Here is a 56039-nt window from a genome sequence, read left to right as displayed (position 1 = left end):
GGAGACACACCATGAGTGACATGACACTGCTCGAAGCGGTCAATCTGGCATTGCACCATGAGATGGAGCACGACCCCGATGTGGTGGTGTTGGGTGAAGATGTGGGAGTCAACGGCGGGGTGTTTCGCGCCACCGTGGGCCTGCGGGACAAGTTCGGCTTCAAGCGGGTGATCGACACGCCGCTGGCGGAGGGACTGATCGCCGGGGTGGCGGTCGGCATGGCGACCCAGGGGCTTAAACCCGTGGCCGAATTCCAGTTCCAGGGCTTCATCTTCCCCGGCATGGAGCAGATCATCTGCCAGGCGGCACGAATGCGAAACCGCACCCGCGGCCGGCTCTCCTGCCCCATCGTCTACCGCTCCCCCTACGGTGCCGGTATTCATTCGCCCGAGCACCACAGCGAGAGTGTGGAGGCGCTGTTTGCCCATATTCCGGGCCTGCGGGTGGTCATCCCCTCCAGCCCGAGGCGGGCATATGGCCTGCTGCTCTCGGCCATTCGCGATCCGGATCCCGTGATGTTCTTCGAACCGGATCGCATCTATCGCTCCATGAAGTCGGACGTGGTGGATGACGGCGTTGGCCTGCCGCTGGATGTGTGTTTCACCCTGCGACCCGGACGGGATCTCACCGTGGTCGCGTGGGGGGCCTGCATCCAGGAGGTTATGCGAGCCGCCGCCCTGCTGGCGGAACAGGATATCCAATGCGAGGTGCTGGATCTTGCCACCATCAAGCCGCTGGACATGGAAAGCATCCTGGCCTCGGTGCGCAAGACCGGGCGTCTGCTGGTGGTGCACGAGGCGTGCGGCAGCTTCGGGGTCGGTGCCGAAATAGTGGCGCGGGTCACCGAAGAGGCATTGACCTCCCTCAAGGCGCCGCCAAAGCGCCTCACCGGGGTGGATGCCGCCGTCCCCTACTACCGCAACGAGGAGTATTACCTCATCACCGAGCAGGATATCGCGGATGCAGCTCACCAACTGATGGAGAACAAGTGGCTATGACGTCTCTCAACTGTTGGCGCCAAAGCGCCCGAGCAAGGAAGAGCCATGAAGTCGGTCAATCTTTGGTGATGTTCCCGCGGATGGAGAACTGGTCATGAAATTTTTCAAATTACCGGATCTGGGCGAAGGCTTGGCCGAGGCCGAAATAGTCGAATGGAAGGTCAGTGCAGGCGACACCGTGAGTGTCGATCAGGTACTGCTGTCGGTGGAAACTGCCAAGGCACTGGTGGATGTGCCCTCGCCAGTGGCGGGGGTGATCGCCAGGCTGTGCGGCCAGGAGGGAGACATACTCCACATCGGCGCTCCCCTGGTGGAGTTTGAGGGGGGTGAGGACGACGGCACCGTGGTGGGCAAGGTCAGCGCCCATCAACAGCACATCGAGGATCACTTCGTGGTGGGTGCCATGGCGCCCGGTGGCGCCCTGGTGCAGGCCATGCCGGCGGTGCGTCTGCTGGCGCAAAAGCTGGGGCTGGACATCGACAGGCTAAAGGGCACTGGCAGCGCCGGCATGGTGACCGAGCAGGATGTGCAGAGCGCCTTCGAAGCGTTGCAGAGCAGTGGCAACGAGTTCCTCAAGGGCTCGCGCCGGGCCATGGCCAAGGCGATGGAGCACTCCCATCAGACTGTGGTGCCGGTCAGCATCACCGACGAAGTGGACCTGCGTCACTGGCGGGCAGACGAAGACGTGACGGTGCGCCTCATCAAGGCCATCGGGGTGGCCTGCCGTGCCGAGCCCTCCATGAATGCCTGGTTTGACGGGGATACCCTGTCGAGACGGCTGTTCAAGGAGGTCAATGTGGCCATCGCAGTTGACTCCAAACATGGGCTCTATGTGCCGGTGATGGAGAATGTGGCCGAGCGGGAGAGGGCGGATATTCGGCACGGATTGGATCGGATGATCGCCGATGTGAAGGCGCGCGCCGTACCGCGGGAGATGCTGCAGGGGGCGACCATCACCCTCACCAACTTTGGTGCCATCGCAGGTCGCTACGCCAGCCCCATAGTCACGCCACCCCAGGTAGCCATCATAGGGGCGGGCAAGCTGTTCGAAAAAGTGGTCTTCATCCATGGGGAGGCACGACCGGTCCGGGCACTGCCCTTGTCGATGACATTTGACCACCGCGCCTGTACCGGCGGGGAGGCAGCGCGCTTCCTCAAAGCCCTGGTTCAGGCACTGGAAGCGGCGGATGCGTAAGTGATTGCACCCTGCCCCCGGCGGGGTGCAAATTTGGTTGCGTAATCGACAAAGGCACGTATAATCTAAACCAGCTTGAAAGGGCGTTAGTTATGTCAATGAATATGATGTTTTGCATCTTTTCCTGTTGTTCATAAGTTAATCCCGTTTTTGAGCTTTATCCGCTGAAAAGCATAAGTAATTATTTTGAATACAGGTTAAAGATATGTCTAACATGATCACCGGTACCGTTAAGTTTTTCAACGAAACCAAAGGTTTTGGCTTCATCCAGCAAGAAAACGGCCCGGACGTTTTCGTTCACTTCAGCGCTATCAGCGGTAACGGTTTCCGTACCCTGGCTGAAGGTCAGCGCGTACAGTTCTCCGTGACCCAAGGTCAGAAAGGCCCGCAGGCTGAGAACGTAACTGCTCTGTAATTCTTACAGAATTTAAGAAAGCCGTGGTACCTCTGGTGCCACGGCTTTTTGTTTTATGGCATATTCATAAACCACGTTTGCCAATGACCATCATCATGCTCCCATCACTCTTGCTGACAGTGGCGCTTGCCAATACCACCGTGCCGGATCCCGCGGCCAGCGAGGCCGTGACAGTGTGCCAGCAATTCGTGCAAGTCCGTTTGGGCCAGGCTGAGCAGCCCGAGGAGATCAAGGTGCAGCCTGTCCCGAAGCGGGCGGGGGAGTGGCTGATCGATGGCAAGGTAAAAGGACCCGAAGGTCCTTTGTTGTTTGCTTGTTTGCTGCGGCAGGGAAAGCGCTGGGAATTGCTCAACTTCTCGCTCTGGGCGCCGCAGGAACTCAATTCGGCTTGAGCGCCACCAGCAGGTGTTGAAGATGCTCCAGCATGGTCATGCCGAAGGGGGTCAGATAGCCACCATCGACGGCACTGATCATGCCTTGTTGATGCAGACGCTGTGCCGCTAGGCACAACTCTTCAGACATGTCGCTGCGTAACTTGATCCCCAGACTCATGTTTGCCGGATCAAAGCATGCCAGTATTTTCAGCTCATTCACAAAATCGTCAGAAACCTGGTCGATCCCACTCATGGATGCACTCCTTACGCTAAAGATGTATGCAAACTAGCATTCCCGGTTTGACTTTAGTGGGCGCTGGCTCAAAGTATTGGGCTTTGTCTGGGCCGGCTTTGCCCGAACGCTGCTTTTTTGGCCGGAAGCGTCATGCCCCGGCTGGTTGGACGAGCAGAGTCCGCGTGCCGGCAAACATGGTAGAATAGTCTCTCTTTTGTCCTCCTGGCCAGGTACGAACCCAGGTCTTCCAGCTCAAGGCGCGTCTCATGATCACTGTCACTCTGGTATCTCTGCTGCACACCCTAGGTCCCCGCTTTCCTGTTTATGCACCGTCCTTGTTGCTCCCCTTGCTCGATGAGTATCAGGGGGATCTCTGGCTGCCATCCATCAAGGGGGCGGATGTCACCGCCCTGCGCCAGCATGCCAAGGGGCGCGAGGCGCAAAGTCTGGCTCCTCTGGCGGCGGGATGGTGCGATTTCGGGGCTGGCGGCCAGGGTGAGACTCCCGAGCTGGACGCGCTGGCGAGTTACGACGAAGAGATGCTGGACAACCTGCTGATGTACTGGCACAGCCCTGGCAAGATCAACAGCCCGATCACCGATAACCTGTTCGAGCTGCGCCGTGGGGTGGTGGATGAAGCCCATGGCTCCAAGCTGGCGGTCGCCTGGGAGCAGCAGCAGCAGAGACGCTTCGAGCAGATCATGGCAGGGGCTTGGGCCGGTCGGGATCAGCTCTGCTTCGTGGAGGTGGAGTCCGCCTACTGGCTGCGCCAGCGTTTCTGCGAGACGGCGGAGATCACCCTGGTGACCCCGGCGCTGGGCTGAGATAACCGAAACAGGAGCGACTGAGCACTCTTGCTGGACAAGGCGCCAGCAAGATGTGAACATGTCGCCCTTTATTGAATGAGAGACTTGACCAATGAGCTATGAACTTAGCGACACCGAGCGCAATGCCGCGCTGCAACTGAACGCCGACTACCGCTTTGATCACTTCATCAGCAAGCTGGTCGAGCACGAAGAGCTGTTTGTTCTGACCGACGAGCACGGCGTCATGATGCTGACCACCGAAGACGAAGACTGCATCCCGGTCTGGCCGCATCCGGAATACGCCAAGGCCTGGGCCGAAGGCGAGTGGGCAGATTGCAAGCCGCAGTCCATCACTCTCAAGGTGTGGCTGGATCGCTGGGTCGACGGCATGGAGCAGGACGAACTCTGCGTGGCCGTGTTCCCGACCCCGGAGCAGGAAGGCATAGTGCTGGATCCGGCCGACGTAGCCGACGCCATCGCGCAAAAGCAGGCCAAGCGCGGCTAAGTCCCGCCCAGGCGCTGCTGCCACAAAAAAGACCCCGCCACAGTGCGGGGTCTTTTGTTTGTGTCGAGCCAGAGCGTGAAGAGGGCTCAGGGCTTTTGATAGCGAGTGTCGATCAGGGTGACGGGAGGGAAGGTCTTGCCCTGCTTGATGGCGGCTTTGGTCTCCGCTTTCAGCTCCTCGTCAATCCAGAGCAGGCCGCCGAAGCTGTAGCCCGAGTTGGCGCCATCCAGGGGCCAGTAGAGCAGATCGCTCTGGGGGGTTGCCGGAATCTTGGGCAGTTTTATCCAGCGCCAGGCGCCTGCCCGGGTATAGGGGACCTGATAGGCGGGGACGAAGCTGGCCAGCTCATAGAGCCGCTGCTGGATCTGCCGTGAGAGCTCGGCCTTCTTGCCGAAGTCGAAGGCCTTGTCGTATTGCTCCACCAGGGCCGAGATGGCGTCGTCATCGAGGTTCATGATGTTGTTGGTCTGGGGCTTGTTGGCGTTGACCTTGTGGAAGTGCTCCCAGTAGACGGGGTAACGGCCACTGCTCCAGGCCATCCAGGCGCTCTGATGCTTCTTCTCCAGCATGGATTTGAAGCCGGCGGAGGCATCCATCAGGTTCAGCTCCAGATTGAGGCCCGCCTTCTTCGCCTCTTCCCGCAGCAGGGTCAGGCGCTGGGCATGCTCGGCCGTGGTGTAGGTGATGCTGAGGGAGAGGGGCTGGCCCCTGTCGTTTTGCAAGATGCCATCCGGCCCCGTCTTGGTGAAGCCCGTCTTGGCGAAGTAGTCCCGAGCGAGCCTGGGATCGAAGGGGCGTGCCTTGATGTCGGTGTTGGTAAAGGCCCCCTGGCCCGAGCCGTAGCTGTTGAGGCGCTGGTAGTCTCCCCGCAGCAGGGTGGCGATCATCTTGTCGAGGGCGAGGGCGTACTGGATGCCGAGCCGCACATTGAGATCCTTGAGCAGCGGGTCTGCTGTGTTGAGGTAAAGCCCCATGGGGGACTGCGGGGTCTGGTTGTAGAACCAGAGCCGTTCGATATAGCCCTTCTCGAATTCGGCTGTCTTGCTCTTGTCGTGCCACCAGTTGGGCATCACCAGCGGGAAGCTGTCGAGATCGCCACGCAGGAAGTGCTGCCAGGCGATGTTCTGATCCCTGAGCACCTTGATCTCTATCCGGTCCGGGTTGAAGCGGTGCTGGAAGTAGCGCTCCCCGTCACCCCACCAATCCTTGACCCGGTTGAAGGTGACCGACTTGCCCTTCTTCAGCTCGCCAATCTGGTAGGCGCCGGTGACCGGCAGCACCTTCCAGTTGTACTCCTTGACCCAGTTGGCCGTGAGCTGGATGGCATGGCTCGGCTCCGGGCTGAACGGCAGGGATTCCAGCAAATCCTCCCGGCTCTTCTCGGTGCCGCTGGTGATGGCGAGGGTGTGATCGTCGAACCTGGTCACCTCGCTTATCTGGGTGCTGTAGTAGTTGTTGTACCAGGGATCGCTTATCTCCTTGCTGCGCATCATCTTGAGGGTAAAGAGCCAGTCATCGGCGGTGACGGGCTGGCCGTCCGACCAGCGCGCCTTGGGATTGAGGCGAAAATAGAGGGTCTTGTGATCGGCGCCGAAGGCCCAGGCGCTTGCCAGCATGGGCATGGGATTGCCGGTCACCGGATGGGTGGCGAGCAGGGGCAGATTGGTTTCACGGACGTAACCGGCGAAGCTGCCGTTGGAGTCGGGCCCGTACTTGCGCAAGGTGAGCGGGAAGCTCGACATGAAGTCACGGAAGGTGCCGCCCCGTTTGGCCTGTGGATCGGCATAGACGGGGTCTGTGTCGTTGCTCTCCCACTTGAGATCCGCCGGCAGGGTGGCGCTCCAGCCGAAGGCGCTCCAGCAGAGGGGGAGCATCATGGCCGCGACCCGCATGACACGCGGCAAAGTGGGGATGACCGAGGGTGAACTGTGCAGCATGTCCTTGCTCTCCTGATGGTTGGCGTCCTGCCGGGGTCAAGCTGTGAGGCCCGTGAGGGCCTGATCCATCATGGGAAGTTTCCCCATCGAGGTCAATGTTCGGCTTGTGCCTTGAACAGCCTCATTTTTCCGCCCAGCAGATGAACCACGAAGCCGAGCAGCACCAGGCCCGAGCCCAGCCACTGCAGGGTGGTGGGGTGCTCATCGAGCAGCAGGGCGGCCGCCACCATGCCGACGCAGGGCACCAGCAGGGAGAGTGGCGCCACCTGGGCCACCGGATAGCGCATCAGCAGCCGCCCCCAGAGGCCGTAGCCAAGCCAGGTGGCGACTAGGGACAGATAGAGCACGCACAAGAGCCCCTGCCAGCTGAAGTTGAGCAGGCTGGTGGCAATGACATCGGGCCCCTCGAACAGCCAGGAGAGCGCGAAGAAGGGCAGTATGGGCACCAGGCCGCCCCAGGCGATGAGGCTGGGTAATGAAGTCTGATAGCGCAGCCCAATCTGGCGATTGATGACGTTGCCAAGGCCCCAGCAGGCGGCGGCGCACAGGGTCAGCACGAAGCCGAGCAGGGTCAGGTTGCCCTCGCCGTTGGTGGCGATGAGATAGAGGCCGGCCCCCGCCAGCGGCAGCGCCACCCAGTGGTGGGGCTGCCAGCGTTCCCCCAGCCAGATCATGGCGAACAGCAGGGTGAACACCACCTGGGATTGCAGCACCAGGGAGGCCATGCCCGCCGGCATGCCGAACTTCATGGCGCAGAACAGGAAGGCAAACTGCCCCAGGCTGATGGCACCGCCATAGGCCAGCAGCCAGCGCCAGGGCATGGCGGGCCTGGGCACCAGCAAGATGGCGGGGAAGACAACGCCGACGAAGCGCAGCGCTCCCAGCAGCAGCGGCGGTATGCCCTCCAGCCCCCATTTGATCGCCACGAAGTTGAGTCCCCAGCAGAGAATGACCAGGGCGGCCAGACACTTGTCCTTGGCTTGCATACAGCGTCCTTGTGTGAGAAGCAGAGCCATGAGATGGCGCCGGAAGGGAACGAGCATACCCTCGATGGGGTGGTCGGCGTCAAGCCGCATGCGGGGTGGCGTGCGATCGCGCCGGGTGTTCGGGAGGAGAGGGCGGCATGTCGGGGGAGGACTAAGCTAGTAGGAGAGCGCCCGATGTGACGGGCGGGTTTCTATGGCTGACTGGAGGTGTACCATGAGCGACCATACCCTGCTGCCCCATGGTGAGGATCTGCGCCGCGCCGTACGCTGGCTCAGCGAACACCATGAACACGACATCCGGGCCATCGAAGAGGCCTGCGTCCGCTTCGATCTCTCCCCGCTTGATGAGGAGTTCCTCCTCCGCTATTGCCGCGAGCAGGCACCTGAGTCCCAGGCTCGCTAGACGAAGTTGGCCAGGTTGATGCCAAACTCCTTGGGATCGACCGTGCTCTCTATGCTCTCCTGCCCCCCGTTTCTGGCGAGATCCAGCCACTGCACCTCGAGGTAGTGGCGCTGGGTGGCGTGATAGATCACCTTGACCACCGGCTTGAGTGGCTGCTGTTCGTTGCGCTGCATCACGACCGCCAGCCGCTGGTTGGAGAGCTGCACCAGGGTGCCCACCGGATAGACCCCCATGCACTTGATGAACTTGGTGACCAGCTCGGCATCAAAGTGCTGATTGATGCCTTTGAGCAGAACGCGAAACGCCTGGGTCGGCTGCATCCCCTGCTTGTAGACCCTGTCTGCCGTCACCGCATCGTAGACATCGACGATGCCGCTCATGCGGGTATAGAGGGAGAGCTGATCCCCCTTGAGCCGCTGGGGATAGCCGGTGCCATCGAGGCGCTCGTGGTGGTTGGCGGCCACCTCCAGCATGGTGGGGGTGATGCCGGCGGTATTGCTGAGGATGTCGTAGCTGTGCACCACGTGCTGGCGCATCACACCAAACTCCTCGTCGGTCAGTTTGCCCGGCTTGTTGAGCACCTCGTCCGGGGTCATGATCTTGCCCACGTCGTGGAGCAGGCCGCCCAGGGTCAGCTCCTTGAGCACGTTGCGCTCAAGCCCGAGATAGCGGCCGAAGTTGGCGAGCAGTATGGCCACGTTCATGGAGTGTTCCATCAGGTAGGCATCCTTGGCCCGGATCCGCGCCAGACAGAGCATGGCGTCGCCATGGGTGAACATGGTGTCCACCATCTCCTCGGCGACCGCCGCCAGCGGAGTGATGTCGATGGGCTCCCCGGCCTTGAGGTGGCGAATGAACTTGCCCTGCAGCTCGCGCGCCTCCTGATAGAGACGGCGGATCTTGAGCTCGCGCCCTTCGCCACTGCCTGCGGGACGCGCCGAGCCGGCGGCGTGGGCCGGACTTGGGGAGACGACCTGCTCTATCCCGGGTAGCTTGCTGCGAGCGAGATCCACTCTCACCGTCAGCACGCCGCGCCGGATCAGCGCATCCACCTGCTGACGGTTGGTCACCAGCCCCGTCTGGGCTATCTCCATGGCGCCGGTCTGGCTGGCGATGGCTAGCACGTACATGCCAGGTTGCAACTGGTTGACGGGGATGACGGGATGAGGCTGAGTCGGCTTCATGGTAGCTTCCTGGGATTATTATTATGCGTGGTGTCGGCGCTCTGTCGGCAGTCTATCACTGGCACATCATGGCGTCAGGCGCCATCTGTCTATCTTCTCCCTTAGTGCTGGCGTTGTGGGGACCGGCCTATATAATGACGCCCCTTGATAACGTTGGATTCCGAGGTTTTGTGCATGCGGCTCGATAAATTTCTTTGCGATTGCTCCGATTTGACCCGTTCCCAGGCGGGCAAGCTGATCCGTCAGGGGGAGGTGATGGTGGACGGTATCCTGGTCAAGCAGCCCGCCTTCCACATCAATGAGCAGAGCCTGATCGAGTTTGATGGCGTGACCTTGACCCTGAATCAGCAGAATCGCTACTTCATGCTGCACAAGCCGGAAGGCTATGTCTGCTCCAACGAGGACCCCGATCACGCCACCGTCTTCCACCTGCTGGATGAGCCCGCCATGGGCAAGCTGCACGTGGTGGGCCGGCTCGATCTCGACACCACAGGCCTGGTGCTGATCACCGACGATGGCAAGTGGTCCCACCGTATCACCTCGCCGCGCCACGAGTGTGCCAAGACCTATCACGTCTGGCTGGCCGACCCCGTGAGCGAAGAGGCCATCTCGCTGTTTGAAGATGGCGTCTACCTGCGCAACGAGACCGACAAGACCCGCCCCGCCCAGCTGGAGATCCTGGGGGAGTGCGAGGCCAGGCTGACCATTCACGAGGGCAAGTACCACCAGGTGAAGCGGATGTTTGCCGCCATCGGCAACAAGGTGATAGGGCTGCATCGGGAGCGGATCGGGGCGCTCGGCCTGGACGACGAGCTGGCACCGGGGGAATACCGAGAGCTGACGGCCGAGGAAGTGGCCCAGTTTTAATCACGCCATCCGACGGCGAATGTTCGCAATGATGTTACCGCGTCCGATTACGCCGCGACGCGGCTAATCGAACCTACAGAACCAATTGAATTTTGTAGGTTTGAATAGCGAAGCCTGTTCGGACGATCCTGAGGATTGGGCGTAGGTTGGCGCGAAGCTAAGCTAAGCCCAACATCAACCCCCGACTTACCCCGCTCCCAACACCATGGCCGTGCCCAGGGTGGCCAGCAGGGCACCGGCCCAGGCGGGCAGGGCAGGGCGCATCCCTGAGTGCCACCACAGCAGGGGCAGCAGTATGACCGGGGTAGTGGAGGAGAGGATGGCCACCATGCCCACGTCCCCCTGGCGCAGGGCAACCAGGATGAGCGTCATTCCGAGCGCCATCGCCAGGAAACCGTTGATGCCTATCATGCCGAGCACCTGGCGGTTGATGGGGTTGTGCGGCATGGCGAGCGGCACCCGCAGCACCCGCAGGGCACAGTGCGCCAGCAGGGCGCTCCCCATGCGGATGCCGGAGGCGCTCACCGCGTCCACATTGCCAGCCATCATCACCGGTTTGGCGATGATGGCCCCCAGGCTCTGACACAGGGCCGCGGTCAGGCCGAGTGCGATGCCGACGGCGAGGTGGCCGCGCACCTGCTCCCACTCGTTGTGCTGTTGGGCCTGCTGCGGGTTGCCACGGCGGCCGAACAGGATGGCAAGCATGACCCCGGCCAGCACCAGCAAGGCCCCCACCAGACGCCAGCCACCGAGTTGTTCGCCGAACAGCCAGAGCCCGAGCAGGGCGGAGAAGAGCGCATGGCAGGAGAACAGCAAGCCACTGCGCCTGGGGCCAAGCCGGTTCATGCTGGCGAACAGGGCGGTGTCACCGACGAAGATGCCGATGAGCCCCGACAGGGCCAGCAGTGGCAGGGCGCTCTCGGTGAGGGTCTGCCAGCCCCCTGTGACCAGGCTGGCGCTGGCCAGCATCAGGCTGACCAGAAACATCCGCCAGCGGCTGTAGGCAAAGGCCCCCAGATGGCGCGCCGGCTTGACGGAAATCAGGGCTGCGACTGCCCATAAACTGGCGGCAGCCAGCGCCAGCCACTCATACCCCATAAAGACCCCTGAAACGGTAAAAATCAGCCGGGCTGATGCCAGTATCGAGCGCCATGTCAGCCTGACAGGCCTTCATGCGAGGCGAGTCGAGGAGCCCTCAGGCTGTCTTGTGCACCCGTGGCTGATAGTTGGGAAAAAAAACCTGAAAAAATAGCCCGAAAGACTCCATCTGCCGGGCAGGCCCGATACAATACGGGGCGTCTTCGGGGATAACAAGCGCGGCATCATGCATTCGTTTCCAGGCGCGCCGCCGGCCTTCCCCCTTCTTGAAATAAAGTGAATTGAACGAGGTTGATGTCATGCTTTACCGTTTCGCCGCCCGGCCAGCCCGTCGCTGGCTCTCTTCCTTGTTGCTCGGACTGATGCTGGCGCCGCCGTTGCAGGCGACCACAGTGGTGCAGCAGCCTGCACTGTCAGACAGGCAGACCCTGGTCAAGGGTAACGGCGCCGAACCCGAGTCCCTCGACCCTGCCCAGATCCGCTCCGGTTTCCCGGGGGAGGTGGTGCTGGTGGACTTGTTCGAGGGGTTGGTGAGCGAGGATGGGCAGGGCAGGATAGTGCCGGCTCAGGCTCTGCGCTGGGAGACCAGTGAGGATGGTCTGGTGTGGCGCTTTTTCCTGCGCCCGCAGCTCAAGTGGTCCAATGGCGAGCCGCTCACCGCCCGGGATTTTGTCTACGCCTGGCGGCGTCTGCTGAGCCCGGAGCAAGCCTCGCCCTCCGCCGGCCTCTTGCTCGCGACCGGCATCAACAACGCCCAGTCCATCTATGCCGGTGCACTCGATCTCGATGCCCTGGGGGTGGAGGCCGAGAGCGACCAGATCCTCAAGGTGATCCTGGAGCGGCCCGTGCCCTACTTCCTGCAACTCATCAGCCAGCGCCCCTTCGTGCCGGTCAACGAGCGGGCCATCGTCCAGTTTGGCAAGCAGTGGACCCAGCCTGGCAAGATGGTGAGCAACGGTCCCTACAGGTTGGTGAACTGGGTGCCGAACGAGCGGATCGAAGCCGAGCGCAACGTCCAGTACTGGGATGATGCCCATACCCGGATCCAGCGGGTGACCTATCTGCCCCTCGCTTCCCAGCATGCGGAGCGGCTGCGCTACGAGGCGGGGGAGATCCAGCTCACCAACAGGGTGGCGCTGGAATACTACCAGAAGACCATGGCGGAGACCCCGGAGCGGATCTGGGGCCTGCCGCTGCTGGGTACCTACCTCTATACCTTCAACCTGCGCCGCCCCGAATTGCAGGATGTGCGGGTGCGACAGGCGCTCTCCATGGCCGTCGATCGCCGCCTGTTGACCGAGAAGGTGAGTGGTCAGGGGGAGCGGCCAGCCTGGTCGCTGCTGCCCGGCATGCCGGACTATCAAGAGCTGGGGTCGGCGCTGGCCCTGGAGGATATGCCGACCCGTCTGGCCAGGGCCGCCGCCTTGCTGACGGAGGCGGGCTACAACAGTGCCCACCCGCTCAAGTTGACGCTGACCTACAACACCTCGGAGAACCACAAGAAGCTGGCCCTGGCGGTCGCGGCCATGTGGAAGCCGCTGGGAGTGGAGATCACCCTCAACAACATGGAGTGGAATGCCTATCAGGTGGCCAAGGACAGCGGTGATTTCATGCTGGCCCGCTCATTCTTGTTTGGTGATTACGTGGAGCCCTCGTCCATGCTGGGCAGTTTCCGCTGTCAGGATCCCCAGAACGAGAGTGGCTATTGCAATCCGGCCTTCGACGGCCTGTTGCAACAGGCCGCGGACACGCTGGATGGCAGCGCACGAACCGGACTCTACCGCAAGGCCGAGCAACTGCTGATGGAAGAGATGCCCGTCATCCCCGTCTATCACTACAACCAGATGAGGTTGGTGGACCCCGCCCTGCGCGGCCTGCCGAGCAGCAACCTGAAGGGGGCCATCGCCACCAAGGATCTCTACTTCAGCCAGCCATGAGGAGTGCGCGATGAAGATAGCCATCATTTCCGATCTGCACGGCAGCCTGCCTGCCCTGGAGCAGGTGCTGGCACAGCTTGCCCTCTGGCAGCCGGATCACTATCTGTTGCTGGGGGATCTGCTCAACCACGGCCCGCGCAATCCGGTGCCGGCGGGGTATGAGCCTGCCGCCGTGGCGGCGCGGCTCAACCTGCTGGCCCCCCGGATCATGGCGGTACGGGGCAACTGCGATTCGGAGGTGGATCAGATGCTGCTGCACTTCCCCATCACGGCCCCCTATAACCAGTTGCTGGTGGACGGGCGGCGCTGGTTCGTCAGCCACGGTCATCTCTATGATCCCGAGGCGGTGCCCTTGCCGGCGGGCAGCCTCTTCATCAGCGGCCATACCCACCTGCCCATATTGCGACGAGACGCGCGGCAAGAAGGGGAACTGGTGCTGGTGAACCCGGGATCCATCTGTTTTCCGAGGGGAGAATGGGCAGCCAGCTATGGCCGATATGAGGATGGCGTCATGAGCATTCACGCCTGCCGCGACGGGACGACACTGATGGAACTGGTGCTCTGACGGCAGGGCATCAAGAGCAGGGAGGAGAGAGAATTAGGCCTTGATCCCCAGGGAGCGGGTGCCCGAGCGGGTATTGCCCTTGGCGTCATAGGTCAGGGAGTTGCTGTCACGCAGCTTGCTGAGGAAGCTCGCCAGCCGACGATTGGAGATGATGCTGAGTTCGAGCAGCCGACCGTTGAGGTTGTTCTGCTCCTGACAAGCTTCCAGCTTGGCTTGCAGGGCCTGCAACTGGGTCGGGAAGGCACCGAGTTGTTGCTGCAGATCGGGCAGCTCGGCCAATGTCTTGTCCAGGGTCTCGATGGCCTCAAGCAGTTGCTGCTTGCGCTCGGCCAGCGCCGGCAAGGCCAGAGCCCGGTGTGCCTTGAGCAGGTCAAACTCCTCTGCCAGCAAACCTTGCATCTGGGAGAGGTTGTCGTCTTGGGCGTGCAGCAGCGAAGGCAGTTCCATCATCCCAGCCGTTTGTCCAGGTCTGCTTCGAAGCTGAACATCTTCCTGGCCACGGCTTCGCTGTTGACCTTGTATTCCCCACTGGCCACGGCCTTCTTCAGGCTTTCGACGCGGCTCTCATTACCGGTGGAGGCGGTGTTGAGGGTCTTCTGCATCTGTTGCAATTGCTGCGCCTCACTGGTCAAGGAGACAGAGTCGGTCTTGACGGTCGCCGCGCGATTGCTCTCGGCAGAGGTCGCGGACTTGGCGGCTACACCTTGACTGGTCCCGTTGTTTTGCAACCGGCTGTTTGCCAAGTTGTTGATATTGTTGATAGCCATACGGTTTACCTTCGTCTGCTTTGCTGTTCGCTTACCCGGTTATCGGTGACGGCGGTCAGAACTTTAGAAAAAAATTGCTGCATTAATAAAGCAGTCAGAATGTGACTACCACGGAGCCAACGGCACTGACCTGGCCTTGCACCGCTCTGCCCGAACGAATGTTGACGAGCCTGATCATGTCTCCGAAGCTGCCATCTTGCAAGGCGCGGGCCATGGTTTTGATCTGCATGCTGCTGTTTTCCGCACTCAGGGTGACCTGGTCCCCCTTGCAGACCACGCAGACCTGGGTGAGCCGAATTGGCTGGCCCGGCTTGAGTTCACGCTTGCTGCGCACCCCGATGAGGGCGCTCGGGTCGGTGAGATAGTCACCACGGATCAGGGTCTGATCCTGATAGGCCAGGGTCAGCATGGACTCGCTCAGTATGTCCCCCTTGGCCACGGGAGCCGCGACGGTGACATAGGGCTTCTGAATGCTGACCCGCACCGGAAGATAGAGATCCCAGGGTTTGTCTCCCTCGCACTTGAGGTAGACGGTGGTGTTGCGGCGGATCTCCATCTTGGCCGGGAGGGAGATAGTCAGCCCCTCTTCGCAGTGGTGCAGGGGGAGGCGTTCATCTATGGTGCCGGCTTTCACCTCGGCCTGGGCATCGAGAGGAACATCCAGCTGGTCGAGAACGAACGCCTGTGCCTGCTCCTGCAGATAGTCGGTGACCTCGGATGCCATGGCGTGAGAGAGGCTGCAAAACGGCAGTAAGATGAGGAAAAGTCTATTAATCATTTTTGCTTACCGGTCGATAAGTTGTTCACGTACACCATCGCAGTTAACTATGCTTGCTGCAGATTTCGGTTGTCGAGACATCGATAGTCTGATGCAAGCCAATGTGCATGCACACACAACATGCACGATCAGTGCCAAGCGTTTTTTAGGGAGTGTTTATGGCGAGTATTCTGGACTCGGTCAACCAACGGACCCAGCTGGTGGGACAAAACCGGTTGGAGCTGCTGCTGTTTCGTCTCAACGGACGTCAAAGATTTGGCATCAACGTATTCAAGGTACGTGAGGTGCTGCAGTGCCCTCCCTTGACCGTCATGCCCAAGCTCAACTCCTGCATTCGCGGCGTGGCGCACATTCGCGGCCAGACCATCTCGGTGATCGATCTCAGCATGGCGATGGGCAAGCGCCCCATCCAGGACATCTCCAAGTGCTTCATCATCATCTCCGAGTACAACAGATCCGTTCAGGGATTTCTGGTCAATTCGGTCGAGCGCATCATCAACATGAACTGGGAGTCCATCCTGCCCCCTCCCAAGGGAGCCGGTCGCATCAACTACATGACGGCAGTGACCGAGGTGGATGGCGAGCTGGTGGAGATCCTGGATGTGGAGCGTATTCTCAACGAGATCTCGCCGGTCTCCACCGAGGTGAGTGCCGAGCTGGTGGAAGCCAGCGTGGAGCGCAATCCCCACGGCCGTCCTGTGCTGGTAGCCGACGACTCCTCGGTGGCACGCAAGCAGGTACAGCGAGCGCTGGAAGCCATCGGGGTGCAATGCGTGCTGGCCAAGGATGGACGGGAGGCCCTCAACATGCTGCTGGAGATGGCCAAGCAGGGCCCCATCCTCGATCAGATTGCCCTGGTCATCTCCGACATCGAGATGCCGGAGATGGATGGCTACACCTTCACCGCCGAGATCCGCAACAATCCCAACCTCAAGGATTTGCATGTTATCCTGCACACATCCCTCAGTGGGGTGTTCAATCAGGCCATGGTGCAGAAAGTTGGTGCGAACAACTTCATTGCCAAATTCCAGCCTGATGAATTGGCCAAGGCCGTACAAGGCGCTCTCTAATAAAGAAGAACAACTGCATGAAGACACTTTCGGACGACTTATACAGGCAATTCAGCAATTTTCTGGCGCAGCAGAGCGGCATAGTGCTGGGTGACAACAAACAGTATCTGGTCAAGAGCCGTCTGTCGCCCTTGATGACTCAGTTTGGTATCGAGAGTCTGTCTGAACTGGTGACCCGGGCGATGAACGTGCGTGAACGGGAGCTCAAGATGGCTGTGGTCGATGCCATGACCACCAATGAAACCCTGTGGTTTCGCGATACCTACCCGTTCCAGCTGCTGAGCGACAAGATTTTCCCCGAGCTCGGCAAGAGTGGTCGTCCCATCAAGATCTGGTCTGCGGCTTCCTCCTCCGGGCAGGAGCCTTACTCCATCGCCATGACGGCGCTGGAGCAGCAGGTCAAACGCCCCGGCACCTTGCCGGGCGGGGTGCAGATAGTGGGGACCGATATCTCCAGCACCATGCTCAACCAGTGCAAGGAAGGGGTGTATGACAGCCTGGCACTGGCCCGCGGCCTGTCTCCCGAGCGCAAGCGGCTGTTTTTTGAGCCCTGCGGCGACAACAAGATGCGGGTATCGGAGCGTGTCAGAAAATTGACCAGCTTCCGGCCCCTGAACCTGCTGGAGAGCTACAGCCTGCTCGGCAAGTTTGACATCATCTTCTGCCGCAACGTGCTTATCTACTTTGCGCCAGAGGTGAAGTCCAAGATCCTCAACCAGTTTGCCAGCAGCCTCAATCCTGGCGGCTATCTGATGCTGGGGGCCTCGGAGTCCCTGGCGGGCCTCACCGACAAGTTCGAGATGATCCGCTGCAACCCCGGCATCGTCTACAAGGTCAAATAACTCCCCCCTCGTCCCTCTTTGGCACACCTCTTGCTAAACATTCGTGAAGCAGGAGGTGCGCTATGGCAATTTCATTCGACAAGGCATTCGGTGTTCACCAGTACACGCTGAGCGTTCGTGCCAAGCGTGCGGAGGTGTTATCGAGCAACATCGCCAACGCGGACACGCCGGGCTTCAAGGCCCGTGACATCAACTTCTCCCAAGCGTTGCAGGATGCCCAGAGCCAGCAAGGGTTCGGGCTGTCCACCACCAGCGAGAAGCATTTCGCCTTGCAGATGGATGCCCCCGGGTCGACCCAGTATCGCAACCCCCTGCAACCGGATACCGGTGACGGCAATACCGTGGATGTGCAACAGGAGCGCAGCGAGTTCCTGCGCAACAGCCTCGAGTACCAGGCCTCCCTCGAATTCATGAATGGCAAGATAAGCGGCCTGCTCAAGGCGTTGAAAGGAGATCAGTAATGAGTTTGTTCAAGGTCTTTGACATTGCAGGCTCTGCCATGAGCGCGCAGTCCGTCCGCCTCAACACGGTGGCCAGCAACATGGCCAACGCCGACAGCGTCAGCTCCAGCGTGGAAAAAACTTACCATGCCAGGCGGCCAGTCTTTGCCGCCCAGCTGGATCAGGCCATGTCCGACAAGCAGGCCTCGGTAGGGGTGGATGTGAAGGGCATCGTCGAGAGCGATGCGCCCCTGCTCAAGGAGTACAACCCGAACCACCCCATGGCGGACAAGGATGGCTTCATCTTCAAGCCCAACGTCAACATGGTGGAGGAGATGGCGGACATGATCGCCGCCTCCCGCAGTTACCAGACCAACGTCCAGGTTGCTGATGCGGCAAAGAAAATGCTGCAGCAGACGCTTGGCCTCGGCAAGTCCTGATAGAGGTGAACCCAGATGACTGAGACTTGTGACGGCCTGCATGACTGCGGCCATGAGGTCGACCCGTACGGCGTGCCGCAAACCCGGACAGAGGGGGAATCATAAGTGGCAGATACCTATGACAGCCTGCTTGGCGTCAACCGGACGACGGCCGCCCAGACCAATACGACCAACACCACGACCCAGAAGAAGGAGCTGGATCAGGAGTCCTTCCTGAAGCTGCTGACCATGCAGCTCTCCTATCAGGATCCGTTCAAGCCGGTGGACAACGCCCAGATGCTGTCCCAGATGACATCCATGTCGACCTCTCAGGGGATCAGCAGCCTCTCCACCCAGATGGAGAGCCTCAACAGCCTGATGACCTCCAGCCAGGCGCTGCAGGCGTCGGCCCTGGTGGGCCAGAACGTGCTCATCCCCTCCAACACGGGGTATGTGGAGAAGGGCGGCACTCTCTCCGGCGTCATCGCCACCGGTGACGGTGGCAGCAACGTCAAGGTGACGGTGAAGGACGAGAGCGGCCAGGTGATCAAGGAGTTCTCCCTCGAAGGGGACCATAAGGGAAACGTGGCCTTCGAGTGGGATGGCCTGGACAAATCGGGCAATGCCGCCAAGAGCGGCAAGTATTCGATAGAAGCGCACGCCACCGTGGATGGCAAGTCCGAGAGCGTGCCGGCGCTGACCTATGCCAAGGTGGAGAGTGTCACCCTGGGCACCAGCACCAACCCCAGTACCCTCAAGCTCAAGGGACTGGGTGGCATCTATCTGACCGATGTATTGGAAATTGGCGGGACGTCCGGCAAGTCGGCCACGACCCCGGCTTCGACCTCTAACGCAGTGATCTAAGGAGAAAGACATGTCATTCAACAATGCCCTCAGCGGCATCAATGCGGCTCAGAAAGACCTGAACGTCACCGCGAACAACATTGCCAACGTCAATACCACCGGCTTCAAGGAGTCCCGCGCCGAGTTCGCCGATGTCTACGCCAACTCCATCTTCGTCAATGCCAAGACCCAGGTCGGCAACGGGGTGGCGACGGGGGCGGTGGCGCAGCAGTTCCACCAGGGGGCGCTGCAATTTACCAACAATGCGCTGGATCTCGCCATTCAGGGCAACGGCTTCTTCGTGACCTCCGATGGCCTGACCAACCTGGATCGCAGCTACACCCGCTCCGGCGCCTTCAAACTCAACGAAAGCAGCTACATGGTCAGCAACTCCGGCGGCTACCTGCAGGGATACGAGATCAATGCCGATGGCACCCCCAAGGCGGTGAGCATCAATGCCACCAAGCCCATCCAGATCCCGGACAAGGCCGGCGAGCCGGTACAGACCACGACGGTCGAGGCTGGCTTCAACCTGCCTTCCAGCACGAAAACGCTGATGGATGTCAATGCCTCCCAATTCGATCCCAAGGATTCGAGTACCTACGCCTCCTCCACCTCGGTGGTGGTCTACGACTCCCTTGGGGAGCCGCACACCATCACCCAGTACTTTGTCAAGGAGGCGGATCCCGCCGATCTGACCAAGCCAGTCGTACCGACCGCCTGGCGCATGTATATGTATGAGGGGGACAAGCCCATCGACGTGGCGGGTGGTGTGGACACCACCATGGCCACCGGCGTCAGCCAGGCGCCCAAGAGTGCGCGTATGACCTTCGATGCCTCCGGCAAGATGGTCACACCGACCGATCCTGCGGTGATCAAGACGGTTGTATTAGGTTCACCTGCTGCGGGCACACCGGGCACTGGGGAACCCGGTGCCGGCATCATAAGCAACGGCGCCGATGGGACTCAGCAGTTTGAATTAAAACTCGGTACAGTGACCCAGTACGCCTCGCCGTTTGAAGTCAGCAAATTGACCCAGGATGGCTCCACTGTCGGCCGGCTGACCAAAGTGGAGATCACCGCGGACGGCATAGTCTCCGCCACTTACAGCAACGCCACCACCGTCAAGGTGGCCATGGTGGCCATGGCCAAGTTCGCCAACTCCCAGGGGCTGACCCAGGTGGGGGACACCTCCTGGCGCCAGTCCCTGCTCTCCGGTGATGCCCTGCCAGGCACCCCGAACTCCGGCACCTTCGGTTCCATCAAGTCGTCGGCGCTGGAGCAGTCCAACGTGGACCTGACTACAGAGCTGGTGGACCTCATCACCGCCCAGCGCAACTTCCAGGCCAACTCCCGTTCGCTGGAAGTGAACAGCTCGCTGCAGCAGAACATACTGCAGATCCGCTAAGGTTTTTCGCGGTGACAAGGGGCGCTCATGCGCCCCTTGTCGTTTCCGATGCGGCGTTTTTTCCTCCTCTGCTTCGCCCTTCCCATATCTCTTGGCACTCAATTTGCAGTTGTCCTGCGAGAGTCATCTGTTTGACGGAGGATCCCATGGATCACCTGCTTTATATCGCCATGTCCGGGGCCAAGGAGAACATGAACAGCCTGGCTGTGCGTGGCAACAACCTGGCCAATGCCAACACCATCGGCTTCAAGTCTGATTTCGAGCAGGCGCGCAGCATGCAGGCGTTTGGCGAAGGACTGCCCACGCGGGTGTTTGCCATGACGGAGCGACCGGGTCAGAACCTGCAGCACGGCCTGCTGCAGACCACGGGCCGGGATCTTGACGTCGCCGTTGACGGTTCGGGCTGGATTGCGGTGCAGGATCCCAACGGTGCCGAGGCCTATACCCGTATGGGCAACCTGCAGCTCAATGCCACCGGCAATCTGCAGACCTCGACCGGGCTCAATGTGGTGGATGACGCCGGTCAGCCCATCGTGCTGCCATTGCCCATGGAGAAGATCGAGATCAACCGGGATGGCACCATCAGCGGCCGTCCCGAGGGCGCCGCCGCCAACCTGCCGGAGGATTTCCAGCGCATCAAGCTGGTCAATCCGCCGAGCGATGCGGTGGAGAAGGGCCAGGATGGCCTGTTTCGTCGCAAGGATGGCCAGGCGGAGGCCGCGTCTGCCGACGTGGGTCTGATCGCCGGTTCCCTCGAGGGGAGCAACGTCAACGTGGTCGACGAGATGACCAACCTTATTCGCTTGCAACGTCAGTTTGAAACTCAGGTCAAGATCATGAAGACCGCCGAGGAGAACGACGAGGCACAAACCCAGCTGCTGCGTATCAGCTAATCAAGGAGTACCCCATGAATCCTGCACTCTGGATCAGCAAGACCGGCCTCGATGCCCAGCAGACCAACATATCGGTCACCTCGAACAACCTGGCGAACGCCAGCACCGTGGGCTACAAGAAGGCTCGCGCCATCTTTGAGGATCTGCTCTATCAAAACGTCAACCAGCCCGGTGGCCGCTCCTCGGCAGACACCGAACTGCCCTCCGGTCTGATGCTGGGGGCGGGGGCCAAGGTGGTTGCCACCCAGAAAAACCACAGTCAGGGCAACGTCCAGACCACGGACAACTCCCTGGATCTGATGATAAGCGGCCGTGGTTACTTCGAAATCCAGCTGCCGGACGGCAGCGCGGCCTACACCCGCAACGGCCAGTTCACCCTCAATGACGAGGGCACCATCGTCACCCCGGGCAACGGCTACCCGCTGCAGCCGGAGATCCAGATCCCCGAGAATGCCCAGAGCGTGACGGTGGGGGAGGATGGTCAGGTGTCGGTACAGCTCAAGGGGGATGGTCAATCCCAGGTGGTGGGCCAGATCAACACCACCGACTTCGTCAACCCCACCGGCCTGCAACCCATGGGGGAGAACCTCTTCGTCGAGACCCAGTCCAGCGGCGCCCCCATCCAGGGGACGGCCGGTGCGGACGGGCTCGGAGTCATCAAGCAGGGGATGTTGGAGACTTCCAACGTCAACGTGACCGAAGAGCTGGTAAACCTGATCCAGGCCCAGCGGGTCTATGAGATGAACTCCAAGGTCATCTCGGCAGTTGACTCGATGATGTCCTTCCTGACCCAGCGCACCTAATCCAGCCACCTAAGCGGAGACGCATGATGAAAGCCATCTGGATGCTGGGCCTGCTGATGTTGGCAGGCTGCAGCAGCACCCCCAATACCGCCAGGCCCGACGACCCCGAGTTCGCCCCCGTGTATGGCGAGTCGGAGCCGGTGTCGGTGCGCCCGACCGGGGCCATCTTCCAGCCCGAGCAGGTCAACGGCATCTACTCGGACATCAAGGCCCATCGGGTGGGCGACATCATCACCATCGAGCTGGCGGAGTCGACCTCGGCGTCGAAGAAGGCCAACACCCAGAGCGGCAAGGACAACAAGATGGAGCTGGAACCCGTCACCCTGGGCGGGGTGCCGGTGACGGCGAGCCCCTATGATCTGTCCGCCTCCATCGGCCAGAGCAGTGCGTTCAAGGGTCAGGCCAAGGCGGATCAGAGCAACAGTCTGCAGGGCAACATCTCGGTCAGCGTGGTCAAGGTATTGCCGAACGGCAACCTGCTGGTCCGTGGCGAGAAGTGGATCATGCTCAACAACGGCAACGAATATATCCGCATCACCGGACTGGTGCGCCCGGAGGACGTGAGCTCGGAGAACAGCGTCTCGTCCCAGCGGGTCGCCAACGCGCGCATCCATTACGGTGGCACCGGCGATCTGGCCAACACCCAGGAACAGGGGTGGCTGACCAGCTTCTTCAACGGCCCCTGGTGGCCCATTTAATACTCGGACCCCGGGTCGCCAACGAAGACCCGGGGCCAGGATGGTTTAGTCAGGAGATGTCATGAACCGACTCCGTTTGCTCGGCCTGCTGTGCTGTATCTTGCCGTTCGGGCTGGCGCACGCCTCCCGCATCAAGGATCTCAGCTCGGTAGAAGGGGTGCGCAGCAACCAGTTGATCGGCTACGGTCTGGTGGTGGGCCTGCCCGGCACGGGTGAGAAGAACAACGCCTTCACCGAGCAGACCTTCAGGACCATGCTCAACAACTTCGGCATCAAGGTGCCGGACAACATCAAGCCCAAGATCAAGGACGTGGCGCCGGTCGCCATCCACGCCGATCTGCCCCCCTTCTCCAAGCCGGGTCAGACCATAGACGTCACCGTCTCCGCCATCGGCGAGGCGAAGAGCCTGCGCGGCGGCACCCTGCTCCAGACCTTCCTCAAGGGGCTGGACGGCCGCGTCTATGCGGTGGCCCAGGGCAGCCTGGTGGTCGGTGGTCTCGGGGCCGAGGGGGCGGATGGCTCCAAGGTGGTGGTCAATACCCCGACCGTGGGGCGCATCGCCAACGGGGCGACCGTGGAGCGTGAGGTGCCGAACTCCTTCGCCCAGGGGGATACCATCACCTTCAACCTGAACCGGCCAGATTTTACCACTGCCCGGCGGGTAGCCGACGTGGTCAACGATCTGGTGGGCCCGAACACGGCCCAGGCGCTGGACGCGACCTCGATCAAGGTGTTCGCGCCGCGGGATCCGAGTCAGCGAGTCTCTTACCTCGCCACCATCGAAAATCTGGAAGTGGATCCGGCCACCGAGTCCGCCAAGATCATCGTCAACTCGCGCACCGGCACCATCGTCATTGGCAGCGAGGTCAAGTTGCGGCCAGCCGCCATCAGCCATGGGGGACTGACGGTCACCATCGCCGAGAACCAGCAGGTCTCCCAGCCCAATCCGCTGGCCGGCGGGCAGACGGCCGTCACCAACAACTCCACCATCAACGTGCAGCAGGAGCCGGGACGTATGTTCAAGCTCGACACCGGCGCGACCCTGGACGATCTGGTGCGGGCGGTGAATCAGGTGGGGGTCGCCCCCGGCGATCTGATGGCGATCCTGGAGGCCCTGCAGCAGGCGGGTGCGATCCAGGGTCAACTGGTCATTTTGTAATTTCTTGAGCGGCAAGCGGTTGCCACGGGCGGCAAAGAGGTAGGTTATGGCAGAGTTCGACACCCAGAGCGGTATCAATCTTGGCATGGTGCAGGACGTTCAGAACCTGGACAAGCTGCGCCAGATGAGCCTGAGCAAGGAAGGGAAGCAAGAGGCACTGATGGCGGCTGCCCGCCAGTTCGAGTCCATCTTCACCCAGACCCTGTTCAAGGGGATGCGCCAGGCCAACTCGGTGCTGACCGAAGACAACCCGATGAACAGCAGTTACACCCAGTTCTACGAGGGGATGCTGGATGAGCAGCGAGTCGCGGACATGTCGAGCAAGGGGGGCCTTGGCATCGCCGAGATGGTGGCCAAACAGTTCTCCCCCGAGAAGACCTTTACCCACAATGACGGCCGGGTCCTCAAGTTGCCCCAGCGCACCGAGCGGGTCTACAAACCCTATCAACCCCCCAGCGCCTCCAACGATCTGATCGCAGCCTCCAAAGTTGGCAAAGATTTTGCTGATAACGAAATGAAGAGCGAGATGAAGGGAGGGGTGAATGGGGCCGAGCCTCCGTTGACTCTGCCCAGACGCCCCCATCGCACCGTGCCACCCATGGGCAGCAGCCCGCGGGCATCGGCCCTGGACGGGAGCGCCAAGGTGTTTGACAGTCCGGAAGAGTTCGTCGAGCGCCTGATGCCGCTGGCCAAGAAGGCGGCGGACAAGCTGGGGCTGAGCCCGGCGGTACTGGTGGCCCAGGCCGCCCTTGAGAGTGGCTGGGGCAAGCGGGTGATCAAGGACGGGGAGGGGCAGATGAGCCACAACTTGTTCGGCATCAAGGCGGATCCGCGCTGGGAAGGACCCAGGGCCGTGGTTAGCACCCTGGAGTACGAGCAAGGAGTGGCGTCGCGGCAGAAGGCGGCGTTTCGCTCCTACGAATCGTTTGAAGAGAGCTTCAACGACTATGTGGACTTCCTGACCTCGGGGACCCGCTACAAGGGCGCGCTGGCCAAAGTGGACAGCCCGGATCGCTACTTCGAGGCGCTGCAGCAGGCCGGTTATGCCACCGATCCCCAGTACGCCAGCAAACTGAAACAGGTATTGCGCAGTGATGCCATCGCCGGCTACTCGTCATCCGGCAACACTGCGACCAGGAACACAGAGATGGAGCTGTAAGCTATGGCAAGCGATCTGCTTGGAATCGGGACTTCGGGTGTGTTGGCCCAGCAGCGGCTGCTGCAGACCACCAGCAACAACATAGTGAACGTCAACAGCCAGGGCTATGTACGTGAACGCACCCTGATCTACACCAATTCCGTCGGATTGGGCACGGGCGACATGGTGAGCGAGCGGGTCATCAACGCCTACGCCCAGGCTGAGGTGCGCCGGGATACGTCCGCTTATAACGCCGCCAACACCCGCTACGATCAACTGTTCCAGCTCGACAGCCTGCTCGGTGATGCCAGCAACAGTGTGGGGTCCACCATCACCTCCTACTTCAAGGCTTTCCACACCGCCAACGAGTCACCGTCCGAGATCGGAGGGCGCCAGACGACCCTGAGTGAACTGAGCGGTATGGTGGACAGATTCCACACCCTCTCCGCCCAGCTCGACAAGCAGTCCGATACCATTAACGCCACCATAGGGGACGAGACGGACAGGGTGAACAGCCTGCTGAACAGCATCAACGATCTGAACCAGTCCATCGTCCGCACCCAGGGCTCCCCTGAAGAGAACCTGATGCTGTTCGATCAGCGTGATGAGGCCATTCGCCAGCTCTCCGAGAAGATGGAGATCCGCACCGTGACCCAGCCCAACGGCAGCATGCTGGTCAACATGAGCACAGGGCACTCCCTGGTGCTCGATGGCGGCGTGGCCCAGTTCAAGGTGGTGCCGGGGGACCCGGATTCCCGTGAGCCTTCCCTGCAGCTGACCCTGGGCAAGAACCAGGCCAGCATCAACGACCAGGATATTGGCGGTGCCATCGGTGGCCTCTTCACCGCGCGTCGGGATCTGGAGCCCGCCAAGCGGGAGCTGGGGCAGATGGCCGTCGCCTTGGGGGATGCCATGAACCAGCAGAACCGGTTGGGGATGGATCTCGACAACGAGCTTGGGGGGGATCTCTTCACCCTCAAAGGAAGCCAGGGGTTGCCCTACGCCAGCAACCAGGGCAACGGGGCGGCCAGCGTCAACTTCGTTCCCGGCAAGGGGAGCGAGGTCACCACCTTCGACTACGAGGTGCGGTTCAACAGCGCCACCGGTTACGAGGTGTTCGCCATCGACGGCAGCGGGCAGCGTACCTCGCTCGCCACGGGGACCACGCCGCCAGCCACCTTCGAAGTGACGGGCCACGGCATCGAAATCGATCTCTCCGGCACACCGGCGGCAGGTGACAAGATCTTGTTGCAACCCACCCGGAATGCGGCTGCCAACCTGGAGCAGGCGATCACCCGTCCTGAAGATATCGCGCTGGCTTCCCCCCTGAAGGCGGACAAGGGATCCCAGAACCTGGGCTCGGGCGAGATAGCGCTGGGCGGTGTCTACAACACCGGCACGGGCTCGGGTTTTGGCACCAACACTTTGGACCCGAGTGCCCCCCAGGTCATCAAGATCGACGGCAGCGGCAACTACGAGGTCTATGACAAGAACAACAACCTGCTGGGTGTCGCCCCCGCCTCCAGCAAGGGACAGAACCTGATGGCCGCCCTCGAGAGCCCCCTGGGGGGGCCCAAGGTCTACGCCGATCCGACCCAGAGCCCGGGCTATGAGTTCAGCATCACCGGCAAGGTGGAGGCCAGCGACAGCTTCACGCTCAGCTACAACAAGGACGGCTTTGCGGACAACGCCAACGGCCTGGCGCTGGCGGAGCTGCAGAACAAGGAGCTGGTGCGCAAGAACAACAACGCCGCCACCAGCAACGACAAGATGACCTTCAACGATGCCTACTCGGGTCTGGTGAGCGGCATTGGCAACAAGACCAGCCAGGCCAAGACCCTGCTGCAGGCCAACGAGGCGAAGCTGACCCAGAGTACCGCCATCTTCGAGAGTGTCTCCGGCGTCAATCTGGAGGAGGAGGCGGCCAACCTCATCCGCTTCCAGCAGTCCTATGCGGCCTCGGCCCAGATAGTGAACACCGCCAAGACCATCTTCGACACCCTGCTCTCCTCCGTGAGGTAAGTCATGCGCATCACCACCAACATGATCTATGACCGCAACCTTGCCTCCATGAGCAAGGTGAGCGAGCGCCAGAACACCGCCTACAACCAGTTGATGACGGGGGATAAATTCTCCCGCTCCGGGGAGGACCCGGCCGGCATGAGCCAGAAGATGGCGCTGACCAAGGAGATCGATCTCTTCAAGCAGTACGGCGTCAACGGCAGCCTGCTGGAGAACAGCCTGGGCCACGAGGAGACGGTGCTGACCTCCCTCAACAGCGCCATGCTCAGTGCCCAGACCCTGATCCAGAAGGCGAACAACTCCGCCATGGGCTCCGAGGAGCGCAGCGCCATCGCGAGCGAGCTGGAGGGGCTGCAAAAGCAGATGTTCGACCTGATGAACAGCAAGAACTCCCAGGGGGAGTACATCTTCGGCGGCAATCAGAGCAAGACCCAGCCCTTCGTCAAGGATGCCAGTGGCAACTATGTGTTCCAGGGGGACACGGGGCAGCGCAACATCCAGGTCTCACCCACGGTGCAGATCCCGGCCAACGACTCCGGTTTCGATCTGTTCGAGATAGTGGCGACCCGGCGCACTGCCAGCGCCGCTAGTGGCAACATCCAGGTGTCGGTGGCGGATCAGGGGAACTTCGAGAGCTTCTATCGCAACAACTATGACTCTTCCCTGCCGAGCAACCAATATGCGGTCAGCACCCTGGCCGGGCCGCCGGACACCTACGAGATCCGTGACAGCGGTGGCACCCTGCTGCAAAGCGGCGACTATGTGGCGGGCAACAAGATCCCCTTCAACGGCCTGGCGCTCACCCTCGACCTCCCTGCGGGGTCGGCGACCCAGAACTTCGTGCTGGATACCCCGAAAAACGACAACATCCTCAATGGCATGTCCGATTTCATCTCCGCCATGCGTGATCCGACCCTGTCCGAGAGCGATTTCCAGCTGGCGGTCTCCGATGCCACCACCCACATGAGCAACGCCAGAACCAAGATAGACCGGGGACTGGGGGAGCTGGGGGGAAGGATGAACAGCCTGGAGCAGGTGATGAGTTCCAACGATGGACTCAGCACCCTGAACCAGCAGGCGCGGGCCAAGGTGTCCGAGGCGGACATGTACGAGGTGATCGCGGCCCTCTCCAAGGAGGATGCAGCCATGAGCGCCTCCCAGCTAGCCTTCAGCAAGATAAGCAAGCTGACCCTATTCGACTATATCCGCTGACGTTCGTCCGTTGACCGCAGGCTCCCCCGTGCCACGCACGGGGGAGCCTCGTTTCATGAAGGGCCCGCCGTCCGGCCAATTTGTAACAACCCGTTGCCAGGGGCCCGTTTGCCTTGACTCGACCTGCGCCTGGGCAGATGATGCCGCCCGCACGGTAGCGCCGTGCAATCAATGTTCGCAGCATCTCGTTAGGCGAGGCTCCTGCATAAACACAGGCCACTGATCTCACGACGTCCAGAGACGCCCAAGATCAGGACAGTTTTCATCGGATTAAGGTGTCAACCCAAGTGGCTTCCGGCATGCCGGATACGTTATGCAGTGCTAAAGCTGGTACGTGGGGATGAAAACACGCCGGACGGCGTCATTTCCTGCCTGTTACTCGTCAATCAAATTGCTGTTTTCTTGCCGTTGCATCCGGCCAGGTGCCGGAGGCGTTCAGGTTCGCCTGAAATCACATGAGGACATCTGTGATGAAGAAAACACACACCCTGCTCAATCGTCATCAACTGCTCGACCCGGTTGCCCTGCGCAACTGGCTGGCGCACAACCTGGATCCGGTGGCCCGTGCCGATCAGCTTCTGACCCTGCGCCCGGAAGAGCTCAACTGCATCTTCGATACCCTCTCCATGCCGGAAGGGGCGTCCTTGCTCGCCTCCCTCCCGGCGGAGTGTGCCGGCCATCTGCTGCTCAGGCTGCATGGCAGCATCGTGGGGATACTGCAGGGCACCCTGGCCCGTCGGGACCTGCTGGCCATCCTGCGCAGGCTCGACGAGCACGATCGCAAGACCCTGCTCGCCCGGCTACCAGACCCCACCCGCAAAGCCTTCCAGTCCCTGCTGGCCTGGCCGAACGAGTCGGTGGGGGCCAACATGCGCCACGAATACCTGGCAGTGGAGGCCGATGCGACGGTGGAAAGCGCCAAGCAGCTGATCCACGGGGCCTGGGATCAGGCCAGGCTGTTCGGTCATCTCTATGTGGTTGACGGCGAGCAGCGCCTGCTTGGCAGCGTCTCCCTCAAGTCGCTGCTGATCGCCGATCCTCTGCTGCCGGTAGGGGAGCTGATGGAGGGGGAGGCAGTGCGCATCAACGCCCGTGCGGATCAGGAGCTGGCGGCCCGCCTGCTCATTGACCGCGACCTCTCGCTCCTGCCGGTGGAAGATCAGGGTCGTCTGGTGGGGGTCTTCCACGTGGACGATGCCGCCGACATTCTGGAGCTGGAGTCCACCGAGGATGCGGAGCTGCAAGGGGGCTCCTCACCGCTGGATACCCCCTATCTGCAGGCCACCCCCTGGCAGTTGTGGCGCAAGCGGGTGGGCTGGCTGCTGATCCTGTTCGTGGCGGAAGCCTACACAGGCACCGTGCTGCGGGCCTTTGAAGAGCAGCTGGAGGCAGCCATCGCCCTGGCCTTCTTCATCCCGCTCCTCATCGGTACCGGTGGCAACAGCGGTACCCAGATCACCACCACCATAGTGCGTGCCATGGCGGTGGGGGAGGTGAGCCTGAAAAACCTCGGCACCGTGCTGAAAAAGGAGATCTCCACCGGTCTGCTCATCTCGGCCGCCATCGCGCTGGCGGCCTGGGTGCGGGCCTGGAGCCTGGGGGTGGGGCCCGAGATCGGCATGGTGGTGACCCTGACCATCGTCGCCATCTTAAATGCGAAAGGGGACTCCCTCCGACGTAGGTGGGAGGGGAATTTCGCCGGGGCGTCAGCCCCGCTGGTTTTGAATGTATTGCTTGATCACCTCCAACGGTGCTCCGCCGCAAGAGCCCGCAAAGTAAGAGCGTGACCAGAGTACGGGTTTGCTGTAAGCACCTCTCAAGTCCAGAAATTCATTACGCAGTCGCCTTGATGTGACCGCCTTTAACGAGTTCACCAGTACCGACAGCTGCACCGTTGGCGCGTACTCTATCAGCATGTGAACATGATCAGCCTCTCCGTCACACTCTTTCAGTTCCGCACCAAAATCTCTGCAAACCTCTGCCGCACACTGACCGAAGGAAGCGTGATGAAGATCCCCCAATATCGGCTTTCGATACTTGGTGATAAACACCAAATGTACGTGCAAAGCGTAGGCCGCATGGCGTGATTTATTAATTTTAGTGAATTGCATTCTGTCACTCAATCGGGCTTAATAGATATGGCAATAATGCTACACACTGAGCGCTAAATGCAAATTCTGAAAGCCTACAAATTCCGACTCGAACCGACCGAACAACAAGCGCAACGCCTGCGCCAGTTGGGCGGTTGTGCTCGTTATGTCTGGAATCACGGGCTGGCAGAAACCAAACGCATTCTGGATGCTGGCGAAAAACTGCCTTCTGCCTTTGAGCTGAACAGGATGCTCACCAGTTGGAAGAAAGACCCAGAAATGGCCTTTCTGGCCGAGGCATATACCGACAACCTCCAGCAGAAGCTCAAGGATTTGCATGGCGCGTGGATGCGCTGCTTTGATAAGAAACTCGCCGCCAAGGCACCCGTATTCAAGAAAAAAAGCGACAACCGCGACGCGATCCGGTTCGTCAACTTCGACAAGTATTGCCGCCTTGAAAAGGGTCGAGTGAAGCTGCCTGCCGGGCTGGCGTGGGTCAAGTTCCGTCAGTCCCAGCCAGTTGAAGGGAAAATTAAAAACGCGACCGTCAGCCAAGCAGCCGGGCACTGGTATATCTCCTTTCAGGTCGAGCAGGAGACGCTTGAGCCAATTCACCCCTCCGGCTCAATGGTCGGGCTAGATGCGGGGATCGCCAAGCTCGCAACCCTGTCAGACGGCACGGTGTTTGAGCCCGTCAACAGCTTCAAAACCAATCAGACCAAGCTGGCAAGGCTCCAACGCCAGTTGAGCAAAAAGGTAAAGTTCAGCAGCAACTGGAAGAAACAAAAAGCCAAGATCCAGCGGCTGCACTCACATATCGCCAATACCCGCCGCGATTACCTTCACAAGGTCACAACGACTATCAGCAAAAACCACGCGATGATCGTCATTGAGGATTTGAAGGTTGCCAGCATGTCAAAATCAGCAGCGGGCACGACCAGCCAGCCGGGGCGCAACGTCCGGGCAAAATCAGGGCTGAATCGTTCGATATTAGATCAGGGCTGGTTTGAGCTGCGCCGCCAGCTCGAATATAAGCAGGCATGGCGAGGCGGTCAGGTGTTGGCGATAAACCCGGCCTACACGAGCCAGCAGTGCGCCTGTTGTGGGCATACTGCGAAGGATAACCGCCAGACGCAAAGCCAGTTTAAATGCGCTGCGTGTGGTTATGAGGCGAACGCCGATGTGAACGGCGCTCGCAATATTTTAGCGGCGGGACACGCCGTTTTAGCCTGTGGAGGCGTGGTGCAATCAGGCCGCCCGATGAAGCAGGAACCCGGTACTGCGCGAGCAGCTATCACCCAGTAATGGGAATCCCCCTCCTGTGACGCGAAGCGCTAAGGTGGGGGAGGATGTCAACGTGCTCTGGAGCGCCACTGTCGCCTCGGTGATCCCCATGGTGCTGCGTCGCTTTCGCATCGACCCGGCGGTGGTCTCCGCCCCCTTCATCGCTACCCTGGTGGACGGTACCGGCCTCATCATCTACTTCGAGATAGCCAAGCTGATCCTGCCGGATCTGCAGTAGGAAAGCACAAGAGACAAAAAAGGCAGCCATCGGCTGCCTTTTTGCACAGAGGGGCGGATCACCCGAGCTGGAACAGCAGGGGCCAGCCCTGCTCGTGGCAGTAGCGGTGCTCCTTTTCCAGGTTCTGCATCAGCAACTTGTTCTCGTCGCACCAGTCCAGGGGCAGGGTGACCACCAGCTGATCCCCGGCGGCCTGCACGTTCCACTCGGGCAGCAGGTTGTCCTGACGCCTGTGGTGGGCCGCCACCGCGAGGCGCAGGATGCGGATGCAGCGCAGCACCGTCTGCTCGTCGTGGTTGGGCAGGGCCGGCAGCTCGGAGAGCTTGAGCCCCTTGCGGTGAAAGCGCACCAGGGCCGCCAGCAGGGCCTGATCGTCCTGGTTGAAGCCGGGCAGATCGGTGTTTTGCAAGATATAGGCGGAGTGTTTGTGGATGCCGCTGTAGTTGATGGCAAGGCCGATCTCGTGCAGCCGCGCCGCCCAGCCGAGGATGGCGCGATAGGGCTCTTCCGGCATCTCCCAGGGGCCGCACAGGGCGTCGAACAGGGAGAGGACGCTGCTCTCTACCCGGGTGGCCTGGCGCTTGTCGATGCGATAGTGAGTGCTGAGTGCAAGCGCGGTACGTTCGCGAATGTCGTGATGCTGCAGGCGCTCCTCGAACTCGTAGAGCAACCCTTCGCGCAGGGCGCCGTCGGAGTACTCCATCCGCTCGATGGGCAGGGAGGTGAATAGCCCGAGCAGGATGGCCACCGCGGCGGCAAAGACCCCCTGACGCTCCTCGGTGAGGCCCGCCAGTTTGAGCTGATCGACCCGCTTGTGCTTGAGCATCTCTTCTTTCAGCCGCTCCAGTCCCGCCAGGGTGATGGCACCATCGGTCCACTCTTCCCCCTGCAACACGTCGCGCACGGTGCGGATGGAGCCCGAGCTGCCGAGGCAGCTCTGCCAGCCCAGCTTGCGGTACTGGTTGATGATGGGGGCGAGCTGATGCTGGGCTTCCAACACGGCGGCGTTGAAGGCCTTCTCGCCGAGCTTGCCGTTGCCAAAGAAGCTCTGGGTGAAGCTAACGCAGCCCATCTTGCGGCTGGTGAGCGCCTTGTGCTCAAACCCTTCGCCGATGATGAGCTCGGTGCTGCCGCCGCCGATGTCCACCACCAGCACCTGGCCCTCGATGTGCTGGGTATGGGCGACCCCCTGATAGATGAGGCGGGCCTCTTCCTGGCCGCTGATGATCTCGATGGGGTGGTTGAGCACCTTGGCTGCCTCGCGCACGAAGTCGCGGGCGTTGCTGGCGCGGCGCAATGTGTAGGTGCCGGCGATGCGGATCTGATCCGGCTTGATGTTGGTGAGCCGCTCGGCGAACAGGGCGAGGCAGTCCAGCCCGCGCGCCATGGCCTCCGGGGACATGCGGCGCTGACCGTCCATCCCTTCGGCGAGGCGCACTCGCTCCTTGATGCGATCGATGATCTGCATCCGCCCCTCGGTGAGGCGGGCGATGACCATGTGGAAGCTGTTCGAGCCCAGGTCGACAGCGGCGTACAGACTATTGTCCATGGTTTGACTCTATGCGTTTGAGGTAGTCGTAAATCGCCACCTGGGAACGGACCTTGCGGCGGTTGCCCCGCTTCACGTATTCGTTCTTCTGGTCGGCATCGATCACCCGCGCCTTGCAGGTATCACTCAGTTGTAGCTCGAGAATGTCGAGGATGCGCTGCTTGAGCCGCTCGTCATAGATGGGGGTGCCCACCTCGATGCGACCGTCGATGTTGCGGCTCATCCAGTCGGCACTGGAGATATAGAGCTGGGGATTGCCCTTGTTGTGGAACACCATCACCCGCGGATGTTCGAGGAAACGGTCGATGATGCTGATGACCCGGATGTTGTCGCTCAGACCCGGCACCCCCGGGCGCAGGGCGCACATGCCCCGGATGATCATCTGGATGGGCACCCCGGCCTGGCCGGCGGCATAGAGCCGGTTGATGAGGTCTCTGTCCACCAGGTTGTTGATCTTGAGGGTGATGCCGCTGGGTTGCCCCGCCTTGGCGTTGGCCAGCTCGTTGTCGATGAGGCGATAGAGCTGGCGGCGGCTGTTGATGGGGGAGACCAGCAGGTGGTTGAACTTGTAGCGCCGGTACGGGTACTCGATGTACTCGAACACGCTCTCCACCTCGGCGGTGATGTCCGGATGGCGGGTCAGCAGGGAGAAGTCGGTGTAGATCTTGGCGGTCTTCTCGTTGAAGTTGCCGGTCCCGATATGGGCGTAGCGCACCGCCTCGCCGTTCTCGTGGCGGGTGATGAGGCAGAGCTTGGAGTGGATCTTGAGGCTGGGCACCCCGAACACCACCTTGACGCCTGCGTCGGTCAGGATGTTGGCCCAGTCGATGTTGGCCGCCTCGTCGAAGCGTGCGCGCAGCTCCACCACCACGGTCACCTTCTTGCCGTTGTTGGCGGCGTCGATGAGGGAGTGGATGATCCGCGACTTCTTGGCCACCCGGTAGATGTTGATGCGAATGGCGCTGACCGCCGGGTCGAAGGCCGCCTGGCGCACCAGCTCGGTGAAGTGGTGGAACTTGTGGTACGGGTAGTAGAGCAGGATGTCCTGCTTGGCGATGGCGTCGAAGGCGTTGACGAAGCCGTCAAAGTCGCGGCAGTCCAGTGCCGGCAGCTTGGGGTTTTCCAGATAATCCCGGCCCACATTGGGGAAGCCGATGAAATCCTTGAAGTTGTGATAGCGCCCACCGGGCATGATGGCGTCGTAGGAGCTGATCTGCAGCTTGAGCTTCAAGAAGCTTATCATGGCCGCCGGCATCTCCCGCTCGTAGACGAAGCGCACCGGCATGGCAGTGAGGCGCTGTTTCAAGCCGTCACTCATCTTGTCCACCAGGCTGAGGTCCAGCTGGTCGGAGAGGTCATATTCGGCATCCCGGGTCAGCTTGACCGCGTAGGCGGCAATCTCGTCGTAGTCGAAGAAGCCCTTGAAGATCTCGTCCAGACAGAAGCGGATAACGTTGTCCAGGATGATGATCTGCTTCTTGCGACGGGTGCCCTCCGGCGGTAGCTGGAAGAAGCGGGGCAGATCGTCGGTGGGCACTTCCACCAGGGCGTACTGGATCACCTGGCCGTTCTTCTTCATTTCGATGGCGAGATAGGTGTGCTCGTCTTTCAGGAACTTGACCGGGTTGACCTCCTTGTTGAGGAGGATGGGGATGATGTGGCGCAGCACCTTTTCCCGGAAGAAGATCCGCAGCCACTGCTGGATGGACTCGGAGAGCTGGCTTTCGTTCACCAGGAAGATGTTGTGGCGGGCCAGCGCGATCAGCAGCTCCTTGTAGGTGTTGTCGAACGCCTCGCCGAGCGCCATCACCTTCTGCTGGATGGCGCGCAGCAGCACCTTGGCCTCGTCGTCGCCGCCGTGGACTTCGTTGATGAGGATGCGGCGCTTGACGTCCGACACCCGTACCTTGAAGAACTCGTCCTGATTGGAGGAGAAAATTCCGAGGAAACGGACCCGCTCGATGAGGGGGACCGTCTTGTCCATCGCCTCTTGCAACACCCGTTCATTGAATGAGAGCCAGCTAAGCTCTTTCTCTTCATACTGCTTGTCGGTGCTCATCTGGTGCCTCTTTGCTCTGGTTGCGTCTGCGCGGAAGTTATGGCGTCAAACCATGACAAATTTATGACAGGCGACACTATTCGCTCAGATCCTGATCGATGTCGACGACGAGGTCGTCGGAGAGGGACTCCAGGGCCGTGACGAGATCGTCCAGTTCGAGCTGCGGCGGCAGGGCCACCAGGGCGTGGGCATAGAAGAGAGGGGCGCCTGAGTGGGGCGCAGGTTCGCAACCTGTGGTGAGGTCGGCGACGTTGATGTTGAGCTGGCGCAGGATGCTGGCCACTTCGTGGACGATGCCCGGTCTGTCGTTGCCGGTGACGCTGAGCATCACCTGATGGGCCGGTTGCGGGCTCAGCTGCCCTTCGGCGAAGCTCACGGTGAGGCCAGGCAGCATCACCAGGGCCTCGCACAGGCTGCGGTAATGCTCGTCAGGCACGGCGACGTGCAAAATGCCGGCAAATTGCCCCGCCAGCTCGCTCATGGAGCTGGCCAGCCAGTTACCCTGCTGCCGGGTGATGGTATCGGCCAGGCTCTCGACGATCCCGGGTTTGTCTGCGCCGATCACGGTGACGACCAATTGCTTTTGCATCCTGCTCTCCTTGAATGGGGCTGCGTGGGGTCCGTTGACGCCTGGCGGCGACGGGGTGCGCGCCAGAACGTCCATGGGCTCTAGCATTGTGCCTGCTGTGACAGGCCATATGAAGCCCGCCTTGCGCAAATTCAGTGAAAAAACGCGAATGCCGGGACGGGCTTGATTTCTGCGCTGCCTGAGTCGCTTTCCCCGTGGTAGAGTGTGCCCCTTCCTTTGGTGTGAACTGAATTTGTCTTGTAAACGGGATGTGCGTGTATGAATAGCCTTGTCGTATCAGGAGCCGTGTTGCTGGGGTTGCTCCTGCTGGTGATCGTCTGGCGCAGGGAGAAAGAGGGCAAGGCCGAGCCCTATGATCTGCAGGAAACCTTGATGAGCCCAGCCGAGCGCACCTTCTTCGGGGTGCTGGATCAGGCGGTGGGGGACAAGGCCCGTGTCTTTGCCAAGGTACGAGCCTCCTATGTATTGACGCCCGAGGCGCACCTTGGCAAGGGCAAGCGCCAGCAGGCGCTCGGCAAGATAGGGGAGAAGCACTTCGATTTTCTGCTCTGCCACCCGGCGGATCTCTCTTTCCTGTGTGCCGTGGAGCTGGATGACGAGGGGCACCGCCACCAGAAGCGCAAGTCGCGGGATCTCTTCCTGAAGGCGGCCTGCGATGGCGCCGGCCTGCCGCTGTTGCAGATCCCGGCCAGCAGCCACTACCAGGTCGACGAGTTGCGGGAGCAACTGCTGCCCCTGCTGGCGAGAACGACGGCGCCGGTGGATGACCTGCTGCCCGGCGAGCGCCGCGAACCGACCTTCAGCCCGCTGCTGCTCGATGGTGTCGATCTGGGCACGTCACACCCGGGGGCTGCCAGGGAGCCCCAGGTGCCGCCCCCCCGGGCCGAAGAGGCAATGCCCGCGTTGATGGAGGAGAATCCCTTCCTCGATCCGGATGAGGAGGAGCCCCGGGAGACGATCCCTCATTGCCCCCGCTGTGCCGCGCCTCTGGTGGCACGGGAAGCACGAAAGGGTCCCCATGCCGGTCGCCTGTTCCTCGCCTGCAGCCGGTTTCCCGAGTGCCGCTATGCCGCTCCCCAGGAGAGCGTGAAACACTGATCCCTCCTCTGACGCCGCGCCATGTCGGCGTCATTTTTTCCCCTTCGCTGGTTTTCATCCGATACTCAATCTGGCTGGAAGCGTGATCCCCGTCCCGCCAGGGTCCGGGAGGATGCGACAAGTTTTGACAATCCGCCAGAATTTTGGCACTTTGTCCCCCTTATGACACAGTGCGAAATTGGTTTTAATAAGCACTTAAAAAACAATAATTTGGCGTCAGGTGTGAAAATATGGATAGGATGGCTATGGGTGTGCTGCTTGTTGATGCCGATGATGTGCGGCGCCAGCAACTGGGGACTGTGCTCTCCTTCATGGGGATCCCCTGGCAGGAGGTGGTTGAGAGCGATCTCGATGTGGCCATCGAGACTGCCGGGCCCTTGCAGGGGATTCTGGCCGGGGAACTGCGCGAGCGCGCCCTGAGTGAGCTGCTTGCCGCCCATCCTCGTCTGCCCTTCCTCTCCCTGATGCCGGCGAGCCATGGTTGCAGCAACTTCATCGGGGTGGCCGAGGCGCCCTTTACCTATGAGTCCCTCACCCGTCATCTGCACTTCTGCCAGGCCTTCATCTCCCTGCATCCCCGTCATCAGACCCACGACAAGGGTCAGACCCTGCTGCGCCTGCTGGTGGGCAAGGGGAGGGGCATCCAGGAGGTGCGCCGTCTTATCGGCCAGGTGGCCGAGACCGACGCCAACGTACTGATCCTCGGTGAGTCCGGAACCGGCAAGGAGGTGGTGGCTCGCGCCATCCACGAGCTGTCCGCCCGAAGCGCGGGCCCCTTCGTGCCCATCAACTGCGGCGCCATTCCGGCGGAGCTGCTCGAGAGCGAGCTGTTCGGTCACGAGAAGGGGGCCTTCACCGGTGCCATTGCCGCCCGGCGCGGCCGCTTCGAACTGGCCCAGGGGGGCACCCTCTTCCTCGACGAAATCGGCGATATGCCGCTGCCGATGCAGGTCAAGTTGCTGCGGGTGCTGCAGGAGCGCCAGTTCGACCGGGTCGGAGGCGGCAAGGCCGTCCAGGCAGATGTGCGGGTGATCGCGGCGACCCACCGGGATCTGGAAGCCATGATCCGCACCCAGGCATTTCGCGAAGATCTCTACTACCGCCTCAATGTGTTCCCCATCGAGACACCCCCCCTGCGGGATCGGGCCGACGACATTCCGCTGCTGCTGCAGGAGCTGCTCAATCGCCATGCCGAACAGCACAAGGGGATCATCCGTCTGACCCAGCGCGCCATGGAGTCCCTGATGCAGTACGCCTGGCCCGGCAACGTGCGCGAGCTGTCCAACCTCATCGAGCGCCTGCTCATCCTCTATCCGAACCAGATCGTCGATGTGGCGGATCTGCCCGGCCGCTATCGCCTGCTGCCCTGCGAGCCACGAGATGAACGGCTCACCGAGATGGACGAGCGGGACGCCCTGGCTGCCGTGTTCCAGTCCCCACCAGAGCTGGATCCCGGCATAGCCATGCCCCTGCCCATGCAGTTGCCCCAGGAAGGGGTCAACCTCAAGGAGATGCTTGCCGACCTCGAGGTGGAGCTGATCCGCCAGGCCCTGGAGTCCCAGGACGGGGTGGTGGCCCGCGCCGCCGACCTGCTCAGCATGCGCCGCACCACCCTGGTGGAGAAGATGAAGAAGTACGGCATGAGCAAGGACAATTGAGGTCAATGCTTTGACGCATTGACCCAATACATTGATAAATAACGTCTATTTTGATGGCATGGAAATTGAATAAGCTGACTCAATCGCCAGTTTGAGGTCAGCTTTATGACAATCTTGCAGCAGGATGCCCCCCTCCAGTCACATGAAGTGAGTCAGCTTTACGCCATTTTCACGGCGCTGCCGACCGGCGTGCTGCTGCTCGATGGCGAGGGGCTGATCACCCGTGCAAACCCTGCCGCCCTGGCGCTGCTGGGAGAGCCACTGGAAGGCCTCTCCTGGCGCCAGATCATTGCCCGCTGCTTCGAACCCCGTGAGGATGACGGTCACGAGATCTCCTTGCGAGACGGTCGCCGGGTTCAGCTGTCGACCCAGCCGCTGCCGGATCAGCCCGGCCAACTGGTGTTCATTACCGACTTGACCGAGACCCGCCAGTTGCAGGACAGGGTCAACCACATGAAGCGTCTCTCCGCCCTTGGCAACATGGCGGCTTCCCTGGCGCACCAGATCCGCACCCCGCTCTCCGCCGCCATGCTCTATGCGGCCAACCTGGCCAACCGCACCCTCAAGCCTGAATCCCGCAGCCAGTTCCAGCAAAAATTGATGGCGCGCCTGCAGGATCTCGAGAAGCAGATCAACGACATCCTGCTGTTTGCCCGCAATGGCGACAACCAGGTGGTGGCGCCCCTCTCGGTGCAGGGCTTGCTGGCGGAAGTGCAGGCGGGGGCCGAAGCCTTCTGCCAGCAGCAGGGCTGCGCCTTGCATCTGGAGGCCCCTGAGCCCGATCTCTGTCTGCTTGCCAACAGCAGTGCCCTGGCGGGGGCCATCAACAACCTCATAGCCAACGCCCGGCAGGCCGGCGCCGATTCGCTCCTGGTGAGCGCTGTGCGCAGCGGCAACCGGGTGGAGATGCGGGTCATCGACAACGGCAAGGGGATGGCCCCCTCCCTGCTCAACCAGATCTTCGAACCCTTCTTTACCACCCGATCCCAAGGCACGGGCCTCGGTCTTGCGGTGGTGCAGTCGGTGGTACGAGCCCATCAGGGAGAGGTAAGCGTGGCCTCGGTCCCTGGCGAGGGCACCTGTTTTACCCTGTCCTTCCCCCTGCATCAGCAACAGGTTCAGTTGGGGGGCGTGGCATGAGGCGCGCAAAAGCCGGAGCGCCGGTGAAGATGATTCTCGACAAGGCCATGTTGGTTGTAGGAGGTGTGGCATGACCCAGGCTCGCATTCTGGTGGTGGAAGATGACAACGGCCTGCGCGAGGCGCTGGTGGATACCCTGCTGCTCGGTGGCTATGAGTGCCGCGAGGTGGACAGCGGCGAGCGGGCCCTGCTTGCCCTGTCCCGTCAGCGCTTTGACATGGTGATCTCCGACATCCAGATGGGGGGCATGGATGGCCTGACCCTGCTCGCCAACATCCGCCAGCAATATCCCCAGGTGCCTGTGCTCCTGATGACTGCCTACGCCAACATCGACGGGGCGGTGCGCGCCATGCGCGAGGGGGCGATCGACTATCTGGCCAAGCCCTTCTCCCCCGAGGTGCTGCTCAACCAGGTCAGCCGTTATGTGCCGGCCCAGAAGGTGGAGAAGCGGGCCGTGGTGTACGGGGACCCTAGGACTGCGGAGCTGTTCCAGCTGGCGACCCGGGTGGCGAGAAGCGAAGCCACCGTCATGGTGACCGGCCCGAGCGGGACGGGCAAGGAGGTGTTGGCTCGCTACATTCACGACCACTCCAACCGGGCAGAACAGGCCTTCGTCGCCATCAACTGCGCCGCCATTCCGGAGAACATGCTGGAAGCGACCCTGTTTGGCTACGAGAAGGGCGCTTTCACCGGTGCGGTGCAGGGGTGCCCTGGCAAGTTCGAGCAGGCTCAGGGAGGAACCCTGCTGCTCGACGAGATCACCGAGATGGATCTGGGACTGCAGGCCAAGCTGCTGCGGGTCTTGCAGGAGAAAGAGGTGGAGCGGCTCGGCAGCCGCAAAATGATCCCCCTCGATGTGCGGGTCATTGCCACCAGCAACCGGGATCTGAAAAAAGCGGTGCAGGACGGGCTGTTCCGCGAAGATCTCTACTACCGCCTCAACGTCTTCCCCCTGCGCTGGACGGCGCTCTGGGAGCGCCCGGGGGACATTCTTCCCCTGGCGGAGCATCTGCTGGCGCTGCATGCCAGCCAGATGGGGCTGCCGACGCCGCAGCTTGCAGAGGGCGCCCGAGAGCGTCTGATGGCTCACCCCTGGCCCGGCAACGTGCGCGAGCTCGACAACGTGGTGCAGCGCGCCCTGATCCTCTGCCCAGACGGCCTCATCGACTGTGAGCACCTGATCCTGGAAGAGACGGACGAGACCCTGGTGCGGCCGCTTGAGCGGCTGTCAGGGGAGGGGCTTGGCGGCGAACTCAAGCTGCAGGAGCACCAGATCATTCTGGACACCCTGCAGGAGTGCAACGGCAGTCGCAAAGCGGTGGCCGACAAGCTCGGCATCAGCCCGCGCACCCTGCGCTACAAGCTGGCCCAGATGCGTGACGCCGGCATCGAGTTGCCCGCCTAGGCCTGACAGGCGCATGGCCTTGCCGGTCCGGCTCGATTATCATGGGCCCTGACGATCGGAATCCGGCTCCCCGCACAGTGCGTGGGGAGCCCAGCTAGGAGACCCCCATGATCTCTCATCGTAAACTGGAAAGCCTGCTCAACCACCTGCTCGAACCCCATGCCATCAAGGATTACTGCCCCAACGGCCTGCAGGTGGAGGGGCGCGAGCGCATTCGCAAGGTGGTGACCGGCGTCACCGCCAGCCAGGCCCTCATCGATGCCGCCGTGGCCGCCGATGCCGACGCCATCCTGGTTCATCACGGCTACTTCTGGAGCGGCGAGCCGGCCCAGATCACCGGCATGAAGCAGCGTCGTCTCAAGACCCTCTTGACCCACGACATCAACCTGTTTGCCTACCACCTGCCGCTGGACGTGCACCCCGAGGTGGGGAACAACGCCCAGCTTGCCAGGCTGCTCGGCATCAAGGTGCGTCGCGGCCTCGAACCCTGGAACAGCAAGAGCGTGGCCATGGTGGGCAAGCTGGAGGAGCCCATGAGCGGCAGCGATTTTGCCAAGCTGATTGGCGAGCGTCTCGGTCGCGAGCCGCTTCATTGTGGTGACAGTGGTCCCGAGCTCATCCGCTCCGTGGCCTGGTGCACCGGCGGTGGCCAGAGCTACATCAGCCAGGCGGCGGAGCAGGGCATCGATGCCTTCATCTCCGGCGAAGCCTCCGAGCAGACCATCCACACTGCCCGCGAGATGGGCATGCACTTCTACGCCGCAGGCCATCACGCCACCGAGCGCTACGGCGTCAAGGCACTGGGAGAGTGGCTCGCCACCGTGCACGGGCTGGAGGTCACCTTTATCGATATCGACAATCCGGTGTAGGGCCGATTAGCCGCGCAGCGGCGTCATCGGACGTGATGACAGCCATTGCGCTGGTCGATAGAAATGACAAGGGAGGCCTGAGCCTCCCTTGTGGTGTCTTACTGCTGCTCGCGGTTACTCGCTGGCATAGCCTGCCAGGCCAAGCTGCTTGCCATCGAGGCAGGCAGACCCTTCTCGCATCTGCAAGCGCCCTTCGCAGAACCACTGCACCACCAGGGGGTAGATGCTGTGTTCCTGGACCTGCACCCGGGCGGCCACCTCGTCGGCACTGTCCCCTTCGAAGATGGGGACGCGAGCCTGCAGGATCACAGGGCCGCCATCCAGCTCCTCGGTGACGAAGTGGACGCTGGCACCGTGCTCGCGCTCCCCATCGTCGATGGCGCGCTGGTGGGTGTGCAGCCCCTGGTATTTCGGCAGCAACGAGGGGTGGATGTTGATCATCCGCCCGGCGAAGTGACGCACCAGATCGGCGCTCAATATCCGCATAAAGCCGGCCAGTACCACCAGATCCGGCTGATAGTCATCCATCAGGGCGAGCAGGGCGACGTCATACTCCGCCCGGCTGGCAAACTGCTGCTGGGCCAGGATGGCTGTCGCCACTCCGGCTTCTTTGGCGCGAACCAGACCATAGGCATCGGCCCTGTTGCTGATGACGCCGACCACTTCACCGGCAACCTTGCCGCTGGCGCAGTGGTCGAGAAGGGTCTGCAGGTTGCTGCCGTTGCCGGAGATCAGCACCAGGATCCGTTTCATGGGGGAGGTCATTTTATGATGACTTGCTCTTCGCCATTGGCCGCCTTGGCGATGTGGCCTATGTGCCAGGCGTTCTCGCCTTCGGCCTTGAGCAGGGCCAGCGCCTTGTCCAGCTGATCCGCCGGCAGGGCGATGATCATGCCGACACCGCAGTTGAAGGTGCGGTACATTTCGTGACAGGTGACGTTGCCAGCCTGCTGCAGCCAGCTGAACACCGCCGGCCACTGCCAGCTCTGCTCGTCGATCACCGCCTGGGTATTGGCGGGCAGCACGCGGGGGATGTTCTCCCAGAAGCCGCCACCCGTGATGTGGGACAGGGCGTGGATCTCGCACTCCTTGATGAGCTTGAGTACCGGCTTCACATAGATGCGGGTCGGCTCCAGCAGGGCGTTGGCCAGGGTGGTGTCACCCAGCGGCTGATGCACATCGGCCTTGGAGACTTCCAGGATCTTGCGCACCAGGGAGAAGCCGTTGGAGTGGGGGCCGCTCGCAGCCAGGGCGATCAGGGCATCCCCTTCGCCGACCTTGCTGCCGTCGATGATTTCGCTCTTCTCCACCACACCGACGCAGAAACCGGCGATGTCGTAGTCTTCCCCTTCATACATGCCCGGCATCTCGGCGGTTTCACCACCTACCAGGGCGCAGCCGGACTGTTCGCAGCCTGCACCTATGCCGGTGACCACGGCGGCGGCGGTGTCTACATCCAGCTTGCCGGTGGCATAGTAGTCGAGGAAGAACAGGGGCTCGGCGCCTTGCACGATGAGGTCATTGACGCACATGGCAACCAGATCGATGCCCACGGTATCGTGCTTCTTCAGATCGATGGCCAGACGCAGCTTGGTGCCCACACCGTCGGTACCGGAGACCAGTACCGGCTCCTTGTAGCCAGCAGGGATTTGACACAGGGCCCCAAAGCCGCCAAGACCACCAAGGACTTCAGGACGACGAGTGCGCTTTGACACGCCCTTGATACGTTCAACCAGTGCATTGCCGGCATCGATATCTACGCCAGCATCCTTGTAGCTCAGTGAGGTTTTGTCAGTCACGCGTATTCCCCGTCATATAGAGAAGTGGAGGGTAAAATTCGGGGCGTATTCTACCAGTGGGCGGGTAAAAGCAGAAAGAAAATCGTTTGCGCGTTTTTGCGTGGAAAAGCTCTACAAGCCGCGGCTTTTGTTGTATGATTCCGCGATTTTTTGGCGCCGGTTCGAGGAGATAGTAATGAAAGTCGTTGAAGTCAAACACCCCCTGGTCAAGCACAAGATCGGCCTGATGCGCGAAGGCGACATCAGCACCAAGCGTTTCCGTGAACTGGCCAAGGAAGTGGGCAGTCTGTTGACCTACGAAGCGACCTCTGACTTCGAAACCGAGAAAGTTACCATCGATGGCTGGAACGGGCCAGTGGAAGTTGACCAGATCAAGGGCAAGAAGGTCACCGTCGTGCCTATCCTGCGCGCCGGTCTTGGCATGATGGATGGTGTGCTCGAGCACATGCCGAGTGCCCGCGTCAGCGTGGTCGGCATCTACCGTGATGAAGAGACCCTGCAGCCGGTTCCCTATTTTGAGAAGATCGTCAGCAACATCGAAGAGCGTCTGGCCCTGGTCATCGACCCCATGCTGGCCACCGGCGGCTCCATGATCGCCACCATCGATCTGCTGAAGAAGAAGGGTTGCCAGTCCATCAAGGTGCTGGTGCTGGTTGCCGCCCCGGAAGGGATCAAGGCGCTGGAAGCCGCTCACCCCGACGTGGAGCTGTTCTGCGCCTCCATCGATCAGGGGCTGAACGAGAAGGGCTACATAGTCCCGGGTCTGGGGGATGCCGGCGACAAGATCTTCGGCACCAAGTAACCCCTGACGCCATAGCCGCTCTCTCTGAGCGCAAACGGAGCCGGCACCTTGCCGGCTCCGTCGTTTATCCCGCCCTCCGGCTTGCTGCCATGCGTGCCTTGCCGCTACCATAAGCAGCATCCCCCATTTCGAGAATCTTCTTTATGCTGAAACGCTTAGCGACTCTCCTCTGCTGTCTGCCACTCGTGGTGTCGGCTGCCCAGGTGACCGACCTCTATCAGGGCAAGGCGCCGACCAGCGGCGACATGACGGCCGCCCAGTCCCAGGCACTGGGGGAGGTGCTCGTCAAGGTGACCGGCAGGCGCGACATCCTCACCCAACCCGAGGTGGCCAAGGCGCTGGCGGCCCCCGGTGACTATGTGCAGCACTACGGCTATCAGGATGTGGGACCGGTCAAGTTTCTCAAGGCCGATTTCAACGTGGCCAAGGTCAATGCCCTGGTAGGCCAGAGCAAGTTCCCCCTGCTGGGGCCCGTCCGCCCGCAAATGGCACTCTGGCTGGTAATAGATGAAGGAGAGCGCCGCATACTGCCGGATCAGTCCAGCGACGGCTGGTCCGCCGCCCTGCGCGGCCAGGCCCAGGCCATGGGGTTGCCGGTCAGCATCCCGCTGATGGATCTCGATGACAACATGGCGGTCAGCGCCACCGATGTCTGGGGCCGCTTCGCCGACCCCATTCTCAAGGCCAGCGAGCGCTATGGCGCCGAGATGGTGGTGTTGGGCAAGCTGACGCCGGAAGGGGATAAGTGGAGCATCGACTGGGGGCTTTATGGCGCCAAGCCGGGAGCTCAGGGCGGCGCAGAGCTTACCGAGCTGACCAAGGGGGCCGGCTCAGGCACCCAGGCCGAGGTGGCACAGGGCATGGCCGATACCCTGACGGGCTGGCTGGTACAACAGTACGGCACTCGCCTGTCCGGGGTCGCCTCCAGCCAGACTCTGGTGGTGGAGGGGCTTGCCGGCATCGATGGCATGATCCAGATACAGAAGATGCTGCAGGGCATGGCCAGCGTCACCAAGGTGGCGATCGGCAAGCTGGAGGGGGACAAGGTCACCTTCAACCTCTCGCTTCAGGGAGACAAGGCCGAGCTGGTAAGGGGCCTGCAACTGGAGAGTCGCCTGCACCAGATCGAAGACAACGAGAGCGGTCTGCGTTACCAATGGTCGCAGCCCTGACGCTTTCTGCTTATCCCAACCGCCCGGCATGACTCGGGCGGTTCTCTATCTGCCATTGCAATGATACACTTGGGCGCAAATATCACAGTCAAAGCCCAACGAGTGAAGCAACCGGCCCAACTGTCTTTAGCCGTACAATTACCGGATGATGAAACCTTCGTCAGTTTCTATCCCGGCAACAACGCCCATCTGATCACCGCCCTCAAGAATGCGGCCATCGGTCAGGGCGCTCCTTTCCTCTATTTCTGGGGAGCCAAGGGCTCCGGACGCTCCCACCTGCTACACGCTACCTGCGCCGAGGTCAATGCCCGCGACGCCGCTGCCGCCTATCTCTCCCTCGATCAGTTCGAGCAGCTGGATCCCAGCATGCTCGACGCCCTTGAAAGCCTGCCGCTGGTCTGTCTCGACAGTCTCGAAGCCATTGCCGGCAATACCGTGTGGGAGCGGGCCCTGTTCGATTTTTACAATCGCTGGAAAGAGAAAGGAGAGGGCACCCTAGTGGTGACGGGGTGCAGTGCACCGCGCAAGCTGGGTCTGCAACTGCCGGACCTCGCCTCCCGCCTGGATTGGGGTGTGAGTTTCCATCTCGACGAGCTCGATGACGAAGGCAAGCTCAGTGCCCTGCAGCTGCGTGCCGAGCTGCGGGGCTTCAAACTGCCCATCGACGTGGGTCGCTTCCTGCTCAACCGCTTGTCCCGCGACATGCGCACCTTGCTCGCCACTCTCAATCAGCTTGACAACGCCTCCTTTCGCGCCAAACGCAAGCTCACCATCCCCTTTGTCAAAGAGATCCTTGAACTCTGAGCCCTTTGGGTGTGCTTGAGCCCGAGCGACGCCGATGCAACGAGTAAAAAGAAACCCCGGCATCAAGCCGGGGTTTTGTCATTTCAAGGGGCACTGCCTATCAGTGGAACTGATCTTCTTCGGTGGAGCCGGTCAGGGCTGTTACTGAAGACTGGCCACCCTGGATGACGGTGGTCACCTTGTCGAAGTAGCCGGTGCCCACCTCCTGCTGGTGCGCCACGAAGGTGTAGCCCCGCTCGGCGGCCGCGAACTCAGGCTGCTGCACCATCTCGACGTAGTGCTTCATGCCCTCGCCGCGAGCGTACTGGTAGGCCAGCTCATACATGTGGAACCACATGTTGTGGATGCCCGCGAGGGTGATGAACTGGTACTTGTAGCCCATGTCGGAGAGCTCCTGCTGGAAGCGGGCGATGGTGGCATCGTCCAGGTTCTTCTTCCAGTTGAAGCTCGGGGAGCAGTTGTAGGCCAGGATCTTGTCCGGGTACTGGGCCTTGATGGCCTCGGCAAACTGGCGCGCCTCGTCCAAATCGGGCTTGGCGGTCTCGCACCACACCATGTCGGCGTAGGGAGCGTAGGCCAGGCCACGGGAGATGGCCTGCTCGATGCCGGCCTGCACCTTGTAGAAGCCCTCGCTGGTGCGCTCGCCGGTCAGGAAGCCGGCATCGTAGGGGTCCGCATCCGTGGTCAGCAGATCCGCCGCGTTGGCGTCGGTGCGGGCGATCACCAGGGTGGTGGTGCCGCAGACGTCCGCCGCGAGGCGGGCCGCGATGAGTTTCTGCACCGCTTCCTGGGTCGGGACCAGCACCTTGCCGCCCATGTGGCCGCACTTCTTCACGGAGGCCAGCTGATCCTCGAAGTGCACGCCGGCGGCGCCCGCCTCGATCATCCCCTTCATCAGCTCGAAGGCGTTCAGCACGCCGCCGAAGCCGGCTTCCGCATCCGCGACGATGGGCAGGAAGTAGTCGATAAAGCCCTTGTCCTGCGGGCCCACCTTGTTGGCCCACTGGATCTGGTCGGCACGGGCGAAGGAGTTGTTGATGCGCTCCACCACCGAGGGCACCGAGTTGGCCGGGTAGAGGGACTGATCCGGGTACATGGTGGAGGAGAGGTTGTTGTCCGCCGCCACCTGCCAGCCGGAGAGGTAGATGGCCTCGATGCCGGCCTTGGCCTGCTGCACCGCCTGACCACCGGTCAGGGCGCCGAGGCAGTTCACATAGCCTTTCTTGGCGCCGCCGTGGATCAGTTCCCACAGCTTGTCGGCACCGCGTTGGGCCAGGGTGTGTGCCGGCTGCAGGCTGCCGCGCAGGTTCACCACGTCTTCGGCGCTGTAGCCGCGCTTGATCCCTTTCCAGCGGGGGTTTTCTGCCCAGTCTTTCTCGATAGCCTGGATCTGTTGCTCACGGGTCAGTGCCATATCAGTTCCCTCTTTCATTGATTTCACGTTTCCATTGACTTGTTATGGGGGCCGTCACCGGCCCGGGTTTCACAGCCGCTCGTAGCCGGGCAGCGTCAGAAAATCGATGAGTGTGTCGGCGCAGGTTATCTCTTCCATCAGGGCGTTCGCCTCGGCAAAGCGACCGGCCTGCCAGCGCGCCTCGCCCACTTCGCGTCTGACCACCTCCTGCTCCTCGGCCAGCATCTGGCGGAACAGCGCCTTGGTCACCACCTGGCCGCTTGACAGGGATTTGCCGTGGCGGATCCACTGCCAGATGGAGGTGCGGGAGATCTCGGCGGTCGCCGCATCTTCCATCAGGCCGTAGATGGGCACGCAGCCGTTGCCGCCTATCCAGGCCTCCAGATACTGCAGGGCGACTCGGATATTGGTGCGCATGCCCGCCTCGGTGCGCTCCCCCTCGCAGGGGGCCAGCAGATCGGTGGCGGTGATGGGGGCATCCTGCTCGCGCAGCACATGGATCTGGTTGCTGGCGCCGGTCGGGATGGCGGCGTTGAAGACCGCCATGGCGGTATCGGCGAGGCCGGGGTGGGCCACCCAGGTGCCGTCGTGGCCGTTGTTTGCCTCACGCTCCTTGTCTGCCTTCACCTTGGCGAATACCTCGGCATTGACCGCCGGATCCTTGGCCGGGATAAAGGCGGCCATGCCGCCCATGGCCAGGGCACCGCGCTTGTGGCAGGTCTTGATCAGCAGCCGCGAGTAGGCGCTCAGGAACGGCTTGTCCATGGTGACCACCTGGCGATCCGGCAGCACCCGATCCCCATGATTTTTAAGGGTCTTGATATAGCTGAAGATATAGTCCCAGCGGCCGCAGTTGAGGGCGACGATGTGATCCTTCATCTGATAGAGCAGCTCGTCCATCTCGAACACCGCCGGCAGGGTTTCGATGAGCACGGTCGCCTTGATGGTGCCGCGGGGCAGGCCGAACCTGTCTTCGGTCCAGGCAAACACCTCGCTCCACCAGCGCCCCTCCAGGTGACTCTGCAGCTTGGGCACGTAGAAGTAGGGGCCGGAGCCCTTGGCCAGCAGCGCCTTGTGGTTGTGCAGGAAGTAGAGCGCGAAGTCGAACAGGCCGCCGGGGATGGGCTCGCCGTCGAAGGTGATGTGCTTCTCCGGCAGGTGCAGGCCGCGCACCCGGCAGACGAGAACGGCCGGATCGGAACTCAGGGTATAGGCCTTCCCCTCCGGGCTCTGGTAGGCAATGGTGCCGTTGACGGCGTCGCGCAGGTTGATCTGACCCTCGATCACCTTGTTCCAGGCCGGCGCCAGGGAGTCTTCGAAGTCCGCCATGAACACCTTGACGTTGGCGTTGAGGGCGTTGATCACCATCTTGCGCTCGACCGGGCCGGTGATCTCCACACGCCTGTCCTGCAGGTCGGCGGGGATGCCACGAATGGTCCAGTTGCCGTCGCGGATGTGAGCGGTTTCGGGCAGGAAGTCCGGCAACTCGCCGCCATCGATGCGGGCCTGGCGAGCCACCCGTTGTTTCAGCAGCTCATTGCGCTGAGGAGCGAAGCGTTCCACCAGTTCGGACACTAGGGCCACCGCATCCGGCGTCAGGATCTGCGCGTAATCGGGAAGCATCTCGCCTTGGATGTGCAGACGGGTGCTGCTGATGGTCTGGGCCGGTGCCGACATAGGTTTCACTCCTTTGAAAGTTACATTTTGAACTTACTAACTACGACTAACGTCTATATCCCTTTCTCTCAAACTCCCCGTAGCAGCGGGGTAACACGACTCATAAGGTGCAAAATAATGCTTGGTTCGTCAACTTGATTTTTAAAACGAGTGTTTTTGGTTGGTGTTTAAGTTTATGTTTTTAAAGTATTTATAAGATTAGCATAAAAGCTCTACGCAGATGGTTATGCTCTCGGTTGACGGAGCCGTCAGGGGGGATGAATGAACCGGGTATGGCACATCGAAAATGTAATTAATTACGTAATAAAATTACCAGTGCAAAAACAAATCCCGACCTTACTCCAGGCTTTGTGAAAACAGCTGTATGAAATACCTACAGCCAACACAGTCAGCATCTGGCGTGCGAAGCCATTGATAGGTGAACTACCGTTTAAAACTGGAAGAGTGAATCTTGCGAAACGGAGGCGTTAGGAGGCGAGTGATGGAAATGACGAGCAATAACGTAGGTTTGTATCAAGGGGCGGGAGCAAGGGAGAGGAGGATGAAGGGGAGCTTAGTAGTGAATAACACCAATTAATAGATGGTTATCAGCATTTTATGGTTATTTTTGTTGGCGGCTTTTTAGCCGGGACGAGATGGGGTGCCGGACAGCAAAACCGGCCTTTCATCCGCGGTGTTGGAGAGGGGCTGGGCCAGATCCGCCTCAGTAGTCATCATCCGGCGCGGCGAGATCGATCACGTCGAGATGCACTGTACCGCCGAGGCTGGCGTCGGTGGATTCGAGTTCGGAATGAGGTGAGGAGATAAGGGGCTGATCGGGCTGAGTGTCAACAGTCTGGGTCATGGGTGCTTGCCTCAATGGATTGCAAGCCGGTTGGTGATTCCCTCACCCTGATGCCACCTCCCTGTCTGATGGCCGGCGGAAAAGTGGCGTATCCTAGCGGGACTTTGTGAAAGCTTCAAGTGGTTCTGTATAAAATTTATTCCGTCACCGCCCTGATGAAAGGCGGTGAGATGGGACAAGAAGAAGGCATGCCAGAGGGAAGGGAGGCAACAGACAAAAAAATAGCCCAGTCGTTTGACTGGGCTATTTTCGGGGAAAATGGTCGGTGTGAGAGGATTCGAACCTCCGACCCTCTACACCCCATGCAGATGCGCTACCTGGCTGCGCTACACACCGACGGAGTCAGCTTGGCTGACGGGAAAGGAGTCTAATAGGATGAACAGTAGGGTGCAACTCCTTTTTTATCAGGGAGATGCCGATTGCTTCTTTATTGTTCAACCAAGATGCGACTTGGGCCCTGGCGGGAGTTTTGGCATAATCGCCGCCCCGTATTGCCAGGAGATTCCGGCATCAAGCTTCTTTGCTGGTCTATCCGATTGTTGCCAATGACCGGCAGACAATAAGCCGCAAGTAAACGCCAGCAACCCGTCAGAGAGAGGAACAGGGTGTGAAATCATCAGACGTCACAGAACCGGTAAGCCAGAGTGAGCAGGACGAGCACTGGATGCGTCATGCCATGGCCCTGGCGGCCAGGGCGGAAGGGATAGGCGAGATCCCGGTCGGTGCCGTGCTGGTGCTGGGGGACGAGGTGGTCGGCGAGGGGTGGAACCGCTCCATCAGCGCCCATGACGCCTGCGCCCATGCGGAGATCATGGCGATCCGTGCTGCCGGTATCACGCTGGAGAACTACCGGCTGCTCGACACCACCCTCTATGTGACCCTGGAGCCCTGCTGCATGTGTGCCGGTGCGCTCATCCACAGCCGGGTGAGGCGGGTGGTTTACGGGGCCCGCGATCTCAAGACCGGGGCTGCGGGCTCGGTGTTCGAGATTTTGCAGGACCCGCGCCACAACCACAGCGTCGAGCTGACGGGCGGTGTGCTGGCAGAGGCGTGTTCGGCCCAGTTATCGGACTTCTTCAGGCGGCGCCGCGCCGAGAAGAAGGCGGCCAGAGAGGCGCTGAAACAAAGTGGTGGCCCAGCCGTCTGAAGCCGACGGGGGAGCAGTCTTGCTCCCACCCTTGATTTCTTCACATATCCTCAAATAAAACAAATGGTTGGCATTTTTATTACCAGCAATGCCCTGCCTGAATCCCCCTCGAAATAACCTCTTCACAGAGGCTCTTGATGTAACAAAACTGTCATGCAACCGCCATATAATGCCGCCAAGCCTAGCTCACATTGAGGTCTTGCATGTCATCGGAATCGTTAAACCTGGTCATGGCGGGCAGTAGAAAACGCCGGATCAAGGATAAATTGGCCAAATACGGCGTCACCACAGGGGGAGCCCTGGTACTGGTGGCGCTGCTGCTTATCTTCTTCTACCTGCTCTATGTGGTGAAACCCATCTTCAATGGCGCCAGCGTAGAGGCAGCCTCCTCTTTTACCCTGCCGACGCAGGGCAAGACGGCATGGCTCGGTGTCGAGGAGCAGAACGAGATAGGGTATCGCTTCAACGACCAGGGTCAGGTCAGTTTCTTCGCCATCAAGGCGGATGATAACGTCAAGGTGGGCCAGGTGCTGGGTCAGACCGGTGTCACCGGTGACGTCAGCGCCGTCGCCGTGCCGGCACCGGGCCAGAAGCTCATCGCCTATGGCTTTGCCGATGGCAAGGCCATTGTGGTGCAGCCCTCTTTCAAGGTCTCCTATCCGAATGACGTGCGTGTCATCGAGCCCAGCCTGCAATATCCCTTCGGCGAAGAGCCCGTGGTGATAGATCCCAAGGGCAAGGCGCTGAACCGCATAGTGTTCGAGGCGACCAAGGACAAGATGGCCACCGCCGCCGTGACCGAGGATGGCCGCGGCGTGATGACGGTGATGAGCGGCGAGGAAAACTTCCTCTCCGGCGAAGTCGAGTGGAGCAGCCAGAACTACAGCATTCCCTCCCTGCCTCGTCACGTGGATCAGATGCTGCTGACCCCCAATCTGCGCATCCTGTTCGTGCGCGAGGGCAATCGCCTGTCGGTCTATGACATCCACAACCTGAGCGATATCTCCCTGCGCGACGTCATGGAGATCAATGCTCCCAACGCCGACGTGACCCAGGTTGCCCTGCTCTCCGGCGCCTCCTCCCTGCTGGTGGGTAATGACAATGGCGTCATCTCCCAGTGGTTCGAGGTGGCAAAGGATGGCAAGCGCCAGTTCACCCAGATCCGTGACTTCAAGGGCGACGGCCCGGTCGCGCTGCTGACCCCGGAGCATTTCCGCAAGGGCTTCATCAGTGCCGCCAAAGATGGCACCATCAACTTCTTCCACGCCACCGGCGAGGCCAAGCTGCTCGGTGAGACCATCGAAGGCGGCGCCCTGGCGGCTCTGGCCATCTCTCCCCGTCACAATCTGTTGCTGACCCAGCAGGGGGATACTTTCAAGGTATTTGACGTGGAAAACGATCACCCCGAGGTGACCTGGTCGGCCCTGTGGCAAGAGGTGTGGTACGAAGGCTATCCCGAGCCCATGTATGTGTGGCAGTCCACCTCCGCCAGCAACGACTTCGAAGCCAAGCTGAGCCTAGTGCCCCTGGTATTCGGGACTCTCAAGGCCTCCTTCTACGCCATGCTGTTCGCGGTACCGCTCGGCGTGGCAGGCGCCATCTACACCGCCTACTTCATGTCGGCGGGCCTGCGTAAATACGTCAAGCCGACGGTGGAGATCATGGCGGCGCTGCCGACCGTCATCCTCGGCTTCCTGGCGGGTCTGTGGCTGGCACCCATCATCGAGGGGGCGCTGCCAGGGGTGATCCTGCTGCTGCTGTTGCTGCCGATGGGCATGTTGCTCACCGCCCTGGTGTGGAACTACCTGCCGGAGCGTGGCCGCTCCTGGCTGCCGGAGGGCTGGCACGCCATCCTGCTCATTCCTGTGCTGCTCCTGATTGGCTGGGGCGCCTTCGCCTTGAGCCCGCTCATCGAGAATGCCTTCATGCACGGGGATTCGCGTATCTGGCTGACCCACGAGATGGGCATCAAGTTTGACCAGCGCAACTCCCTGGTGGTCGGTATCGCCATGGGCTTCGCCGTCATACCCACCATCTTCTCCATCGCCGAGGATGCGGTCTTCTCGGTGCCCAAGCACCTGACCCAGGGCTCGCTGGCGCTCGGCGCCACCCCTTGGCAGACCCTGAGCCGGGTGGTGATCCTGACCGCGAGTCCGGGCATCTTCTCGGCGGTGATGATGGGCCTGGGCCGCGCCGTGGGCGAGACCATGATAGTGCTGATGGCCACCGGCAACACCCCCATCATGGACTTCTCCATGTTCCAGGGGCTGCGTACCCTGGCGGCGAACATAGCGGTGGAAATGCCGGAGTCGGAAGTGGGCAGCTCCCACTACCGGGTGCTCTTCCTCGCGGCCTTCGTCCTCTTCGTATTCACCTTTATGTTCAACACCCTGGCCGAGTTCATCCGTCAGCGGTTGCGTGAAAAGTACAGCTCTCTGTAAGGACTAAGGAATCGACAATGGGTAAGTGGTTTAAATCGGGGGCCCCCTGGATCTGGATGACGGGCGGTGCCGTCAGCCTGAGTCTGGTGGCCGTACTGGGTCTGTTGTTGCTGATCGGCTGGCGCGGTCTGGTCTATTTCTGGCCGCACCCCATCTATGAGTGGCAGCTTGAGGACGCCAGCGGCAACAAGAGCGTGCTGATCGGCGAGATCAATGACCGCGAGATGGTGCCGGTGGAGCGGCTGCGCGCGGCGGGTCAGGCACTGGAGGGGGAGGAGCGCGAGCTGCTGACCCGCTATCTGGTCAAGACCGGCAACCGTGAGTTCGTCGATCTCGATTTTCGCTGGGTGCTGGAGACCGACATCAAGTCCCGTACCCAGCCCGCCGAGCTCGCCATGGTCGAGCGCACCACCAACGGCAACTTCTACGGTTACATCACCTCGGTGAAAGAGGATGGCCGCGAGCTGACCCAGGATATGCATCCAGCCTTGCAGCGGGTGCTGGCCCGAGCCAACGCCCTGTCGGAACAGGCCAACGATCTGCAAAAGGGTGACATCGGCAGCATCAACTATCAGCTCGAGAAGTTGCGCCTCAAGGAGCGCAAGGCGGAGCTGGAAGGGGAGCTGACCGACGCGCTCAAGGCGGATCTCGCCGCGCAGCGTCAGGCCCTGAACGATCGCTATCAGGTGCTGGAGAAGGAACTCTTCTCCCTGCGTGCCCAGGCGGACAGAGACGCCATCACGGTCAAGGACATGCGTGGCGAGCAGGTGACCATGCCCATGTCCAAGGTGCTGGACGTGGTCTGGCCCAACGACATGAGCCTGCCCGCCAAGGTCGGTCACTGGTTCCATCAGATTGGCAAGTTCGTCTCCGACGATCCCCGTGAGGCCAACACCGAGGGCGGCGTCTTCCCGGCCATCTTCGGCACTGTCTTCATGGTGTTGCTGATGGCCATCATAGTGACGCCCCTTGGCGTAGTGGCCGCTGTCTACCTGCACGAGTACGCCGGCAAGAACAGCCTGACCAAGATCATCCGCATCGCGGTGATCAACCTGGCGGGTGTGCCCTCCATCGTCTACGGCGTGTTCGGTCTGGGCTTCTTCGTCTACACGCTCGGTGGTTCCTTGGACCAGCTGTTCTACCCGGAAGCGCTGCCGAGCCCGACCTTTGGCTCCCCCGGTGTCATCTGGTCGGCGCTGACCCTGGCCATCCTGACCCTGCCGGTGGTGATCGTCTCCACCGAAGAGGGGCTGGCCCGGATCCCGAGCACCATTCGTCAGGGCTCCCTGGCACTGGGTGCCACCCAGGCCGAGACCCTGTGGCGCATAGTGCTGCCGATGGCGAGCCCGGCCATCATGACCGGCCTCATCCTGGCCATCGCCCGGGCGGCCGGTGAAGTGGCGCCGCTGATGCTGGTAGGGGTGGTGAAGCTTGCTCCCACGTTGCCGATGGATGGCAACTTCCCGTACCTGCACGTAGAGCGCAAGTTCATGCACCTGGGCTTCCACATCTATGACGTCGGTTTCCAGAGCCCGAACGTCGAGGCGGCGCGGCCCCTGGTCTACGCCACCTCCTTCCTGCTGGTGACGGTGATCGTGGGACTCAACCTGACGGCTATCGGTATCCGTAACCACTTGCGCGAGAAATTCCGGTCGCTGGAACATTAATCCAGCCACCCCCTGAGACAAGAGATGCGCGGCCCGGCGGCCGCCATCAACAGCATGATGGTCGCCGGAGTGTATCCGGCCACCTTGAACTGATTTGAGGTAACAGATGATCAACGTAACACCGACTTCGACCCAGCATACCGCCCTGGACCTGCTCAACCTGAGCCCGGAGCAGACTGCCCTGGAGGTCAAGGATCTCAACCTGTACTACGGCAACAAGCAGGCGCTGTTCAACGTCAACATGAAGATCCCCAAAGGCCAGGTCACCGCCTTTATCGGCCCGTCCGGTTGTGGCA

At 61.3% G+C, this 56039-nt stretch carries 55 protein-coding genes, 1 tRNA gene, 1 pseudogene and 1 riboswitch (2 of these 58 cut by a window edge); of the genes and pseudogenes, 39 read left to right on the top strand and 18 right to left on the bottom strand.

The features are described from left to right. The 5 genes from pdhA to PG898_RS08865 form a co-directional block, all read left to right on the top strand. Positions 1-19, top strand: the final stretch of a protein-coding gene (gene pdhA / locus PG898_RS08885) for a pyruvate dehydrogenase (acetyl-transferring) E1 component subunit alpha (protein ID WP_270823758.1). 1079 nt of this gene lie to the left of the window's left edge; only the last 19 of its 1098 coding nucleotides appear in the window; its start codon lies off the left edge, out of view; the stop codon is at positions 17-19. Next, positions 12-998: an alpha-ketoacid dehydrogenase subunit beta gene (locus PG898_RS08880; protein WP_218409232.1), complete on the top strand. Its 987-nt coding sequence runs from the start codon at positions 12-14 to the stop codon at positions 996-998. Before pdhA ends, PG898_RS08880 begins: the two co-directional genes overlap by 8 nt. Positions 999-1092: 94 nt before the next feature. Beyond that, positions 1093-2193: a dihydrolipoamide acetyltransferase family protein gene (locus tag PG898_RS08875; protein WP_139744487.1), complete on the top strand. Its 1101-nt coding sequence runs from the start codon at positions 1093-1095 to the stop codon at positions 2191-2193. Between the two features lie 205 nt (positions 2194-2398). After that, complete coding sequence (locus PG898_RS08870; RefSeq protein WP_005331438.1) at positions 2399-2608, top strand: cold-shock protein; 210 nt, start codon at positions 2399-2401, stop codon at positions 2606-2608. Between the two features lie 95 nt (positions 2609-2703). Then, the gene (locus tag PG898_RS08865; RefSeq protein ID WP_270823837.1) at positions 2704-3000 is read left to right on the top strand and encodes a hypothetical protein; all 297 of its coding nucleotides are present in this window, start codon (positions 2704-2706) and stop codon (positions 2998-3000) included. On the opposite strand, the gene PG898_RS08860 is transcribed toward PG898_RS08865, so the two are convergent. Next, positions 2987-3235, bottom strand: a complete 249-nt coding sequence (locus PG898_RS08860; RefSeq protein WP_025327553.1) for a TIGR02647 family protein — start codon at positions 3233-3235, stop codon at positions 2987-2989. The genes PG898_RS08865 and PG898_RS08860 overlap by 14 nt on opposite strands. Before the next feature lie 248 nt (positions 3236-3483). Here PG898_RS08860 and PG898_RS08855 point away from each other — a divergent pair, with 248 nt between their 5' ends. Both PG898_RS08855 and PG898_RS08850 read left to right on the top strand, forming a co-directional pair. Continuing rightward, positions 3484-4041, top strand: coding sequence for a hypothetical protein (locus PG898_RS08855; protein ID WP_270823759.1), 558 nt, complete (start codon positions 3484-3486; stop codon positions 4039-4041). A gap of 94 nt (positions 4042-4135) precedes the next feature. Next, a complete protein-coding gene (locus PG898_RS08850) occupies positions 4136-4528 on the top strand; it encodes a DUF2750 domain-containing protein (protein ID WP_005331447.1) in 393 nt (130 codons plus the stop codon). An 86-nt stretch (positions 4529-4614) separates the two neighbouring features. Here the strand turns inward: PG898_RS08850 and PG898_RS08845 are convergent, their stop codons facing one another. Together PG898_RS08845 and PG898_RS08840 are read right to left on the bottom strand one after the other, a co-directional pair. Next, positions 4615-6420: an extracellular solute-binding protein gene (locus tag PG898_RS08845; RefSeq protein WP_420885094.1), complete on the bottom strand. Its 1806-nt coding sequence runs from the start codon at positions 6418-6420 to the stop codon at positions 4615-4617. 137 nt (positions 6421-6557) lie between these two features. Then, a complete protein-coding gene (locus PG898_RS08840; RefSeq protein WP_005331452.1) occupies positions 6558-7451 on the bottom strand; it encodes an EamA family transporter in 894 nt (297 codons plus the stop codon). Positions 7452-7665: 214 nt separating this feature from the next. Here PG898_RS08840 and PG898_RS08835 point away from each other — a divergent pair, with 214 nt between their 5' ends. Next, complete coding sequence (locus PG898_RS08835) at positions 7666-7854, top strand: hypothetical protein (RefSeq protein WP_005331455.1); 189 nt, start codon at positions 7666-7668, stop codon at positions 7852-7854. On the opposite strand, the gene PG898_RS08830 is transcribed toward PG898_RS08835, so the two are convergent. Next, complete coding sequence (locus PG898_RS08830; protein ID WP_270823761.1) at positions 7851-9038, bottom strand: HD-GYP domain-containing protein; 1188 nt, start codon at positions 9036-9038, stop codon at positions 7851-7853. The genes PG898_RS08835 and PG898_RS08830 overlap by 4 nt on opposite strands. 174 nt (positions 9039-9212) lie before the next feature. On the opposite strand from PG898_RS08830, the gene rsuA reads away from it, so the two are divergent. Continuing rightward, the gene (gene rsuA / locus PG898_RS08825; protein WP_041206053.1) at positions 9213-9905 is read left to right on the top strand and encodes a 16S rRNA pseudouridine(516) synthase RsuA; all 693 of its coding nucleotides are present in this window, start codon (positions 9213-9215) and stop codon (positions 9903-9905) included. 186 nt (positions 9906-10091) lie between these two features. Here rsuA and PG898_RS08820 read toward each other — a convergent pair whose 3' ends face one another. Then, a complete protein-coding gene (locus PG898_RS08820) occupies positions 10092-11003 on the bottom strand; it encodes a DMT family transporter (RefSeq protein WP_270823762.1) in 912 nt (303 codons plus the stop codon). Positions 11004-11302: 299 nt separating this feature from the next. Here PG898_RS08820 and PG898_RS08815 point away from each other — a divergent pair, with 299 nt between their 5' ends. Both PG898_RS08815 and yfcE read left to right on the top strand, forming a co-directional pair. After that, the gene (locus tag PG898_RS08815) at positions 11303-12940 is read left to right on the top strand and encodes a peptide ABC transporter substrate-binding protein (RefSeq protein WP_041207011.1); all 1638 of its coding nucleotides are present in this window, start codon (positions 11303-11305) and stop codon (positions 12938-12940) included. A gap of 10 nt (positions 12941-12950) precedes the next feature. Continuing rightward, positions 12951-13505 carry a phosphodiesterase gene (gene yfcE, locus PG898_RS08810; RefSeq protein WP_005329754.1) on the top strand — a complete coding sequence of 185 codons (555 nt, stop codon included), beginning with the start codon at positions 12951-12953 and terminating at the stop codon, positions 13503-13505. 33 nt (positions 13506-13538) lie between these two features. On the opposite strand, the gene PG898_RS08805 is transcribed toward yfcE, so the two are convergent. From PG898_RS08805 to flgA, 3 genes are all read right to left on the bottom strand, one after another. Further along, the gene (locus tag PG898_RS08805; protein ID WP_005329757.1) at positions 13539-13955 is read right to left on the bottom strand and encodes a flagella synthesis protein FlgN; all 417 of its coding nucleotides are present in this window, start codon (positions 13953-13955) and stop codon (positions 13539-13541) included. Next, on the bottom strand, positions 13952-14272 hold the full coding sequence (gene flgM / locus PG898_RS08800) for a flagellar biosynthesis anti-sigma factor FlgM (protein ID WP_005329758.1): 321 nt from the start codon (positions 14270-14272) through the stop codon (positions 13952-13954). Before flgM ends, PG898_RS08805 begins: the two co-directional genes overlap by 4 nt. 94 nt (positions 14273-14366) lie before the next feature. After that, positions 14367-14972: a flagellar basal body P-ring formation chaperone FlgA gene (flgA, locus tag PG898_RS08795; RefSeq protein ID WP_041207010.1), complete on the bottom strand. Its 606-nt coding sequence runs from the start codon at positions 14970-14972 to the stop codon at positions 14367-14369. Between the two features lie 236 nt (positions 14973-15208). On the opposite strand from flgA, the gene PG898_RS08790 reads away from it, so the two are divergent. The 14 genes from PG898_RS08790 (at position 15209) to PG898_RS08725 (ending at position 29784) form a co-directional block, all read left to right on the top strand. Beyond that, a complete protein-coding gene (locus PG898_RS08790; RefSeq protein ID WP_270823764.1) occupies positions 15209-16120 on the top strand; it encodes a chemotaxis protein CheV in 912 nt (303 codons plus the stop codon). A gap of 17 nt (positions 16121-16137) precedes the next feature. Next, the gene (locus PG898_RS08785; protein WP_005329773.1) at positions 16138-16962 is read left to right on the top strand and encodes a CheR family methyltransferase; all 825 of its coding nucleotides are present in this window, start codon (positions 16138-16140) and stop codon (positions 16960-16962) included. A 62-nt stretch (positions 16963-17024) separates the two neighbouring features. Next, complete coding sequence (gene flgB, locus PG898_RS08780) at positions 17025-17423, top strand: flagellar basal body rod protein FlgB (RefSeq protein WP_005329774.1); 399 nt, start codon at positions 17025-17027, stop codon at positions 17421-17423. Continuing rightward, on the top strand, positions 17423-17842 hold the full coding sequence (flgC, locus tag PG898_RS08775) for a flagellar basal body rod protein FlgC (protein ID WP_005329775.1): 420 nt from the start codon (positions 17423-17425) through the stop codon (positions 17840-17842). The genes flgB and flgC overlap by 1 nt, the downstream gene beginning before the upstream one ends. 105 nt (positions 17843-17947) lie before the next feature. After that, a complete protein-coding gene (locus PG898_RS08770; RefSeq protein ID WP_005329776.1) occupies positions 17948-18685 on the top strand; it encodes a flagellar hook assembly protein FlgD in 738 nt (245 codons plus the stop codon). Between the two features lie 10 nt (positions 18686-18695). After that, positions 18696-20072, top strand: a complete 1377-nt coding sequence (flgE, locus tag PG898_RS08765; RefSeq protein ID WP_005329777.1) for a flagellar hook protein FlgE — start codon at positions 18696-18698, stop codon at positions 20070-20072. 146 nt (positions 20073-20218) lie between these two features. Then, positions 20219-20965, top strand: coding sequence for a flagellar basal-body rod protein FlgF (flgF, locus tag PG898_RS08760; RefSeq protein ID WP_005329778.1), 747 nt, complete (start codon positions 20219-20221; stop codon positions 20963-20965). A 14-nt stretch (positions 20966-20979) separates the two neighbouring features. After that, positions 20980-21768, top strand: a complete 789-nt coding sequence (gene flgG, locus PG898_RS08755; RefSeq protein WP_005329779.1) for a flagellar basal-body rod protein FlgG — start codon at positions 20980-20982, stop codon at positions 21766-21768. A 26-nt stretch (positions 21769-21794) separates the two neighbouring features. Further along, complete coding sequence (gene flgH, locus PG898_RS08750; protein ID WP_041206052.1) at positions 21795-22466, top strand: flagellar basal body L-ring protein FlgH; 672 nt, start codon at positions 21795-21797, stop codon at positions 22464-22466. A 61-nt stretch (positions 22467-22527) separates the two neighbouring features. Then, a complete protein-coding gene (locus PG898_RS08745) occupies positions 22528-23625 on the top strand; it encodes a flagellar basal body P-ring protein FlgI (protein ID WP_041206051.1) in 1098 nt (365 codons plus the stop codon). Between the two features lie 46 nt (positions 23626-23671). Further along, positions 23672-24784: a flagellar assembly peptidoglycan hydrolase FlgJ gene (gene flgJ / locus PG898_RS08740; protein WP_005329786.1), complete on the top strand. Its 1113-nt coding sequence runs from the start codon at positions 23672-23674 to the stop codon at positions 24782-24784. 3 nt (positions 24785-24787) lie between these two features. Then, the gene (locus tag PG898_RS08735) at positions 24788-26785 is read left to right on the top strand and encodes a FlgK family flagellar hook-associated protein (RefSeq protein ID WP_270823767.1); all 1998 of its coding nucleotides are present in this window, start codon (positions 24788-24790) and stop codon (positions 26783-26785) included. A gap of 3 nt (positions 26786-26788) precedes the next feature. Then, positions 26789-27997, top strand: a complete 1209-nt coding sequence (flgL, locus tag PG898_RS08730) for a flagellar hook-associated protein FlgL (RefSeq protein ID WP_005329788.1) — start codon at positions 26789-26791, stop codon at positions 27995-27997. A gap of 177 nt (positions 27998-28174) precedes the next feature. Continuing rightward, positions 28175-28344: riboswitch (M-box (ykoK) riboswitch) on the top strand. Between the two features lie 123 nt (positions 28345-28467). Beyond that, positions 28468-29784: a magnesium transporter gene (locus tag PG898_RS08725; protein WP_113070035.1), complete on the top strand. Its 1317-nt coding sequence runs from the start codon at positions 28468-28470 to the stop codon at positions 29782-29784. Here the strand turns inward: PG898_RS08725 and tnpA are convergent. After that, positions 29704-30108: an IS200/IS605-like element ISAs26 family transposase gene (gene tnpA / locus PG898_RS08720; RefSeq protein ID WP_021141233.1), complete on the bottom strand. Its 405-nt coding sequence runs from the start codon at positions 30106-30108 to the stop codon at positions 29704-29706. The genes PG898_RS08725 and tnpA overlap by 81 nt on opposite strands. Before the next feature lie 57 nt (positions 30109-30165). On the opposite strand from tnpA, the gene PG898_RS08715 reads away from it, so the two are divergent. Next, a complete protein-coding gene (locus PG898_RS08715; RefSeq protein WP_021141234.1) occupies positions 30166-31392 on the top strand; it encodes an RNA-guided endonuclease InsQ/TnpB family protein in 1227 nt (408 codons plus the stop codon). A gap of 52 nt (positions 31393-31444) precedes the next feature. Next, a pseudogene (locus tag PG898_RS08710) lies at positions 31445-31609 on the top strand (magnesium transporter); the annotation flags it as partial. Positions 31610-31667: 58 nt separating this feature from the next. Here PG898_RS08710 and ppx read toward each other — a convergent pair. From ppx to PG898_RS08695, 3 genes are all read right to left on the bottom strand, one after another. Next, entirely contained in the window at positions 31668-33158 is a 1491-nt protein-coding gene (gene ppx / locus PG898_RS08705; protein WP_043128825.1) for an exopolyphosphatase, read from the bottom strand. After that, a complete protein-coding gene (gene ppk1 / locus PG898_RS08700) occupies positions 33148-35217 on the bottom strand; it encodes a polyphosphate kinase 1 (protein WP_010675282.1) in 2070 nt (689 codons plus the stop codon). Before ppk1 ends, ppx begins: the two co-directional genes overlap by 11 nt. Positions 35218-35293: 76 nt before the next feature. Continuing rightward, entirely contained in the window at positions 35294-35806 is a 513-nt protein-coding gene (locus PG898_RS08695; protein ID WP_010675281.1) for a glycine cleavage system protein R, read from the bottom strand. A gap of 258 nt (positions 35807-36064) precedes the next feature. Between PG898_RS08695 and PG898_RS08690 the strand changes: the two genes are divergently transcribed. The 5 genes from PG898_RS08690 (at position 36065) to PG898_RS08670 (ending at position 41976) form a co-directional block, all read left to right on the top strand. Next, positions 36065-36904, top strand: coding sequence for a DUF2726 domain-containing protein (locus tag PG898_RS08690; protein ID WP_043128823.1), 840 nt, complete (start codon positions 36065-36067; stop codon positions 36902-36904). A 239-nt stretch (positions 36905-37143) separates the two neighbouring features. After that, complete coding sequence (locus PG898_RS08685; protein WP_041213159.1) at positions 37144-38562, top strand: sigma-54 dependent transcriptional regulator; 1419 nt, start codon at positions 37144-37146, stop codon at positions 38560-38562. Positions 38563-38667: 105 nt separating this feature from the next. Continuing rightward, on the top strand, positions 38668-39702 hold the full coding sequence (locus tag PG898_RS08680) for a sensor histidine kinase (protein ID WP_010675278.1): 1035 nt from the start codon (positions 38668-38670) through the stop codon (positions 39700-39702). 70 nt (positions 39703-39772) lie between these two features. Next, on the top strand, positions 39773-41107 hold the full coding sequence (locus PG898_RS08675) for a sigma-54-dependent transcriptional regulator (RefSeq protein WP_053288348.1): 1335 nt from the start codon (positions 39773-39775) through the stop codon (positions 41105-41107). 107 nt (positions 41108-41214) lie between these two features. Then, on the top strand, positions 41215-41976 hold the full coding sequence (locus PG898_RS08670) for a Nif3-like dinuclear metal center hexameric protein (RefSeq protein WP_160839200.1): 762 nt from the start codon (positions 41215-41217) through the stop codon (positions 41974-41976). 114 nt (positions 41977-42090) lie between these two features. Here the strand turns inward: PG898_RS08670 and purN are convergent, their stop codons facing one another. Continuing rightward, positions 42091-42729: a phosphoribosylglycinamide formyltransferase gene (gene purN / locus PG898_RS08665; RefSeq protein WP_171268851.1), complete on the bottom strand. Its 639-nt coding sequence runs from the start codon at positions 42727-42729 to the stop codon at positions 42091-42093. A gap of 8 nt (positions 42730-42737) precedes the next feature. Continuing rightward, positions 42738-43775 (bottom strand): phosphoribosylformylglycinamidine cyclo-ligase, encoded by a 1038-nt coding sequence (purM, locus tag PG898_RS08660; protein WP_270823768.1) that lies wholly within the window; start codon positions 43773-43775, stop codon positions 42738-42740. Between the two features lie 175 nt (positions 43776-43950). Here purM and upp point away from each other — a divergent pair, with 175 nt between their 5' ends. From upp to hda, 3 genes are all read left to right on the top strand, one after another. Beyond that, a complete protein-coding gene (upp, locus tag PG898_RS08655; RefSeq protein ID WP_005302745.1) occupies positions 43951-44577 on the top strand; it encodes a uracil phosphoribosyltransferase in 627 nt (208 codons plus the stop codon). A gap of 143 nt (positions 44578-44720) precedes the next feature. After that, positions 44721-45749, top strand: a complete 1029-nt coding sequence (locus PG898_RS08650) for a DUF2066 domain-containing protein (protein ID WP_041206043.1) — start codon at positions 44721-44723, stop codon at positions 45747-45749. A 102-nt stretch (positions 45750-45851) separates the two neighbouring features. Beyond that, positions 45852-46553 carry a DnaA inactivator Hda gene (gene hda / locus PG898_RS08645; protein ID WP_005331956.1) on the top strand — a complete coding sequence of 234 codons (702 nt, stop codon included), beginning with the start codon at positions 45852-45854 and terminating at the stop codon, positions 46551-46553. 100 nt (positions 46554-46653) lie between these two features. Here the strand turns inward: hda and aceA are convergent, their stop codons facing one another. The 4 genes from aceA to PG898_RS08625 form a co-directional block, all read right to left on the bottom strand. Beyond that, positions 46654-47967: an isocitrate lyase gene (aceA, locus tag PG898_RS08640; protein ID WP_039040251.1), complete on the bottom strand. Its 1314-nt coding sequence runs from the start codon at positions 47965-47967 to the stop codon at positions 46654-46656. Between the two features lie 69 nt (positions 47968-48036). Further along, positions 48037-49644 (bottom strand): malate synthase A, encoded by a 1608-nt coding sequence (gene aceB, locus PG898_RS08635; protein WP_270823770.1) that lies wholly within the window; start codon positions 49642-49644, stop codon positions 48037-48039. A 703-nt stretch (positions 49645-50347) separates the two neighbouring features. Further along, positions 50348-50488, bottom strand: coding sequence for a hypothetical protein (locus tag PG898_RS08630; RefSeq protein WP_167332172.1), 141 nt, complete (start codon positions 50486-50488; stop codon positions 50348-50350). Positions 50489-50747: 259 nt separating this feature from the next. Further along, positions 50748-50824, bottom strand: a tRNA-Pro gene (locus PG898_RS08625). A 271-nt stretch (positions 50825-51095) separates the two neighbouring features. Here PG898_RS08625 and tadA point away from each other — a divergent pair. The 4 genes from tadA to pstB all read left to right on the top strand — a co-directional run. Then, on the top strand, positions 51096-51635 hold the full coding sequence (gene tadA / locus PG898_RS08620) for a tRNA adenosine(34) deaminase TadA (RefSeq protein WP_081805723.1): 540 nt from the start codon (positions 51096-51098) through the stop codon (positions 51633-51635). A 203-nt stretch (positions 51636-51838) separates the two neighbouring features. Next, entirely contained in the window at positions 51839-54076 is a 2238-nt protein-coding gene (locus tag PG898_RS08615; protein WP_043128817.1) for an ABC transporter permease subunit, read from the top strand. Between the two features lie 17 nt (positions 54077-54093). Continuing rightward, positions 54094-55743 (top strand): phosphate ABC transporter permease PstA, encoded by a 1650-nt coding sequence (gene pstA, locus PG898_RS08610; RefSeq protein ID WP_042649945.1) that lies wholly within the window; start codon positions 54094-54096, stop codon positions 55741-55743. Between the two features lie 106 nt (positions 55744-55849). Then, positions 55850-56039 carry the beginning of a phosphate ABC transporter ATP-binding protein PstB gene (gene pstB / locus PG898_RS08605; RefSeq protein ID WP_005328825.1) on the top strand. Its footprint extends 629 nt past the window's final position, so 190 of the gene's 819 nt are visible here — the first part of the coding sequence; the start codon lies at positions 55850-55852; its stop codon lies beyond the right edge, outside the window.

It is taken from the genome of Aeromonas sp. QDB31, assembly GCF_027707605.1.
Taxonomy (GTDB): domain Bacteria; phylum Pseudomonadota; class Gammaproteobacteria; order Enterobacterales; family Aeromonadaceae; genus Aeromonas; species Aeromonas media.
The sequence above is the reverse complement of the archived record's forward strand: the minus strand, read 5'-3'. Positions and strand labels throughout refer to the sequence as shown.

Excerpts from the sequence above, each read along its gene's own strand:
- flgJ (WP_005329786.1), top strand. The coding sequence starts at position 23,672 with ATGGCAGAGTTCGACACCCAGAGCGGTATCAATCTTGGCATGGTGCAG.
- PG898_RS08860 (WP_025327553.1), bottom strand. The coding sequence starts at position 3,235 with ATGAGTGGGATCGACCAGGTTTCTGACGATTTTGTGAATGAGCTGAAA.
- PG898_RS08670 (WP_160839200.1), top strand. The coding sequence starts at position 41,215 with ATGATCTCTCATCGTAAACTGGAAAGCCTGCTCAACCACCTGCTCGAA.
- PG898_RS08870 (WP_005331438.1), top strand. The coding sequence starts at position 2,399 with ATGTCTAACATGATCACCGGTACCGTTAAGTTTTTCAACGAAACCAAA.
- PG898_RS08745 (WP_041206051.1), top strand. The coding sequence starts at position 22,528 with ATGAACCGACTCCGTTTGCTCGGCCTGCTGTGCTGTATCTTGCCGTTC.
- flgC (WP_005329775.1), top strand. The coding sequence starts at position 17,423 with ATGAGTTTGTTCAAGGTCTTTGACATTGCAGGCTCTGCCATGAGCGCG.
- PG898_RS08840 (WP_005331452.1), bottom strand. The coding sequence starts at position 7,451 with ATGCAAGCCAAGGACAAGTGTCTGGCCGCCCTGGTCATTCTCTGCTGG.
- yfcE (WP_005329754.1), top strand. The coding sequence starts at position 12,951 with ATGAAGATAGCCATCATTTCCGATCTGCACGGCAGCCTGCCTGCCCTG.
- flgF (WP_005329778.1), top strand. The coding sequence starts at position 20,219 with ATGGATCACCTGCTTTATATCGCCATGTCCGGGGCCAAGGAGAACATG.
- PG898_RS08735 (WP_270823767.1), top strand. The coding sequence starts at position 24,788 with ATGGCAAGCGATCTGCTTGGAATCGGGACTTCGGGTGTGTTGGCCCAG.
- PG898_RS08615 (WP_043128817.1), top strand. The coding sequence starts at position 51,839 with ATGTCATCGGAATCGTTAAACCTGGTCATGGCGGGCAGTAGAAAACGC.
- ppx (WP_043128825.1), bottom strand. The coding sequence starts at position 33,158 with ATGGACAATAGTCTGTACGCCGCTGTCGACCTGGGCTCGAACAGCTTC.
- PG898_RS08855 (WP_270823759.1), top strand. The coding sequence starts at position 3,484 with ATGATCACTGTCACTCTGGTATCTCTGCTGCACACCCTAGGTCCCCGC.
- flgM (WP_005329758.1), bottom strand. The coding sequence starts at position 14,272 with ATGGCTATCAACAATATCAACAACTTGGCAAACAGCCGGTTGCAAAAC.
- PG898_RS08865 (WP_270823837.1), top strand. The coding sequence starts at position 2,704 with ATGCTCCCATCACTCTTGCTGACAGTGGCGCTTGCCAATACCACCGTG.
- PG898_RS08790 (WP_270823764.1), top strand. The coding sequence starts at position 15,209 with ATGGCGAGTATTCTGGACTCGGTCAACCAACGGACCCAGCTGGTGGGA.
- flgB (WP_005329774.1), top strand. The coding sequence starts at position 17,025 with ATGGCAATTTCATTCGACAAGGCATTCGGTGTTCACCAGTACACGCTG.
- purN (WP_171268851.1), bottom strand. The coding sequence starts at position 42,729 with ATGAAACGGATCCTGGTGCTGATCTCCGGCAACGGCAGCAACCTGCAG.
- PG898_RS08835 (WP_005331455.1), top strand. The coding sequence starts at position 7,666 with ATGAGCGACCATACCCTGCTGCCCCATGGTGAGGATCTGCGCCGCGCC.
- PG898_RS08630 (WP_167332172.1), bottom strand. The coding sequence starts at position 50,488 with ATGACCCAGACTGTTGACACTCAGCCCGATCAGCCCCTTATCTCCTCA.
- rsuA (WP_041206053.1), top strand. The coding sequence starts at position 9,213 with ATGCGGCTCGATAAATTTCTTTGCGATTGCTCCGATTTGACCCGTTCC.
- PG898_RS08685 (WP_041213159.1), top strand. The coding sequence starts at position 37,144 with ATGGCTATGGGTGTGCTGCTTGTTGATGCCGATGATGTGCGGCGCCAG.
- PG898_RS08725 (WP_113070035.1), top strand. The coding sequence starts at position 28,468 with ATGAAGAAAACACACACCCTGCTCAATCGTCATCAACTGCTCGACCCG.
- pstA (WP_042649945.1), top strand. The coding sequence starts at position 54,094 with ATGGGTAAGTGGTTTAAATCGGGGGCCCCCTGGATCTGGATGACGGGC.
- PG898_RS08850 (WP_005331447.1), top strand. The coding sequence starts at position 4,136 with ATGAGCTATGAACTTAGCGACACCGAGCGCAATGCCGCGCTGCAACTG.
- PG898_RS08690 (WP_043128823.1), top strand. The coding sequence starts at position 36,065 with ATGAATAGCCTTGTCGTATCAGGAGCCGTGTTGCTGGGGTTGCTCCTG.
- PG898_RS08675 (WP_053288348.1), top strand. The coding sequence starts at position 39,773 with ATGACCCAGGCTCGCATTCTGGTGGTGGAAGATGACAACGGCCTGCGC.
- aceA (WP_039040251.1), bottom strand. The coding sequence starts at position 47,967 with ATGGCACTGACCCGTGAGCAACAGATCCAGGCTATCGAGAAAGACTGG.
- flgG (WP_005329779.1), top strand. The coding sequence starts at position 20,980 with ATGAATCCTGCACTCTGGATCAGCAAGACCGGCCTCGATGCCCAGCAG.
- upp (WP_005302745.1), top strand. The coding sequence starts at position 43,951 with ATGAAAGTCGTTGAAGTCAAACACCCCCTGGTCAAGCACAAGATCGGC.
- aceB (WP_270823770.1), bottom strand. The coding sequence starts at position 49,644 with ATGTCGGCACCGGCCCAGACCATCAGCAGCACCCGTCTGCACATCCAA.
- PG898_RS08830 (WP_270823761.1), bottom strand. The coding sequence starts at position 9,038 with ATGAAGCCGACTCAGCCTCATCCCGTCATCCCCGTCAACCAGTTGCAA.
- PG898_RS08715 (WP_021141234.1), top strand. The coding sequence starts at position 30,166 with ATGCAAATTCTGAAAGCCTACAAATTCCGACTCGAACCGACCGAACAA.
- PG898_RS08785 (WP_005329773.1), top strand. The coding sequence starts at position 16,138 with ATGAAGACACTTTCGGACGACTTATACAGGCAATTCAGCAATTTTCTG.
- PG898_RS08845 (WP_420885094.1), bottom strand. The coding sequence starts at position 6,420 with ATGCGGGTCGCGGCCATGATGCTCCCCCTCTGCTGGAGCGCCTTCGGC.
- PG898_RS08875 (WP_139744487.1), top strand. The coding sequence starts at position 1,093 with ATGAAATTTTTCAAATTACCGGATCTGGGCGAAGGCTTGGCCGAGGCC.
- PG898_RS08880 (WP_218409232.1), top strand. The coding sequence starts at position 12 with ATGAGTGACATGACACTGCTCGAAGCGGTCAATCTGGCATTGCACCAT.
- flgL (WP_005329788.1), top strand. The coding sequence starts at position 26,789 with ATGCGCATCACCACCAACATGATCTATGACCGCAACCTTGCCTCCATG.
- tnpA (WP_021141233.1), bottom strand. The coding sequence starts at position 30,108 with ATGCAATTCACTAAAATTAATAAATCACGCCATGCGGCCTACGCTTTG.
- PG898_RS08695 (WP_010675281.1), bottom strand. The coding sequence starts at position 35,806 with ATGCAAAAGCAATTGGTCGTCACCGTGATCGGCGCAGACAAACCCGGG.
- flgH (WP_041206052.1), top strand. The coding sequence starts at position 21,795 with ATGAAAGCCATCTGGATGCTGGGCCTGCTGATGTTGGCAGGCTGCAGC.
- flgE (WP_005329777.1), top strand. The coding sequence starts at position 18,696 with ATGTCATTCAACAATGCCCTCAGCGGCATCAATGCGGCTCAGAAAGAC.
- PG898_RS08650 (WP_041206043.1), top strand. The coding sequence starts at position 44,721 with ATGCTGAAACGCTTAGCGACTCTCCTCTGCTGTCTGCCACTCGTGGTG.
- PG898_RS08805 (WP_005329757.1), bottom strand. The coding sequence starts at position 13,955 with ATGATGGAACTGCCTTCGCTGCTGCACGCCCAAGACGACAACCTCTCC.
- ppk1 (WP_010675282.1), bottom strand. The coding sequence starts at position 35,217 with ATGAGCACCGACAAGCAGTATGAAGAGAAAGAGCTTAGCTGGCTCTCA.
- PG898_RS08815 (WP_041207011.1), top strand. The coding sequence starts at position 11,303 with ATGCTTTACCGTTTCGCCGCCCGGCCAGCCCGTCGCTGGCTCTCTTCC.
- PG898_RS08680 (WP_010675278.1), top strand. The coding sequence starts at position 38,668 with ATGACAATCTTGCAGCAGGATGCCCCCCTCCAGTCACATGAAGTGAGT.
- PG898_RS08820 (WP_270823762.1), bottom strand. The coding sequence starts at position 11,003 with ATGGGGTATGAGTGGCTGGCGCTGGCTGCCGCCAGTTTATGGGCAGTC.